The 56,240-nt window shown below is 53.1% G+C and carries 57 protein-coding genes and 5 tRNA genes (2 of these 62 running past the window's edge); 24 read left to right on the forward strand and 38 right to left on the reverse strand.

Annotated elements, in window-relative coordinates:
• Positions 1–151 carry the 5' portion of a glucan biosynthesis protein G gene (locus P9J57_RS13135; protein WP_041457564.1) on the reverse strand. The gene continues 1,388 nt to the left of window position 1, outside the view, so the window shows 151 of its 1,539 coding nt (coding positions 1–151); it begins with the start codon at positions 149–151; its stop codon lies beyond the left edge, outside the window.
• Positions 152–432: 281 nt separating this feature from the next.
• On the opposite strand from P9J57_RS13135, the gene mdoC reads away from it, so the two are divergent.
• Positions 433–1,557, forward strand: a complete 1,125-nt coding sequence (gene mdoC / locus P9J57_RS13140; protein ID WP_013025321.1) for a glucans biosynthesis protein MdoC — start codon at positions 433–435, stop codon at positions 1,555–1,557.
• Between the two features lie 31 nt (positions 1,558–1,588).
• Here mdoC and P9J57_RS13145 read toward each other — a convergent pair whose 3' ends face one another.
• Positions 1,589–3,049, reverse strand: a complete 1,461-nt coding sequence (locus tag P9J57_RS13145) for a phospholipase D family protein (RefSeq protein ID WP_019105718.1) — start codon at positions 3,047–3,049, stop codon at positions 1,589–1,591.
• A gap of 156 nt (positions 3,050–3,205) precedes the next feature.
• Between P9J57_RS13145 and P9J57_RS13150 the strand changes: the two genes are divergently transcribed.
• Positions 3,206–4,366 (forward strand): glycoside hydrolase family 1 protein, encoded by a 1,161-nt coding sequence (locus P9J57_RS13150; protein WP_483279253.1) that lies wholly within the window; start codon positions 3,206–3,208, stop codon positions 4,364–4,366.
• On the opposite strand, the gene P9J57_RS13155 is transcribed toward P9J57_RS13150, so the two are convergent.
• From P9J57_RS13155 to P9J57_RS13180, 6 genes are all read right to left on the reverse strand, one after another.
• Complete coding sequence (locus P9J57_RS13155) at positions 4,357–4,530, reverse strand: hypothetical protein (protein ID WP_014606151.1); 174 nt, start codon at positions 4,528–4,530, stop codon at positions 4,357–4,359. The genes P9J57_RS13150 and P9J57_RS13155 overlap by 10 nt on opposite strands.
• 32 nt (positions 4,531–4,562) lie before the next feature.
• Positions 4,563–4,706, reverse strand: coding sequence for a hypothetical protein (locus tag P9J57_RS13160; RefSeq protein ID WP_014606152.1), 144 nt, complete (start codon positions 4,704–4,706; stop codon positions 4,563–4,565).
• 157 nt (positions 4,707–4,863) lie between these two features.
• Positions 4,864–6,243: an efflux transporter outer membrane subunit gene (locus P9J57_RS13165; protein ID WP_013025316.1), complete on the reverse strand. Its 1,380-nt coding sequence runs from the start codon at positions 6,241–6,243 to the stop codon at positions 4,864–4,866.
• A complete protein-coding gene (locus P9J57_RS13170) occupies positions 6,240–7,340 on the reverse strand; it encodes an HlyD family secretion protein (protein ID WP_442850087.1) in 1,101 nt (366 codons plus the stop codon). Before P9J57_RS13170 ends, P9J57_RS13165 begins: the two co-directional genes overlap by 4 nt.
• Complete coding sequence (locus tag P9J57_RS13175) at positions 7,337–9,022, reverse strand: MFS transporter (protein ID WP_014606155.1); 1,686 nt, start codon at positions 9,020–9,022, stop codon at positions 7,337–7,339. Before P9J57_RS13175 ends, P9J57_RS13170 begins: the two co-directional genes overlap by 4 nt.
• 2 nt (positions 9,023–9,024) lie before the next feature.
• Positions 9,025–9,453 (reverse strand): MarR family winged helix-turn-helix transcriptional regulator, encoded by a 429-nt coding sequence (locus tag P9J57_RS13180; protein ID WP_013025313.1) that lies wholly within the window; start codon positions 9,451–9,453, stop codon positions 9,025–9,027.
• A gap of 154 nt (positions 9,454–9,607) precedes the next feature.
• Between P9J57_RS13180 and P9J57_RS13185 the strand changes: the two genes are divergently transcribed.
• From P9J57_RS13185 to P9J57_RS13200, 4 genes are all read left to right on the forward strand, one after another.
• Complete coding sequence (locus P9J57_RS13185) at positions 9,608–10,453, forward strand: AraC family transcriptional regulator (RefSeq protein WP_019105721.1); 846 nt, start codon at positions 9,608–9,610, stop codon at positions 10,451–10,453.
• Between the two features lie 42 nt (positions 10,454–10,495).
• Positions 10,496–10,903 carry a DUF2000 domain-containing protein gene (locus P9J57_RS13190; RefSeq protein WP_064373501.1) on the forward strand — a complete coding sequence of 136 codons (408 nt, stop codon included), beginning with the start codon at positions 10,496–10,498 and terminating at the stop codon, positions 10,901–10,903.
• Positions 10,904–11,273: 370 nt separating this feature from the next.
• Positions 11,274–11,534 carry a biofilm/acid-resistance regulator YmgB/AriR gene (locus tag P9J57_RS13195; protein WP_013025310.1) on the forward strand — a complete coding sequence of 87 codons (261 nt, stop codon included), beginning with the start codon at positions 11,274–11,276 and terminating at the stop codon, positions 11,532–11,534.
• A gap of 134 nt (positions 11,535–11,668) precedes the next feature.
• Positions 11,669–13,174 (forward strand): SulP family inorganic anion transporter, encoded by a 1,506-nt coding sequence (locus tag P9J57_RS13200; RefSeq protein WP_014606158.1) that lies wholly within the window; start codon positions 11,669–11,671, stop codon positions 13,172–13,174.
• 36 nt (positions 13,175–13,210) lie between these two features.
• On the opposite strand, the gene P9J57_RS13205 is transcribed toward P9J57_RS13200, so the two are convergent.
• The 10 genes from P9J57_RS13205 to uvrY all read right to left on the reverse strand — a co-directional run bounded on the left by P9J57_RS13205 (position 13,211) and on the right by uvrY (position 19,157).
• Positions 13,211–13,408: a DUF6404 family protein gene (locus P9J57_RS13205; RefSeq protein WP_013025308.1), complete on the reverse strand. Its 198-nt coding sequence runs from the start codon at positions 13,406–13,408 to the stop codon at positions 13,211–13,213.
• A gap of 242 nt (positions 13,409–13,650) precedes the next feature.
• Positions 13,651–13,830 carry a hypothetical protein gene (locus P9J57_RS13210; protein ID WP_019105724.1) on the reverse strand — a complete coding sequence of 60 codons (180 nt, stop codon included), beginning with the start codon at positions 13,828–13,830 and terminating at the stop codon, positions 13,651–13,653.
• Between the two features lie 109 nt (positions 13,831–13,939).
• A complete protein-coding gene (locus P9J57_RS13215) occupies positions 13,940–14,209 on the reverse strand; it encodes a YrhK family protein (RefSeq protein WP_013025306.1) in 270 nt (89 codons plus the stop codon).
• A gap of 739 nt (positions 14,210–14,948) precedes the next feature.
• Positions 14,949–15,155 (reverse strand): hypothetical protein, encoded by a 207-nt coding sequence (locus P9J57_RS13220; protein ID WP_013025305.1) that lies wholly within the window; start codon positions 15,153–15,155, stop codon positions 14,949–14,951.
• Positions 15,156–15,577: 422 nt separating this feature from the next.
• Positions 15,578–15,664: transfer RNA gene (locus P9J57_RS13225), tRNA-Leu, on the reverse strand.
• Between the two features lie 10 nt (positions 15,665–15,674).
• A tRNA-Cys gene (locus P9J57_RS13230) sits at positions 15,675–15,748 on the reverse strand.
• Between the two features lie 40 nt (positions 15,749–15,788).
• Positions 15,789–15,864 (reverse strand) — tRNA-Gly (locus P9J57_RS13235).
• A 191-nt stretch (positions 15,865–16,055) separates the two neighbouring features.
• Complete coding sequence (pgsA, locus tag P9J57_RS13240; RefSeq protein WP_006118776.1) at positions 16,056–16,604, reverse strand: CDP-diacylglycerol--glycerol-3-phosphate 3-phosphatidyltransferase; 549 nt, start codon at positions 16,602–16,604, stop codon at positions 16,056–16,058.
• A gap of 68 nt (positions 16,605–16,672) precedes the next feature.
• Positions 16,673–18,505: an excinuclease ABC subunit UvrC gene (gene uvrC, locus P9J57_RS13245; protein ID WP_022623613.1), complete on the reverse strand. Its 1,833-nt coding sequence runs from the start codon at positions 18,503–18,505 to the stop codon at positions 16,673–16,675.
• Entirely contained in the window at positions 18,498–19,157 is a 660-nt protein-coding gene (gene uvrY / locus P9J57_RS13250) for a UvrY/SirA/GacA family response regulator transcription factor (RefSeq protein WP_013025303.1), read from the reverse strand. The genes uvrC and uvrY overlap by 8 nt, the downstream gene beginning before the upstream one ends.
• A gap of 429 nt (positions 19,158–19,586) precedes the next feature.
• Here uvrY and P9J57_RS13255 point away from each other — a divergent pair, with 429 nt between their 5' ends.
• Entirely contained in the window at positions 19,587–19,811 is a 225-nt protein-coding gene (locus P9J57_RS13255) for a DUF2594 family protein (RefSeq protein WP_013025302.1), read from the forward strand.
• Between the two features lie 33 nt (positions 19,812–19,844).
• On the opposite strand, the gene P9J57_RS13260 is transcribed toward P9J57_RS13255, so the two are convergent.
• From P9J57_RS13260 to P9J57_RS13270, 3 genes are all read right to left on the reverse strand, one after another.
• Positions 19,845–20,456 carry an acyl-homoserine-lactone synthase gene (locus tag P9J57_RS13260; protein ID WP_014606161.1) on the reverse strand — a complete coding sequence of 204 codons (612 nt, stop codon included), beginning with the start codon at positions 20,454–20,456 and terminating at the stop codon, positions 19,845–19,847.
• A 122-nt stretch (positions 20,457–20,578) separates the two neighbouring features.
• Positions 20,579–21,301 carry an autoinducer binding domain-containing protein gene (locus P9J57_RS13265; protein WP_013025300.1) on the reverse strand — a complete coding sequence of 241 codons (723 nt, stop codon included), beginning with the start codon at positions 21,299–21,301 and terminating at the stop codon, positions 20,579–20,581.
• A 922-nt stretch (positions 21,302–22,223) separates the two neighbouring features.
• Entirely contained in the window at positions 22,224–22,919 is a 696-nt protein-coding gene (locus tag P9J57_RS13270; RefSeq protein ID WP_015700631.1) for an extensin-like domain-containing protein, read from the reverse strand.
• A 284-nt stretch (positions 22,920–23,203) separates the two neighbouring features.
• Between P9J57_RS13270 and cycA the strand changes: the two genes are divergently transcribed.
• Complete coding sequence (gene cycA, locus P9J57_RS13275) at positions 23,204–24,595, forward strand: D-serine/D-alanine/glycine transporter (RefSeq protein WP_013025298.1); 1,392 nt, start codon at positions 23,204–23,206, stop codon at positions 24,593–24,595.
• A gap of 42 nt (positions 24,596–24,637) precedes the next feature.
• On the opposite strand, the gene P9J57_RS13280 is transcribed toward cycA, so the two are convergent.
• The 3 genes from P9J57_RS13280 to P9J57_RS13290 all read right to left on the reverse strand — a co-directional run bounded on the left by P9J57_RS13280 (position 24,638) and on the right by P9J57_RS13290 (position 27,379).
• Positions 24,638–25,612 (reverse strand): metal-dependent hydrolase, encoded by a 975-nt coding sequence (locus P9J57_RS13280; protein ID WP_013025297.1) that lies wholly within the window; start codon positions 25,610–25,612, stop codon positions 24,638–24,640.
• Positions 25,613–25,659: 47 nt separating this feature from the next.
• The gene (gene rutR / locus P9J57_RS13285; protein WP_014593360.1) at positions 25,660–26,295 is read right to left on the reverse strand and encodes an HTH-type transcriptional regulator RutR; all 636 of its coding nucleotides are present in this window, start codon (positions 26,293–26,295) and stop codon (positions 25,660–25,662) included.
• A gap of 169 nt (positions 26,296–26,464) precedes the next feature.
• Positions 26,465–27,379: a DMT family transporter gene (locus P9J57_RS13290; RefSeq protein WP_013025295.1), complete on the reverse strand. Its 915-nt coding sequence runs from the start codon at positions 27,377–27,379 to the stop codon at positions 26,465–26,467.
• Between the two features lie 545 nt (positions 27,380–27,924).
• On the opposite strand from P9J57_RS13290, the gene wrbA reads away from it, so the two are divergent.
• The 3 genes from wrbA to P9J57_RS13305 are packed head-to-tail and all read left to right on the forward strand — an operon-like array spanning position 27,925 to position 30,213.
• On the forward strand, positions 27,925–28,524 hold the full coding sequence (gene wrbA / locus P9J57_RS13295; RefSeq protein WP_105083081.1) for an NAD(P)H:quinone oxidoreductase: 600 nt from the start codon (positions 27,925–27,927) through the stop codon (positions 28,522–28,524).
• Between the two features lie 20 nt (positions 28,525–28,544).
• Positions 28,545–28,775 (forward strand): YccJ family protein, encoded by a 231-nt coding sequence (locus P9J57_RS13300; protein WP_013025293.1) that lies wholly within the window; start codon positions 28,545–28,547, stop codon positions 28,773–28,775.
• Positions 28,776–28,830: 55 nt separating this feature from the next.
• A complete protein-coding gene (locus tag P9J57_RS13305) occupies positions 28,831–30,213 on the forward strand; it encodes an NAD-dependent succinate-semialdehyde dehydrogenase (protein WP_029569852.1) in 1,383 nt (460 codons plus the stop codon).
• A 60-nt stretch (positions 30,214–30,273) separates the two neighbouring features.
• Here the strand turns inward: P9J57_RS13305 and agp are convergent, their stop codons facing one another.
• From agp to P9J57_RS13320, 3 genes are all read right to left on the reverse strand, one after another.
• The gene (gene agp, locus P9J57_RS13310; RefSeq protein WP_014606164.1) at positions 30,274–31,911 is read right to left on the reverse strand and encodes a bifunctional glucose-1-phosphatase/inositol phosphatase; all 1,638 of its coding nucleotides are present in this window, start codon (positions 31,909–31,911) and stop codon (positions 30,274–30,276) included.
• Between the two features lie 263 nt (positions 31,912–32,174).
• Positions 32,175–32,262, reverse strand: a tRNA-Ser gene (locus P9J57_RS13315).
• A 72-nt stretch (positions 32,263–32,334) separates the two neighbouring features.
• A tRNA-Ser gene (locus tag P9J57_RS13320) sits at positions 32,335–32,422 on the reverse strand.
• Between the two features lie 221 nt (positions 32,423–32,643).
• Here P9J57_RS13320 and yccA point away from each other — a divergent pair.
• Together yccA and tusE are read left to right on the forward strand one after the other, a co-directional pair.
• Positions 32,644–33,300 carry an FtsH protease modulator YccA gene (gene yccA / locus P9J57_RS13325; RefSeq protein ID WP_014606165.1) on the forward strand — a complete coding sequence of 219 codons (657 nt, stop codon included), beginning with the start codon at positions 32,644–32,646 and terminating at the stop codon, positions 33,298–33,300.
• Positions 33,301–33,403: 103 nt separating this feature from the next.
• On the forward strand, positions 33,404–33,730 hold the full coding sequence (tusE, locus tag P9J57_RS13330) for a sulfurtransferase TusE (RefSeq protein ID WP_013025289.1): 327 nt from the start codon (positions 33,404–33,406) through the stop codon (positions 33,728–33,730).
• Here the strand turns inward: tusE and yccX are convergent, their stop codons facing one another.
• On the reverse strand, positions 33,731–34,009 hold the full coding sequence (gene yccX, locus P9J57_RS13335; protein WP_483279254.1) for an acylphosphatase: 279 nt from the start codon (positions 34,007–34,009) through the stop codon (positions 33,731–33,733).
• Between the two features lie 82 nt (positions 34,010–34,091).
• Here yccX and rlmI point away from each other — a divergent pair, with 82 nt between their 5' ends.
• Positions 34,092–35,282, forward strand: coding sequence for a 23S rRNA (cytosine(1962)-C(5))-methyltransferase RlmI (rlmI, locus tag P9J57_RS13340; RefSeq protein ID WP_483279255.1), 1,191 nt, complete (start codon positions 34,092–34,094; stop codon positions 35,280–35,282).
• A 59-nt stretch (positions 35,283–35,341) separates the two neighbouring features.
• On the forward strand, positions 35,342–35,659 hold the full coding sequence (gene hspQ, locus P9J57_RS13345; RefSeq protein WP_014606167.1) for a heat shock protein HspQ: 318 nt from the start codon (positions 35,342–35,344) through the stop codon (positions 35,657–35,659).
• Between the two features lie 33 nt (positions 35,660–35,692).
• Here the strand turns inward: hspQ and P9J57_RS13350 are convergent, their stop codons facing one another.
• Positions 35,693–36,106, reverse strand: a complete 414-nt coding sequence (locus P9J57_RS13350; RefSeq protein ID WP_015700634.1) for a CoA-binding protein — start codon at positions 36,104–36,106, stop codon at positions 35,693–35,695.
• A 166-nt stretch (positions 36,107–36,272) separates the two neighbouring features.
• On the opposite strand from P9J57_RS13350, the gene P9J57_RS13355 reads away from it, so the two are divergent.
• Positions 36,273–36,911 carry a YccT family protein gene (locus P9J57_RS13355; RefSeq protein WP_014593357.1) on the forward strand — a complete coding sequence of 213 codons (639 nt, stop codon included), beginning with the start codon at positions 36,273–36,275 and terminating at the stop codon, positions 36,909–36,911.
• 68 nt (positions 36,912–36,979) lie between these two features.
• Positions 36,980–37,438, forward strand: a complete 459-nt coding sequence (gene mgsA / locus P9J57_RS13360; RefSeq protein WP_014606169.1) for a methylglyoxal synthase — start codon at positions 36,980–36,982, stop codon at positions 37,436–37,438.
• 1 nt (position 37,439) lies between these two features.
• Here the strand turns inward: mgsA and helD are convergent, their stop codons facing one another.
• Positions 37,440–39,494 (reverse strand): DNA helicase IV, encoded by a 2,055-nt coding sequence (gene helD, locus P9J57_RS13365; protein WP_072136611.1) that lies wholly within the window; start codon positions 39,492–39,494, stop codon positions 37,440–37,442.
• 120 nt (positions 39,495–39,614) lie between these two features.
• Here helD and P9J57_RS13370 point away from each other — a divergent pair, with 120 nt between their 5' ends.
• Together P9J57_RS13370 and yccS are read left to right on the forward strand one after the other, a co-directional pair.
• Positions 39,615–40,058 carry a YccF domain-containing protein gene (locus P9J57_RS13370; protein ID WP_014606171.1) on the forward strand — a complete coding sequence of 148 codons (444 nt, stop codon included), beginning with the start codon at positions 39,615–39,617 and terminating at the stop codon, positions 40,056–40,058.
• Positions 40,039–42,186: a YccS family putative transporter gene (gene yccS / locus P9J57_RS13375; protein WP_105087672.1), complete on the forward strand. Its 2,148-nt coding sequence runs from the start codon at positions 40,039–40,041 to the stop codon at positions 42,184–42,186. The genes P9J57_RS13370 and yccS overlap by 20 nt, the downstream gene beginning before the upstream one ends.
• Here the strand turns inward: yccS and P9J57_RS13380 are convergent.
• Complete coding sequence (locus P9J57_RS13380; RefSeq protein WP_014593353.1) at positions 42,183–42,809, reverse strand: TfoX/Sxy family DNA transformation protein; 627 nt, start codon at positions 42,807–42,809, stop codon at positions 42,183–42,185. The two genes, yccS and P9J57_RS13380, sit on opposite strands and share 4 nt — an antisense overlap.
• 210 nt (positions 42,810–43,019) lie before the next feature.
• On the opposite strand from P9J57_RS13380, the gene sulA reads away from it, so the two are divergent.
• Positions 43,020–43,511 (forward strand): SOS-induced cell division inhibitor SulA, encoded by a 492-nt coding sequence (gene sulA, locus P9J57_RS13385; RefSeq protein WP_013025278.1) that lies wholly within the window; start codon positions 43,020–43,022, stop codon positions 43,509–43,511.
• Positions 43,512–43,862: 351 nt separating this feature from the next.
• Positions 43,863–44,936, forward strand: coding sequence for a porin OmpA (ompA, locus tag P9J57_RS13390; RefSeq protein WP_022623622.1), 1,074 nt, complete (start codon positions 43,863–43,865; stop codon positions 44,934–44,936).
• Between the two features lie 110 nt (positions 44,937–45,046).
• On the opposite strand, the gene matP is transcribed toward ompA, so the two are convergent.
• Positions 45,047–45,517 carry a macrodomain Ter protein MatP gene (matP, locus tag P9J57_RS13395; RefSeq protein ID WP_014606174.1) on the reverse strand — a complete coding sequence of 157 codons (471 nt, stop codon included), beginning with the start codon at positions 45,515–45,517 and terminating at the stop codon, positions 45,047–45,049.
• A 95-nt stretch (positions 45,518–45,612) separates the two neighbouring features.
• Between matP and P9J57_RS13400 the strand changes: the two genes are divergently transcribed.
• Both P9J57_RS13400 and fabA read left to right on the forward strand, forming a co-directional pair.
• Positions 45,613–47,439 (forward strand): AAA family ATPase, encoded by a 1,827-nt coding sequence (locus P9J57_RS13400; RefSeq protein ID WP_013025275.1) that lies wholly within the window; start codon positions 45,613–45,615, stop codon positions 47,437–47,439.
• 68 nt (positions 47,440–47,507) lie between these two features.
• Complete coding sequence (fabA, locus tag P9J57_RS13405; protein ID WP_008925876.1) at positions 47,508–48,026, forward strand: bifunctional 3-hydroxydecanoyl-ACP dehydratase/trans-2-decenoyl-ACP isomerase; 519 nt, start codon at positions 47,508–47,510, stop codon at positions 48,024–48,026.
• A 65-nt stretch (positions 48,027–48,091) separates the two neighbouring features.
• Here the strand turns inward: fabA and rmf are convergent, their stop codons facing one another.
• The 6 genes from rmf to rlmKL form a co-directional block, all read right to left on the reverse strand.
• Positions 48,092–48,259: a ribosome modulation factor gene (rmf, locus tag P9J57_RS13410; RefSeq protein ID WP_006118662.1), complete on the reverse strand. Its 168-nt coding sequence runs from the start codon at positions 48,257–48,259 to the stop codon at positions 48,092–48,094.
• A 258-nt stretch (positions 48,260–48,517) separates the two neighbouring features.
• Positions 48,518–49,102 carry a membrane integrity-associated transporter subunit PqiC gene (gene pqiC, locus P9J57_RS13415; RefSeq protein ID WP_028714998.1) on the reverse strand — a complete coding sequence of 195 codons (585 nt, stop codon included), beginning with the start codon at positions 49,100–49,102 and terminating at the stop codon, positions 48,518–48,520.
• On the reverse strand, positions 49,099–50,742 hold the full coding sequence (gene pqiB, locus P9J57_RS13420) for an intermembrane transport protein PqiB (RefSeq protein ID WP_028714997.1): 1,644 nt from the start codon (positions 50,740–50,742) through the stop codon (positions 49,099–49,101). The genes pqiC and pqiB overlap by 4 nt, the downstream gene beginning before the upstream one ends.
• Positions 50,729–51,997: a membrane integrity-associated transporter subunit PqiA gene (pqiA, locus tag P9J57_RS13425; RefSeq protein ID WP_014593348.1), complete on the reverse strand. Its 1,269-nt coding sequence runs from the start codon at positions 51,995–51,997 to the stop codon at positions 50,729–50,731. Before pqiA ends, pqiB begins: the two co-directional genes overlap by 14 nt.
• Before the next feature lie 16 nt (positions 51,998–52,013).
• Positions 52,014–53,933, reverse strand: a complete 1,920-nt coding sequence (locus P9J57_RS13430; protein ID WP_483279256.1) for an ABC transporter ATP-binding protein — start codon at positions 53,931–53,933, stop codon at positions 52,014–52,016.
• A gap of 5 nt (positions 53,934–53,938) precedes the next feature.
• Positions 53,939–56,053, reverse strand: coding sequence for a bifunctional 23S rRNA (guanine(2069)-N(7))-methyltransferase RlmK/23S rRNA (guanine(2445)-N(2))-methyltransferase RlmL (gene rlmKL / locus P9J57_RS13435; RefSeq protein ID WP_105077326.1), 2,115 nt, complete (start codon positions 56,051–56,053; stop codon positions 53,939–53,941).
• A gap of 109 nt (positions 56,054–56,162) precedes the next feature.
• Here rlmKL and P9J57_RS13440 point away from each other — a divergent pair, with 109 nt between their 5' ends.
• Positions 56,163–56,240: the start of a YcbX family protein gene (locus P9J57_RS13440; protein WP_064373481.1), read on the forward strand. It continues 1,032 nt past the right edge of the window; 78 of the gene's 1,110 nt are visible here — the first part of the coding sequence; it begins with the start codon at positions 56,163–56,165; its stop codon lies beyond the right edge, outside the window.

Below are 56,240 nucleotides of genomic sequence, written 5' to 3' on the forward strand. Positions count from 1 at the left end.
ATTGAGAGGGTAAATTGCTTTTTGGCGCTTCGAAGCTTTTTCCGGACAGATCTTTGGCTTGTTTTGCCACATCATCAAAATTAAACGCCCAACTGTTGTTGGCATACAAAGCCAGCAGGACTGCCGCGCCAATCCAGCGCATTTTCGTCAGCCCAACATTATTTTTTTCTTTAGTCAGCACATCCCCCCCTTTCGTGTGCTTAATACAAACCCGCTTATCTTAATGGATAATTCGGCTTTCCGACAGCACATGCACAACAATGTTCCCGATAATCCTCTGCTCGAGGGGTGATTTTAGGACAATTAAACGTTACGGGCTCAACTGAGATTCAACTGATAGTATACTCTGTTATCTGCAGCTAGAATTTCCTTCCGACATAATACGGTTTCAGGGCGAAACCGGCTAAAAACGTACTAACGAACTGGAACTTTATGAGTACAACAAAAACTGAGCGTGAGTATTTTCTCGACTCGATCCGGGCCTGTTTGATGTTATTGGGCGTGCCGTTTCACGTTTCCCTGATCTATTCGTCGCAGAAATGGGCCGTCAACAGCAGCGACGCTTCGCTATGGCTTACGACCCTGAATGATTTTATTCATGCGTTCCGCATGCAGGTGTTTTTTGTCATCTCCGGCTACTTCTCTTACATGCTCTATCTGCGCTATCAGCCCCGACGCTTTCTGAAAGTTCGTCTGGAGCGGGTCGGCATTCCGATGCTGACGGCGGTGCCCTTAATTACGCTGCCACAGTTCTTTATGCTGAAGGCATGGACAAGCAAATACGCGGACTGGAGCGCCCTGCCGCCCTACGCGAAATTCAACAACCTGATGTGGGAGCTGATCTCCCACCTTTGGTTTTTACTGGTGCTGTTAATTCTTACCACACTCGGCATGATCACGTTCCGCTGGTTGCGGGATCAAAAGCGTAACATTGATTATCAACACGTGGGCTGGGGGAAACTGGCGCTTGGCCTGTTGATCTGGGGCCTGATGTGGGGCGCTTTTCGACGTGTTGTCTTTTACACGAATCCAACCCTGTTAAGCGATGCGCTGTTTAATTTCGTGGTGATGCAGTCCCTGTTCTACCTGCCCTTTTTTATGCTGGGCGCACTCAGTTGGAAACATCAGGCGCTGAAACAGCTGTTCGTGCGGGTGAATCCCGTGCTGTTCATTGGCGCAGTGCTGCTGCTGGTGGCATATATTGTCAATCAACGCACAAGCAGTGGTGAAGGCTGGTTGTATGAGCTGGACGCGTTAATCAGCAGCATGATGGGACTTTGCATGCTGAACGTCTGTTACAGTCTGGGACATAAACTGCTTAACTCACATTCGCCAGGCATTATGTATCTGGTTAACGCCTCGCTGTTTATTTATCTGGTGCACCATCCCCTGACGCTGTTGTACGGCATTTATGTGACGCCTGTACTGCATAACAATACGCTGGGCTTCCTGCTGGGTCTGGTCATGGTATTTGGCGTGTCATTCACGTTGTATGAGTTGCACCTGCGTATTCCTCTTCTGCGTTTTCTGTTTTCCGGTAAGCCGCAGAAGCGCTAATGATAAGGCGATCGCTGCCGATCGCCTTGCTTCAAAGCAGCCACTCAATAGGCAATCGCCACACCAGTCGAACCTGCAGACGCTGCCACCAGCTGCAGCCGGGTTCATGCTTGTGAACAACCTGCTGCGCCTCGCCGGGATACTCCAGCCAGTTTACTCTTCCCCACTTGTCCAGCCGCAACGTCCAGGCCCGATCGCGCATTGAGTCGCTAAAACGCTGATGGGTTTCGGCGGCCAGTTTTTCACTTTCAATGACCAGCCCCATTTCGGTGTTGAGCACCGCCGAGCGTGGATCGAAGTTAAATGAGCCGATAAACAGGATTTTTTCATCCACTGAAAAGGTTTTCGCGTGCAAACTTGAGCCTGAATTACCGGTCAAGCCGCGATCGTGCGGCGTGTCATTCAGGCCGGCCTGGGGTTTTAATTCGAAAAGCGAAATCCCGTGCCGCAACAGTTTTTTCCGCCATTTTGCATAGCCCGCATGCACAATGGACACATCGTTTGCCGCCAGCGAGTTCGTTAACACCGCGATCTTCACCCCTTTGCGCTTCATCGCCAGCAGTTGGGCAACCCCCGCGCGGGTCGGCACAAAGTAAGCGGAAATGATGTCGAACTGATGCTGAGGCGCGCCGATCACTTCCATCATACGCTGAGGCAGAAGTGACTTGCGCCGGGCTTTTCCCAGGCCCTTGCGCGGATCGTCACTCAACAGTCGCGTTTTGGCCCAGACAAAAGGCAGATCGTCCTGAGTCAGTTGATCGATCAGCGAGGACTTATTCAGGCGCTGAAGATAATGCTGTACGGTCTCGCTTTCACGCCACTCCGGCGGTAACACCACATCCGGATGCGCCGACATCGGCTGATCCAGCACCTCGCTTAGCGGCGAAACGGGTTTACTGTTCCAGTAGCGTTCAAAATCTTCGGCCACTTCGTTAACCACCGAGCCGATAGCCAGCACGTCGAGATCGGCAAACAGGGGTTCGTTGCCCGTACCAAAATATTCGTCGCCAATGTTACGTCCACCGACTACCGTCGTGACGCCATCCGCCGTGAAGCTCTTATTATGCATCCGCCGGTTGAGACGGGCGAAGTCGGTGAGATAGCCCAGCGCGCGCAGGGTACGAAAGGAGAACGGATTGAACAGCCTGACGGTAATGTTGGGATGGTGATTCAGCTGCGCCAGCGTATCATCCAGCCCTGGCGTATTGTTATCGTCCAGCAGCAGCCGTACGATCACCCCGCGATTGGCGGCCTCCAGCATGGCACTGAACAGCAACCTGCCCGACATATCGTTTTGCCAGATATAGTATTGTATATCCAGCGTCTTCGCGGCTTTCTCCATCAGCAGGTAACGTGCGGCAAAAGCATCCAGCCCGTCACTGAGTGGATGAATGCCGCTCAACCCCGGATGGTGCAAACAAAGTGGAACCAGCCGCTCTTCAAGCCAGCTCTGCCGTGATGGGCTCTGGGGCAAATCAAACGCTTCGGTCATGGATATTCCCTGAATCATACTGTCATTTATTATTATTCCTCCGGGCGCCAGAGTATGCCAGCGCCGGTTGCACATCAGCCATGCTGATGGCACCGTTTTTTAGTCTAGACTTAGTCGAACGATCTGTGACTGTCATTTGCCCGGCAGGAGAGGAATATGAGTCAATCGCCCTTAACTGACGACCGTTTACGCCATCATCCCCGCCTGTTTCAGAGCTTTTTTCAGGGCAGCTTCCCCTGTTCCACCGCCTGCCGCAAGCCGGGCAAACGGCTGGATATGGTGATCAGCAGCGGGCACGATATGCTGCTTAAAAAAGACTATGCGGCACTGGTCGATCTGCATCTGTTGACCGCGCGGGATGGTGCACGCTGGCACCTGATTGAAAAAACGCCTAACCAGTACGACTGGAGCAGTTTCCTGCCAATGGTCGAAGCGGCACGGGATAACCAGTTGCAGATCATCTGGGAACTGGCCCACTTTGGCTATCCCGATCATATTTCTGTCTGGAAAGCCGGGTTCGTCGACCACTTCGAACGTTATGCCCGGGAAATGGCGCGCATTATCCGCGATCAGGGCATTCAGCAGGCTTTTTTCACGCCCGTAAACCAGATCTCATTCTGGTCCTGGGCAGGCGCCGACGTGGCCTGGTTTAATCCCCATGCCAGTCAGCGTGGTAAAGAGCTTAAGCGGCAACTGGTTCGTGCTTCTCTGGCTGCCATGCAGGCAATTCGTGAGGTGATACCCGACGCCCGTTTTGTGCTGACCGATCCTTTGGTGCAGATTGCCCATCATCCCGATAACCCCGACAGTAAACCCGGGGCTGATGCACAGCATCAGGCGCAGTTTGAAGCCTGGGATATGTTAGCCGGACGTGTCGATAAAGAACTGGGCGGGCACGAAGATTTTCTGGATATTCTGGGCCTGAACTACTATCCGGATAACCACTGGTTCTTCCCCGATCGGCCAATGGACAGAGACGACCCGGTACGCGCCCCGCTCCATATTTTGCTGGCGCAATACTGGCAGCGTTACCAACGTCCCATGCTGATAGCCGAAACCGGTGCCGAAGGCGAAGCTCGCGCGCCCTGGCTACAGGAGGTCAGTGAAAACGTTGCCGTTGCCCTGGATCAGGGCATTGCGATGGAGGGCATTTCGCTCTATCCCGTGGTGGAGTACCCGGCATGGGCAGACGACAGGCGTTCTCCAGGGTCACTGCTGGGCCTCGCCGATCCCAATGGCAACCGCACCGTGCATGAGGACCTGGCACTGGTGCTGCGCAGTCAGCAGATAAAGTTCACTAAGCGCGATCAGAGCTGACGCGAGGGCGGTTTGGGATAACAGGTTTGCGTATCAAGGCGCTCCGGCGGCGAGGCAAGGCGGCTGTCGTTTAGCCACGTCACCACAAACAAGAAAGTGACACCGATCAGGCAAGCGGTCAGCAGGCCAATAATCGCAATCAGTTTATCATCTCTCGATTCCATCCCTCACTCCTTTCAGGTCCGGTTGATAAACACTAACTCATCCAAAGCGTGACGATCAAAACGAAAATAATCAGCGTGACCGAGGTTACTGCCAGCACCACAATCGCAAAGTGAGCATCGGCAAGGGGCTGAACCACAGGTTCATCGTGCTCTTCTGGTGGGCTGGGTAAAAGCATGCTCTTCCTGGTTAACGCGTGGCTCAAAGGTGCATTTGCGGGCTACAGTGTAGAGCAATCTTATTCAGGAATCCGTTATTTTACAAACCCGCCCTGATGGAGCGGCACGACCGGAATGTGCCGCCCTTCAGCCCCTGCCATACCGGCTAGTGCGGCGCTATTTCCCGGCAGACCAGCCGCCGCCCAGCGCGCGATACAGCTCAATTTGCGCCTGCAGTAGATTATTTTTGACCGTCACCAGGTTCAGTTGAGTCGCAAACAGGGTGCGCTGTGCATCCAGCTCGTCCAGATAAGAGGCATAACCGTTTTGGTAGCGTTCGGTCGCGATGCGCAACGCGTCGGCGACAAACTGTTCCTGTTGACGAAGCGCTTCCTGTTGCGCCTCGCCCTGGCGAATCGCATCCAGTGCATTATTCACCTCTGAAAAGGCGTTTCGCACCACTTTCTCATAGCTGTACAAAGCCTGATTACGCGAAGCCATGGAGACATCCACCTGCGCGGTTAACGCTTCACGATTGAGTAAGGGGGCCAGAATACTGCCGCCGACGCTCCACAGGCGGAAAGGATCGTCCACCAGCTGATGCAACACGGAACTCTGAAGCGTGCCTGAGGCAGTGAGGTTAATTCCCGGCAGCAGCTTCGCTTTGGATGACGCCAGCGTGGCATCGGCGGCCAGCAGTTGACGCTGTGCCTGCACGATATCAGGACGACGATTCAGCAGTGCAGACGGCAGTACGCCCGGCATAACCTGCGGCATGATAGCCGTGAACGCCCGATGGCGTGCGATTTCACGTGGATTCATCCCTACCAGGATGCTGAGCGCATTTTCCTGTTGCGCAATTTGATGCTGGAGTTGCGGAACCTGAGCTTTAGCGGACTGATACTCAGATGAAGCCTGCATCCACTCCAGCCGGGAGGTATATCCCGTTTCGAACTGGCGCTGCGCCAGTTTGAGCGAGTTGTGCCGCGTTGCCAGCGTAGCCTCGGTAACGCGCAGTTGCTCATCCAGCGCGCACAGCGTCATATAACCGGATGCCACCGAACTGGCGATGGTCAGCTCGGCTGCCGAGGCGGCGGCCTGCTGTGCCTCCAGCGTCGCCTGCGCCGCATCGATCGAACGGCTGCGCGCGCCCCACAAATCCACATTGTAGCTGGCCTGTAGCTGTCCCTGAAAAACCGAGGTGTCATTAGGCTGTCCCGTCGCCGCGGATAATGCGCGCTGACGCGTCGCCGCGACGCCGCCGCTGAGCGTCGGAAAATTGTCCCCTTCCGTTGCACGTAGCTGGGCCCGATACTGATCAACCCGTGAACGGGCGATCAGGATATCCGGATTATTACGCAACGCCTGATCCACCAGGCGATTCAGATCGGCGTCGCCAAAGGCCTGCCACCATGCGGCTTCCGGTGGCGCAGAAGGCCCAACCCGATCGCGCCACTGTGGGGGAATGGGCAAGGCGGACGGGGCTTTGTCGACCTGGGTGCTGCACCCTGCCAGCACGACCGCCAGCAGGGCAGCGGCTATACGCAAGCCCTTCATGGCGTATTCTCTCCCTCTCCGTTCACGTGTGCGGCCGTGTCAATGCTAACCTCAACCGACATCCCGGGACGCAGCTGTTGCTGGACCTCTTGCGCCACATCAATACGTACCGGAATACGCTGAGCGATTTTAACGAAGTTGCCGGTCGCATTGTCCGGCGATATGGCACTGAATTCTGAACCTGCAGCAGGTGAGAGATATTCAACGCGACCCTGGAAGGTTTTACCGTCCAGCGCATCCACACGAATCGTTACCGGCAGCCCCGGACGAATATGAGCCAGCTGCGTTTCTTTGTAGTTCGCGATAATCCACTTATGGTTGGGCACCACCGACGTCAGGCGCGTACCGGCCGTCACGTAGGCGCCTTTACGCACGGACAACTGTCCGAGTTGCCCTTCGTCAGGTGAGGTAATGCGCGTGTTGGCCAGATCGATTTCCGCCAGTTCCAGAGCGGCCTTCGCACTGGCCACGTCCCCTTCAAGCGAGGCACGGTTAACAATGACCGTTTGCAAGTTTTGCTGGGCCACCGCAACCTGCGCTTCCGCCTGATGCAGCTGAGCCAGCCCCTGCGCATTCGCCGCGCGCGCCGCATCGCGTTCGCGCACCGAGAGCGAACCGTCTGCGGCCAGATTTTCAACACGTTTTAGATCCAGACCGCTTTTCACCGCCTGGGCTTTGGCGTTTTCCAGCGCCGCTTTATTACTCTGAATCGTGGCCTGCGCGCTGAGGCGCTGCTGCTGATTATTATTGAGTGCAGCCTGCTTCATGGCCAGCTGCGCCTGCGCCTGGTGCACGCGCTGACGATAGATACGATCGTCAATGGTCATCAGTAACTGACCTTTTTTAACCGGCTGCAGGTCAACCACATCCACCTGGGTCAGATAACCATTTACCTGCGGGCTGATAAACGTGACCTGCCCGCGGACATAGGCATTTTCCGTGCTCTGAACGGAACTGGTGAAAGGCCAGAGCTGCCAGGCATACAGAATAACCAGCACGCCTGTCACCACAATACCGCTGCCTAAAGCAATCGAGAGAATACGACGGCGGTTGGCCCGATCGCGCTCTGCTGCCTGAAGTTCATCCTGTTGACTCATTGTTGCTCCGTTCGTTCTTGTGCGGCGGCAAGCTGACGCTGCTCTGCCAGATTGAAGGTGGCCTGTCGCCAGTCGAGATAGCGCCGACGCGTTAAGCGCCACAGCACCCACATCAGGGTAATCAGCGCCAGAGCCGCCGTCAGCAGATAGGTATCGTTATAGGCCAGTACGTTGGCCTGCAAGGTTGCGACTGACTGAAGCTGGCTGGTGCTTTGTGCACTAAGCAGGGCGCTGTCGCTGATCTGACTGGTAAACAGGGCGCCATATTGGCTAAGCCGTTCACTGACGTTGGGATCCAGTAACGATAATTGATCGCCAAGAAGACTGGAGTGATATTTTTCACGCCAGGTTTGAAAGGTGCCCAGAATCGCCGAGCCGATTAAGCCGCCCAGATTTTGGCTCATGCCAAACAACACCACAAAACTGACCAGATTTTTCGGCTGGGTCACCACGCTACCAATGCCCATCAGCATGGCGGGCGCCATAAAAAAGGCGCTGCCGAATCCCAGTAAAAACTGGCTTAAGTACATGTTGTTCGCGCGAGTAACCGGGCTGGATTGCGCGTCCATCAGTGAGGCGATGATCATCACGATGAGTGACACCACAATCGGCCAGTTGAGATGCGTTGGCTTAATGGTTAGCGCACTGGCAGCAATGCCGGCAATCACCCCGGCGATGATCGCCCAGGCTAAGCCGTGCAGCTGATCGTTTTGTAGGCCAATCTGCTGCAAAAAACCTATCGCACCGGTATTCTGCTCCGCCAGCACGATACGAATCATGATCATCACGATGCCCAGACGCACGATCATCCCGTTGCTGAGCCAGCGCGTATTGATCAGCGGATTGCGGCGGTTATGCTCGATCACGAAAGCCGTGACGATGAGCACCAACGCCAGCGCAGCACAAACGCCGAGCCAGGGCGTGCTAAACCACCATTCAATTCGGCCAAGTGACAGTACGCCGCACAGCAGTGCCATGCCCGGTGCCAGCAGCATAAAGGTGACGAAATCCATCTTCTCAAACGCCTTAATACGATCGCCCGGCGGCAGCTTAACCACTAACACCGCGCCCAACGCAATCAGCGCTAACCCCAGCTCAAACAGATAAAGCCCGCGCCACTCCTCAAGCTGGAGCAACTCGCTGGAAAAGAGTCGGGCCAGCGGAATCGCCAACTGCGAAACGGTAAGGCCAATAACCAGGGCCTTCAGGCGATGTTTCGCCGGCCACGCCTGCACCTGATAATAGATCCCCAGCGAGCTCAGGGCAGCGCCCACCATGCCATGGGCGGTGCGTACGATAATCGCCGAACTGAGATCGTTGGCAAAGAGATGGAAAAAGGCGACTAAGACATAAAGTACAAGAAAGGCTTCGGTGAAAACCCGCAGTCCAAACTGCTGACGAAATTTCACCAGCAGCAGGTTGATGGAGATATTCCCCATCACATATACCGCCGGTAGCCAGGCGATTTCATTGGAGTAAGCGGCAAAGGTTCCTTGCAGATTCGTGAGGTTCGCACTGACCAGCGCGTTGCTCAGTGCACCGGTCAGGGAGATCAGCAGGCCAATCAGCCCAAACGCAATGCGTTTAGGCGTTGAGTGCAGCGGCGTCGAAGGCGACCCCGGCAGCATAGGTTTTTCATGTGGCAACCATTCACGCGCAGCGTAGGGATTGCGCCGGGCCATAATTACATCGTTCCCATTCGGGTCAGCAGTGTCTCTAAAATTCGCTCAACCACCGCGAGCTCCTGAGGATCGATATCAGCCAGCAGCTCAGCACGTAAGGCATCCGCGTGGGTTTTAACGTTGGCGAACGCGTCATTCCCTTTTTCGGTCAGCACCAGGTGACGTTTGCGGCGATCTTCGGCTGGCTGCACGCGCGTCAGTAAATCCTGCTTCACCAGACGATCCACCAGCGGCACCATACTGGCATCCTCAAGCCCCATCCGTTGCGCCAGTTCCGTTTGCGTAAGCCGCTGAGGTTCGCTGGCAATAAGCCCAATCGCCATCCAACTGCTGGTACTTAAGCCACTGTCTTTCAAGTGACGATCGACGGCCAGACGCCAGGCATGAGCAGTAAGATGGAGCAAGTGCGTAAAGGTACGGGTAGATGACATTTAAATAGCAACCTAATGATTAGAGTTCTAATTAGTTGAATAAGTTATTATACGCAAAGCAAATTGCGAATGAAAAGTGTCTGCTCTGTTAAATACTGGATAATCGCGGCAGAATGTCCAGGTTGATACTGTCGTAAAAGTTTCGTGGAGTAAAATGCGTGTGAAAGACTCAACAGACAGCTGGGTGGATTTGCGTCGCGACCCAAACAGCGGTATTGAATCTCTGCGGGCGCATTTTACCGGTCATGCCTACGATCCTCACTGGCATGACAGCTATTTAATTGGTGTGACTGAGCAAGGCGTACAGCAGTTCCATTCCCGACGTCAGCGTCATCACAGCCGCCCCGGCACCGTCTTCATGTTAGAACCTGAAGAACTGCATGACGGCGATGCCGTTGATGCCCAGGGTTTTACCTACCGTATGCTGTATCTTTCGCCTCACCAGCTACATCAGCAGCTTGCGCCAGCCTGTCTTGATGGACTCCCCTGCGGAGAGCTACGCTTTGCCAGCACGCTGAAAGACGATGGTCAACTCTCCTGGGCGGTCTGGCACGCGTTTGACGCTTTCTGGCACGATCATCCCCGGCTCATTAAAGATGCAGCGCTGGATCGCTTATTCCAGCAACTCCGTTATTCTCCCGTCTTGCGCGGCGCCCGGGCAGAGACAGCACCGTCGCTGGCGCATCAGGCGCGCGACTGGTTGATGGCTTATCATGCGGAGAATCCCGGCATTGCCGAGCTGGCGCAGGCGCTCAACGTCGATCGGTTTCGCCTCTCCCGGCTGTTTCAAAAACAATGGGGCCTGCCGCCGCACGCCTGGTTAGTGCAGTGGCGCCTGAGCCAGGCGCGCCGTCGGCTGGCCATCGGTGAATCGCCCGCACAGGTTGCAGCCGAGCTGGGTTTCGCCGACCAGAGCCATCTGGGGCGCTGGTTCAAACGCGCCTGCCAACTGACGCCCGCGCGTTACCAGCAACTGTGCACAAATCTTCCAGACGCCTGAGCTGAGCCTTGCCACAATGGCTTTTTGCCTCAGGAGATGAAAATGACAGAACCACGATGTGTAATGATATTGAACAGCGCGTTACCCGCTGGCAAAGCAACCAATGCCGCAGCCGTTATCGCCCTGACCGTGGGTCAGCGGCACCCTTCCCTTGCAGGCAAAGCCCTTGAGGATGCCGCCACCCGGCGCTTTCCCGGCCTGATTCCGGTAGGCATCCCCGTGCTGGCCGCTGATGCACAGCAGCTCAGCGCATTATGGCCGCAGGCTGAGCAGGCGGAATGCGATATTGTGGTGTTTCCGGAAGAAGGTCAGTCGACGACAGACTATGGCGCCTTTACTGCCGCCATGAAGACACAATCGGCATCGGAATGGCGTCTACTGGGCATGGCTATCGTCGGGGACAAGAAGAAGGTCCGTAAACTCACCGCGAAACTTCACCTGTTTGCTTAACCTGCTGTGAATCGTGCTGCTCACGCGCCGATTTTTCAACTTGTACACATTTCCCTGTACAGATTAACGGCAAATAATTTACCTAAAATGCTGATTGTTAATCATTAGCATTTTTTGCTTAATAATTTACTTGTACAATCAAAGTTACATTGTATAACTTTACAGCCAACGAGTTGTGATCACGACTCTGTAACGAATGATGCATCTGCGTCGCCTCTGAAGGTGTAATGGATTTCCACCCTCAGAGGTTTCTTTTTTGATTATCTCGACCTGTTTACGGCGTTGGGTTCCATTGTATTTTATGCGATGGCTTTTAGGTCTGTTTGTCCTGCTGTCCGCCCGGGTAGCTGGCTATTTGAAAGGCTAACACATGCAAAACACACTGCCCCAAACTGATAAAGAGATTGCTGACTACTTTACCGTTGCTGGTAACAAGCCTGACAGTGATATGGAAATTCTTGGACTGGTGGTTGCAGAAATTCTGCAGTCAGGCATGGCTGTGAATAACAAAGCGATAATTTCTAAGCTGATTCATCGTCTTGAACTGGAAAGTGACGAAGTTTCACTGGATGTTTATCGTCACCTGCTGGAGATGGTGGTGTATAAAACCCCTGACGACTTAACGGTATAGTCCTTTCTCCATGGATGGAGTCATTTCGCTTTCTCTGGCTTCTTCGTTTATCCATCGGTAACATCTGCCCCTCACCATATCCAGTCCTCCTTGCCTTTCGCGCAAGATATGAATAAAAGAGCCTGCACAACATTATGATTCAACAAAACGATGTCGCCACGACCGCCGTTGTGGAAAACGATATCAGTGTGGGGCGCGTACTGCGCTCGCCTGCACTGCTTACCCGAGAATGTCTGGCTGGCGTCATTACGGCCCTGGCACTGATTCCTGAAGTGATCTCTTTCTCTGTTATCGCGGGCGTCGATCCCAAAGTCAGCCTGGTCGCCTCTGTTGTACTTTGCCTGACGCTGTCCATTCTTGGCGGACGGCCGGCCATGGTGACGGCGGCGGCGGGTTCGGTGGCGCTGGTGATTGGCCCGATGGTACATGCCCATGGCGTGGCCTACATTCTGCCTGCGGTCGTGATGGCCGGACTGATTCAGATTCTGTTTGGTGTCACCGGCATGTCACGGGCGATGCGCTATATCCCACGTTCGGTGATGATCGGCTTTGTGAATGCGCTTGGCGTGTTGATTTTCTTTGCTCAGGTTCCCCACGTCTGGGGTCAGTCGCCTGTAGTATGGGCTCTGTTCGCACTCACTCTGGCGATTGTGCTGCTGTTGCCCCGAGTGCTTAAAAGTGTTCCTTCCCCTCTGGTCGCCATTATCGTTGTGACCGGCGTGGCGCTGCTGATGGGTTACCGGGTACCGGATGTGGGGGATGAAGGTCCGATGAGTGCCGGCTTACCTGACTTTACGGCCTTAGCCGTACCGCTCGATCGCCACACGCTGCAAATCGTCTGGCCCACGGCGCTCAGCATTGCGTTTGTCGGGCTGATGGAATCGCTGCTGACCGCCAAATTAGTTGATGATCTTACGGACACGCCTTCCAGCAAACGGCGCGAATCCTGGGGGCTGGGCATAGGCAATATTTTTGCTGGCTTTTACGGCGGCATCGCCGGCTGCGCCATGATTGGCCAGACCATTGTCAACGTAGAACTCGGCAAAGCGCGCAGTCGGGTATCAACGATTGCGGCGGGCCTGGTCCTGCTGCTTCTCGTCACCGGCCTGAGCCACATTATGGCGAAGATCCCTATGGTTGTTCTGGCCGGAATCATGATGGTGGTCGCCGTCAAGACGGTAAACTGGCACAGCCTGCAACCGGCAACCCTGAAACGTATGCCCTGGTCAGAAACGCTGGTGATGGTGCTGACGGTAGGCATTACGGTACTCACCGGTAATCTCGCGCTTGGGGTACTGGCCGGGGTTATCGTTGCGATGATGTTATTTGCACGCCGCGTTGCGCATGTCATTCATGCCGAAAGGCAGCTAAGCGAAGACGGGCAGTCGGTGCGTTACACCGTGCGCGGGCCGCTGTTTTTTGCCAGCAGCAACGATTTGTTTGAGCACTTTGATTACGCGCAGGATCCGAAATCCGTCATTATCGACCTCACCCACGCGCAAATCTGGGATGCCTCCAGCGTCGCCGCGCTGGATGGAATCGAATATCGCTACCAGCGCTATGGTACGCACGTGACCATAGAAGGACTGGATCTGCGCAGCAGTGATTTCCATCGCCGCTTGACCGGTAATCTGAGCTGAGTCACTGGCCTGCTGCCTGAGCGCAGCAGGCAGAAGTCAGGCTTGCTGGCGGCGGGCTTTGTAGCGGGCCACCATGGTGATGAGTGCCTGGTATAGCAACCCGGCATACAGGCTCATTAAAATGGCCAGTCCAATCTCTTTGCCCTGCGCCTGCCATGACATAAACCACATGAAGACGCCCCACAGAACCGAAAAAATCAGCCAGCCGCGGACGAATTTCAAAATGCCATTCATAACATTACTCCTCTACATTGATGCGCTACCTTAACCGGAGTGAAGACAAAAAGCCGAATCATCATCGTGAGATGAGAAGTATCTCAAAAAACAAACAAATGGCCTTCCTCGCTTCGCTTTTCCCCTTCGCCACCCTATTTTTAGTTACGGGTGTCTACAATTAGCTTACTGTTAATTTCATAAGGGAAATAGCATGAATCGTCGTCTGACCTTTTTAGCCGCTGCTTTTGTCGTTTCCACGCTCAGCGCCTGCGCACCGCCGCCGCCAGGTCCGGGTTGCGGCGCGCCACCGCCGCCGCACGATCGTCGTCCACCACCACCGCCTCCACCGCCAGGACAGGCTTTAGCGCCACCACCTCCTCGGGCTGACGCCCCTCCTCCGCCCCCTCCACCCGCAACCGGCGAACAACCGCCTCCGCCACCGGCTCGCACCTGGTAACGTTTTAGCAGCGATGTTAAGTCTGACCGCCTTACAGCCGGGCCGCAGAATAGCGGCCGGGCTGACTCATCTGAACCACCTATCTCAGGCTGTCACCGCGAAGTGGCAGGGCGAGAGCGATAAACACGTTTGACATGAATAAGCTCTGCCAGGGTTATCGCCGGGCGTAACAGAAGTTGAAGGCTGCCGACCACAAATAACCAGGTACCGCCAGTCATTAGCGAATCAAAGAAAAAAAGAACGCTTCCTGTCAAAAACCATATCGCGATAAAGAGATCGTTCAGTGCCCCAAGGGCCCGGTAGCGGCGCGCTATGATGATGTGGTCTGAACCGAAATCGATTTCTGCTTGATGTCCGGGCACGGCTTGTCCTTGTCAGTTTGGTCGGTATGTATTGACAAGGTTAGTGCACTGAAAGGGGTAAGTACGCCTTTGTTGATTTAAGATCGCGATGACAGGAAAGCATTCTGTGCCAGAGCGAACAGTCGGTTGTTTTCATTTCGAAAGACGCGCGCCAACGCCACTTAACGGATCGCTGGCAACACTCTGGTTTAATGTTAAAAACAAGATTCGAAGCTTAGCTCGTTGTTTTAGCGAAGCGCGTAAATTCATGCTTGCGCTGTAAAGGCATCTGTTGAAACACTTTTGTATTTCACGGCGCAAGAGGCCGTGAAGGCATGGCAGGGATACGCATTCGGAAGAGAGATTTTGGGCACACCGATGGATGAAGAGGACGGGCGAAATCACTATCAGAAACAGGCTCTGCAAAGCGCGTAACTTAGAAAGCAAATGGTTGAAATATAAATATTTTATAAAATAATCTCGTCAACCTGGTTTTATTCTTACTCATGCCTGAAGGTTTCTTCTTTCCGGCCGATAATCAAAATGTAATCGATAGTACCTTATCTTTATAGCCCTGTTCGCTATGCCCACATCCGAGTGGGCTTTTTTATATCTGACACAGGCATATCGTGCCTTTTATCGATCAAATCTCATTCAGTTGTATCTAAAAAGCACGATCACTGTATGCTTCCACAGTCAGTCAAAATTGACTGCTGGATTTTCCCTTGTAACAGTTTCTGCCTGTGTAACGCAGGCCTTTTTAATTTACTGCCTTCCCTGCCCTGACAAACTCCGCCGCCATTCTGTAAACCTCCGCCTGAAGTGGATTCGTCTCCTCTTTCATCCAGTCTTCAAGTATTTCAGCAAGCTCTAAATCAAAAAAACCTTCTTTTACATCAAGCAGTTCCAGCACGGCTTTACCGATTGCGGTAAAGATAATATAGGGCCGTTCATCATCGTCGTCCATGTGAGCCTAAGTTGTGAAACGGAAATTCAGCATAGCACATAAAATGAGCAATTAATTTTATTCCTGCGGTTGAAGGCTTCCCTGCTCTTTTGGCTGTTGCCCATCAAGCTCAAACGCTAGCGCTGATGCCGCTGACTACAGCCTGCACGCATCTGTTTTCCTTTTCAGTTCGTGAACGACCTGGCCTTGAGTTTTCGACGCGGGCCTGAAGCTGAGGGATGCCAAAATGCAGGTTTATGCAAGTCAGGAGAGTACGAGGATAAGGATGGGCTGACGGTCCGTGATGAAAGATGGCAGCAAAAAATGTCATCGCCAATTCATCGCCATTTCATCGCCACTGCCGAATGTCAGATACAAAAAAACCGCCCAAAGAGGCGGCTTAAACGACATTGCTACTGATTGATTTTATTGGTGTTTCAATATGGTGCCCGGGGCGGGACTTGAACCCGCACGACCTTGCGATCGAGGGATTTTAAATCCCTTGTGTCTACCGATTTCACCACCCGGGCGAGGTATAACTGGAGGCGCGTCCCGGAGTCGAACCGAGGTACACGGATTTGCAATCCGCTGCATAGCCACTCTGCCAACGCGCCTTAAACTTGTCTGCTGCCAGGTTATCCTGACCTGCTAATTTGGAGCGGGAAACGAGACTCGAACTCGCGACCCCGACCTTGGCAAGGTCGTGCTCTACCAACTGAGCTATTCCCGCATCATCTTACCGTTCAGTTTACTGCCTGCTGAAGGGCTCGATATTTAATGCACTTCATCGAACTTACTGATTTTTCTTAGCTTCTGCAGCTGTGCTGCCGTTCGATGCGATGCATTCTACTGAGATGACGCGATGAGTCAATAAAATTATCCCCACAATGCGTCCGTTTGCTGCTTTTTAAATCGTATCGATCACGGTTCGAGCAAATCCCCGCGCGCCGCGCTCAGATACTGAAACATCGACCAGAAAGTCAGCACTGCCGCAATGTATAACGCAACGACACCCACGCCAACAACCATGCTGTCCGGACGCCACAACAAGGCAAAAAGTGAGAACATCTGTGCCGTTGTTTTTACTTTACCAATCCAGGAAACGGCAACACTGCTGCGTTTGCCGATTTCAGCCATCCATTCGCGCAGCGCGGAAATAATAATTTCTCGTGCAATCATCGTTGCGGCTGGCAGCGTGATCCACCAGGCATGAAAGTACTCCGCAACCAATACCAGGGCAATTGCCACCATGACTTTATCGGCAACAGGATCGAGGAAAGCGCCAAAGCGGGTTGTCTGCTTCCAGCGACGCGCCAGAAAGCCGTCGAACCAGTCGGTTACGGCTGCCACAACAAAGATCAACGCGGTAACAAATGGCGCCCAGTGGAACGGCAGATAGAAAGCCAGCACAAAGAACGGAATAAGAACGACGCGAAACAGGGTAAGACAGGTCGGAATGTTAAATTGCATATGCTGGTAACTGTCTGGATTGGGTGGTGTTTAACGTATGTTCCTACATTGCCCACCCTGTTTCAATGCTAGTGTTTCAACGAGTAGTAGATTTTTTCCGCCAAAGCATGGGATATGCCAGGGACATTCGCGATCTCTTCCACCGATGCATTCATCAGCGGTTGCAGGCCCCCCATGTACTTAAGCAGCTGCTGGCGTCGTTTTGGCCCCACACCTTCAATGCTTTCCAGAGCACTGGTATTTTTCACTTTGGCCCGCTTTTTACGGTGCCCTGAAATAGCATGATTGTGAGCATCATCACGAATATGCTGAATCACGTGCAGCGCTGGTGCATCAGGCGACAGGGAAATCCCCTCGCCCTCCGCCTCGAAAAACAGCGTTTCAAGACCGGCTTTGCGATCGGTGCCTTTTGCTACGCCCAGTAAAATGGGACGTGATTTATCCCAGCTCACGTCCAGTTCGGCAAAAACCTGCTTTGCCTGAGCCAATTGGCCTTTACCGCCGTCGATCAAAATGACATCGGGGATCTTCTCTTCCTCAATCGCTTTTCCATAACGGCGACGCAGCACCTGATTCATCGCTGCATAATCATCACCAGGCGTGATGCCGGCAATGTTATAGCGGCGATAATCGGCACGGAGGGGACCGTTTTGATCGAACACGACACAGGACGCGATGGTCTGCTCTCCCATGGTATGGCTGATATCAAAACACTCCATTCGGGTGATCTTATCCAACTCCAGAAACTCGGCTAACGCAGTGAGACGCTGATGAATGGTCGAGTGCTGAGACAGACGGGTTTTTAATGCCGAACCGGCATTGGTTCGTGCCAGTTTGAGATAGCGCGCGCGATCACCACGAGGTTTACTTTGAATATTCACCCGACGCCCGGCTAATTCGGTCAGCGACTCAGACAGCAGTTCGCGCTCAGGTAAGGTGAAATCCAGCAAAATTTCACCGGGCAGCGTCCGCATTTCGCTACCCTGCAAATAAAACTGCCCCACAAAGGTTTGCACGACTTCCGCCAGATCGGTATCGGCGGGCACCTTTGGAAAATAGCTTCGGCTTCCCAACACTTTACCCTGACGGATAAACAGCACGTGTAAACAGGCCATACCGGCATCGTAGGCCACGCCAATCACATCCAGGTCGTCGCCCTGATTAGACACAAACTGTTTTTCGGTGACGCGCCTGACGGCCTGGATCTGGTCGCGCAGGCGTGCCGCTTCTTCAAACCGCAGGGCATGACTTGCATCTTCCATACGGCGGACCAGTAAATTCAGCACCTGATCATCCTTACCCGCCAGAAACAGCCGCACGTAATCCGTTTGCTGTGCGTACTCTTCCTCACTCACCAGCCCGGCAACACAGGGACCCAGGCAGCGGCCAATCTGGTATTGCAGGCAGGGGCGCGTACGGTTGCGATACACGCTGTTCTCGCATTGACGGATAGGAAACACTTTTTGCAGCAGCGCCAGCGTTTCTCGTACCGCGTAGCCATTGGGGAACGGGCCGAAATATTCGCCTTTCGCGTGTTTCGCGCCCCGATGCATCGCCAGGCGAGGATGAACATCGCTGCTGAGAAAAATGTAGGGGTAGGATTTATCGTCGCGCAACAGAACGTTGTAGCGCGGTTGATAAAGCTTGATGTAATTGTGCTCAAGCAACAACGCTTCGGTTTCAGTATGGGTTACGGTGACATCGATGTGATGGATGTTACTCACCAGCGCTTCGGTTTTTCGGCTGCCAACGTTCGTACGAAAATAGCTCGTAAGCCGCTTTTTCAGATCTTTGGCTTTGCCGACATAGATAACCGTTCCGGAAGCGTCATACATCCGGTATACGCCGGGTTCACTGGTGACCGTACTCAGATAGATTTTGGGATTAAAGAGGTCACTCACTACTTATTAACGGCTCCGCATTATACAGGCCATGTCTGATGGCCAGATGCGTTAACTCTACATCGCCACTGATATTCAGTTTGCTGAACATCCGGTAACGGTAGCTGTTAACGGTTTTAGGACTGAGATTAAGCTGCTCGGAAATTTCCGTCACCTTTTGCCCCTTGGTGATCATCAGCATAATCTGCAATTCCCTTTCCGACAAACAGCTGAAGGGAGATTCGGCTTTTTGTGGCTCAATCTGGCTAAGCGCCATTTGTTGAGCGATGTCCGATGCAATGTAGCGCTGCCCGGCGTTGACCGAGCGAATCGCGTTTACCACTTCCTGTGGCGCTGCGCCCTTACTGAGATAACCTGCGGCACCAGCCTGCATGACTTTTGCCGGCAGGGGGTTTTCAGTATGGATAGTCAGCATGATGATTTTGATATCAGGGTTGTAGCGCACGATTTTTCGCGTCGCCTCCAGCCCGCCGATGCCCGGCATGTTCATATCCATTAAAATGACATCAACCTGATTAGCACGGCACCACTTAACGGCATCTTCACCACAACAGGCTTCGCCAGCGATCACCAGACCTTTAATATCTTCGAGAATACGGCGGATACCGGCACGTACCAGTTCATGGTCATCGACAAGAAGGACAGTGATCAACGCGAAGCACTCCGCAGCTAATAAAGAGGTAGCATTTAACGATTGCGAGCGGCAATCATACCCGTTTTTGCATTAAAAGCACATATACAAAGTCGTGGGAGGAGAGCTTTCAATGATTTATATCAATGCAAATCCTGGGTTATTGGAAAGCGCATCCCAAAAAACAGCTACTGCAATGGGATTTTTAAAAAAATAGTCTTTTCATAAAGTTAAAAAAAAAATAGCGTCTCAATTAATCATATTCCTGACATTGCTGTCTGTTTTTTTGACCTGACCATTCCTGCACGTGATTAATAAATTTAACTGAACAAAGTAAGGCGGGAACGCCTGCTGTCGTGATGCACTCAGCAAGCGTAATCCCCTGTGGTATACTCTCGGATTGCTGTGCGTACCGAATAAGAGACGACGTTAACCACCAAGGAGAAATTCATGAGCGATGAAGATTTCGCGACCTCGCAGGAAACGCAAAAATTATCTGATGAAGTGGCTTGCCTGAAGATGATGATCACACTGATTCTGAAAGGAATGGGCCAGGCCGATGCGGGCAAAGTGATCATTAACATGGAACGCTACGTCAAAACCCTGGGCGACATGCCGCAGGCGGAAGTGTTCAGCAACACGATCAAGCAAATCAAAGCGGCTTATCGTCAGTAACGCTAAGATGCCCCCGTCACCGGGGGCATAAACTCAACCGTGCGGGTGCCAGTTAACCGAGACGCCCAACGAAGGCAGAACCTCCTCCGGGCTGAAGCGACGTGCACCACGGTATTTTTCTGCCAGTGCTGGCTGGCTGACGGGAATACGGATGGCAAACAGGTTATCTTCCGACTGAATCAGTCCGGGCGTTAAGGGCTGATAGACGACCTGATGCTGCTCGAACATCTTTTCCAGCATCGGCGTGGCCGAGCTGATAATAAATTCAATACCGTTAATTTCGGCCAGTTGAACAGCATGCCAGAGAATCGTAAGTGGCAACTCAGGATCGACCTCCAGCCGCGCTGAGAAACGCGACATTTCCCAGACTTTTTCGTGGTTGAACGGTAAAACGATACCTTCCGTTTGCTCGGGTTCAGTCCAGGGCATTAATCGCGCACAGCCACTGATACCATTGCGTACACTCCATGCGATCAACCAGGTTACATCAGAGCGATCAAAACGATCGTACTCTTGCCCAGGCGTGCTCAGACGCGGCGGAATCGACCAACCTTCACCCCGTGCAAACACGCTATAACGGTAACTGCCAAGCTCGGCAAGCAAGGAAGATGGCATATCCTTTAACTGCGTTTGAACTATTTTCATCATGCGCCTCTGACATCCCCATGTTTGCAATGATTTCTTTGCGCCTGCCCAGGAGCGCATTAGCGCAGGGTAGACAAGTGACCTCAACGAGGGAACTACTAAAGTTGGCAGTTGCTTTTCATTTAAATCAGTCCAATTGCTGCGGCGTAGCATGCAATTTGAGTTTTATTAGAAACATTAAAACGTTTTTTCATATTTTTTTGGTAAAAATTTACGGTGTGCTCAGAAATCGACAAAATAAGTGAAATTTCTTGTGACGTTTTGCCTTCAGCAGTCCATCTCAAAATTTCGAGCTCACGCTGACTAAAATCATTTCCCTGGACCATCAGTGCTTCATCATTCAGGCGTTCGAGTAAGGACAGGCTTTGCTCAGCCAAAAAATGCAGCTTTACCTCGAGCTCAACTCGCCGGCTGCCAGTAATAAAGGGACGCTTTGATCCTATAGATAATATACCAACGGCGCGATTTGATGCCATTGCAGAACACGAAAATCCGCTCAGGAGCCCAAAATTACACGCATCCTGCCACATTTCTTTTGCCGAGCTAAACAGCTCAGGCGTCCACTCAACCCCTTTTCCTGAGCGCAGGCAAAGCTGCAACACGGGATCGATCGCATAATAATTCTGCTCTTTATAACGTTTAATCCATAATTTAGGATAAGTGTCATGTAAATAAACACGTGGTCGGGTAAAAGGAACGCGGTGCTGGATAAAAAAAGCGAAATAATCGAAACCCAGTGACTGGATATAATCCTGCAGGAGCCCCTTTAATTGTTGGGTCGTCGCCAGTGCCTGAAAATGATTTTCAGTCTCAGTCCGCCAGGAAAAATAATCTTCACTTGTCATATTGCCTCAACTTCCACTACGTGCTTGATATCTTTGCATCAGAAATGAATTTACCCTGTGTCAGCACATCAAAAAAAGCTTTATTTTCATTTGGTTTTCAGGACCCGTTACGGGCAAAATGCCAAAACCAGGGATAAAAGAATGCTGCTGGCAATTCAGGCAACGCGTGATGGGCAGAATAATAGGATTTTTCTTATATTTTTTCAATCTTTAAACGCAGCCAGCATTGAAAAATAATACTAAAGAAGTTGCGGTCCGCAACTTATTATTTTCCTGGATGACCCATTTGATACCCGCAACGGGTCAATGTACACCTTTTATGCATCATCATTGCTGATTAAACGTTCAAGGCAAAGCCTAAAAAAGAACATGCTGCAGTATCGCTGACATCAAATGTGGCGTTATTCAAACCTCCGGGTAACATGATCTCTGCCGAAAACGCGTCCCTTACCGCGCCTGGAGCCCTACTCTTTTGGCTCTGCTCAAGCGTGATGCACGACCTTAAGTGAAACGCGTGACGCAAAGAGAATGTCTTTTCCCTGATAAGAAAGAAGCTGTTCATATTGTTGCCCCAGGATAAAATATCAGACATGAATTAACTTAACATATTGTCTGAGCGGGGGTAAAATACAGCCTGTAAAAAAAAATCAATAACGTATTTAATAAGAAAAAAATATCACAATAAAATATCGGAATGTTAATAAAATTAAAACACGGCAACGACCTCAGAATTCATTATCCCACATGCATTAAATAACGTCTATTCGCTGAAAGGCACAACGCCACACATAAAAAAGGTTGCATACCCGGATATAACGTTAATAAAAAAAACGAAGCCTGAAAAACCGAAATAGTCGCATATTTTTTATGCTGGATAATAAGAAATAAAAACCCCGTAATTACCCTCAGCGCTGTCCTGTTACTATCTGCAATAACCTGCCCCACGCATGCCAAAATGAAAATGTGTTGCATGTGCAGTATTATAATCTGGTCCAAGCGCATTACCAAAAAAGTGACAACCTGTTCGCCACAATCCGTGAAGTAATAGCGCTTTCTCTTCAGGTTGCTGCCAGTGTTGACTGACCACCAGCCGCTGACCATTGGCCAGACGATAGGCCGTTATATCCCAGGCGTCAGCAGTGGCATGTTCGCTTAGTCGCCCCTGAGTTCGGTGATAGATATTACGACAGGCATAACTGCCAACATGCTCAATGCCCACCAGCCGGGTGCCCGACTGCTGAAGAATCTGCTGACTGCTGTGAACCACATACAGGGTGGCCGCAACGGCCATGGGACAGCTGGCCAGAAAGCTGCTGCTGAGTGATACTGCGCCCATTTTTTGCACTCTCAGCGGCTGAGCCAGCGGACACTGGCCGGCGATGGCTGGTTGCTGGCTGAAACTCACCTGTCCCGCCTGCTCTGCCCGACGCATGACGTCAAGACAGGCGGCAGGATCATTTTGCAGACGCTTGATTTTCAGCCGCGTCATCCAGCCTGGCGGATCGGTCACCGAGAGAGGCGTGAACGGATTAAACTGCGGGGGTAAGTGCTGTTTCAGCCAGGGCAAACTCATCCACCCCAGCCCGGTCACGATAATAAGCAGGACAAGCGTGCGCATAATGCCTCTGATGTGAAACAACCAATAATGAGGAAGTGTAGAAGCGCCGTGCGTTGTCTGCCCCGGAGATAACACAAGGTGATGAAATATTACCTAATCTGACGTAAAAACCACCTGCTGGAAGCAAAAATGCTCTTTTGATGAGTATGTTGTCTGATATTGTTAAAAAATGATTACCGTTTTTATCCTTACTTCCTCTATCTTATGCCCAATTGTTTCAGACACTCAGTCATCCTCAACAGCCATCAGAGCTGACACAACATCAAGACAGGAAAGACAATTTCATGGTTGATCACTCTCACCACACGCAGAGCCCGCAAGGCTCAGACACATTGCGGCGTAATCTGCATAACCGGCATATCCAGCTCATCGCTATCGGCGGCGCTATCGGAACGGGTCTGTTTATGGGCTCGGGAAAAACCATTAGTCTGGCCGGCCCGTCCATCATTTTCGTCTATATGATCATCGGATTTATGCTGTTTTTCGTCATGCGCGCAATGGGCGAATTGCTGCTGTCGAATCTGGAATACAAATCCTTTAGCGATTTTGCGGCCGACTTACTTGGGCCGTGGGCGGGCTACTTCACCGGTTGGACATACTGGTTCTGTTGGGTGGTCACCGGTATCGCCGACGTGGTGGCTATCAGCGCCTACTTCCAGCTCTGGTTTCCGGGGTTCTCCATCTGGATGAGTGCGCTGTTGTGCGTCTTTGTCTTTTTGGCGTTGAATATCGCCACGGTGAAGATGTTCGGTGAGATGGAATTCTGGTTCGCCATCATCAAAATTGTGGCGATTGTCGCCTTAATTGTGACCGGAATCGTGTTGGTTTCACTCCACTATCCTTCTCCCGGTGGCGGTACCGCAGCCCTGAGTAATATCTGGGATCACGGCGGTATGTTTCCCAAAGGACTGAGCGGATTTTTTGCCGGGTTTCAGATCGCTGTGTTTGCCTTTGTCGGCATTGAGCTGGTCGGTACGGCCGCCGCCGAAACACAGGATCCGCACAAGGTCTTACCGCGCGCCATTAACGCGATTCCCTTGCGCGTCATTATGTTTTATGTCCTGGCCCTGATGGTAATCATGTCTGTCACGCCCTGGACAGAAGTGATGGCCGATCGCAGTCCGTTCGTTGAGATGTTTGTTTTAATTGGTCTTCCGGCGGCGGCAAGTATCGTGAACTTCGTGGTATTAACATCTGCCGCCTCATCGGCTAACAGCGGCATTTTCTCGACCAGTCGCATGCTGTATGGCTTATCACAGCAGGGCGTTGCCAGCCGGGCTTTTGGGCGGTTATCTGCGCGCGCCGTTCCCACGACCGGCCTGTTCTTCTCCTGCTTCTGTTTGCTGTGCGGCGTAGCGCTGATTTACCTGATTCCGGATGTGATGACCGTCTTTACTCTGGTCACCACGGTTTCGGCCATTCTGTTTATGTTCGTCTGGACCATCATCCTGTGCAGCTATCTGGCCTATCGCAAAAAATTTCCGGAACGCCATGCGGCATCTAACTTTAAAATGCCGTTGGGTAAATTCATGTGTTGGGTTTGTATGGCCTTCTTCGTGTTTATCCTCGTCCTGCTCACGCTACAGGAGGATACACGTCAGGCATTAATGGTGACGCCATTATGGTTTATCCTGCTGGCCATCGGCTGGCAGCTGCGTAAACGCACGCGCCGTTAATCCCCAGCATGAAGAAAGCCCGACAAAAGTCGGGCTTTTTTTTTATAACTGCTCAGCAATATGGCTGAACGTGCGCTTCAACGTGCGCCCGGCGGACGGGAGGCGCTGCGGCCGGGCATCCGGACGCTGTGCCGTTCCCAAACCAAAGGTGAAGGTGTAGCGGTCATCGTCGCCCATACGCAAATCGGCGATGGTGATCTGTCCATCGCGCTCACTCATGGCATAAAAGCCGTGGCTGAACCAGGCAATCCGCTCGGCAAACCAGTTCCCCTTGAATGATGCAAATAATTCAGGATGACGGGGCCGCCAGGTCACCGTAACGGGACGCCGCGGCGACAGCAAAGACCAGTAAGCTTCCCCATAACGATCGGGCGTGATAATGACGCTACGCCAGACAAGGGTATTTAGCGCCGTGGGCGTGACCAGCACCTTGTTTGTTGCAATGCCCTGCTGTTCAAGTGACTGTTTGATCTGCCCGTCCGCGACCTGCTGAATCAGCACGCTCCAGACGAGATAGGCCGAGCTCAATGCCAGTCCCGCGCGGTTCCAGCGCAATCCCCGATCGCTGCGACGCCACAACGCCACCGCTAAGCCAACGAGCAGCGGTAAGGTATAAAGCGGATCGACAATATATATGCTGCCGATCGCGTAAGGATGATCGGTAAGCGGTAATCCCAGTTGCGTGCCATATACCGTCATCAGATCGAGAAGAGGATGGGTGATCAGCGCCAGCCAGATGGCGGGCCACCAGGCCGTCCATGCTGGCCCGGCACGACAAAGCCGTGCAACCAGCCAGGCCACTAAGGGGGAAAGCAGCGTCAGATAAAGCAGCGCATGGCTTTCGGTTCGGTGCAGCGTCATATTGCGGATAGCATCACCGTGATCGAGAAAGACATCAAGATCCGGCAACGTTCCGCAGGCCGCGCCGATAATGGCGGCCTGCCAGGCCGGAACACGGCGGCCCATCACCGCCAGGGTTACTGACGCGCCCAGTACGCATTGTGAAACAGAATCCATCAGCCCGCTCCAGTGTTTATTCCTGTATTCAGTATGGCCTTGTTCTTTTAACGCACCCGAATACCTTCAATAATAATGCGCTGAACGTTCTCTACCGTTTCTTCAAAAAACAGCGGATTAGTGAGCCTGTTTCCCGTAATGGCTTCAACCTGACTGGCAAAATCGGCGTAGTGCTGCGTGGTTGCCCAGAGCATAAAAATCAGGTGTTGGGGCTGAATACCCGCCAGCCGTCCTTCGGCTATCCAGCGCTGTATAATCGCTGTTTTATCATCCATAAGTTGTTTTAAATCCCCCGCCAGTTCACCTTTCAACAGGGGCGCCCCCTGGAGCATTTCCAGGCAAAACAGCCTTGATGCCTGCGGATGGTCCCGCGAGACTTCAAGTTTTAGGCGGATATAGTGCCGAATGGCTCTCAAAGGATCCTGATCGTGGCTCAGTGCACGCAGGGGCGCCAGCCAGACATCCAGGATCTCTTTCAACACGGCAATATAGAGCGCTTCTTTGGAAGGATAGTAGTACAGCAAATTCGTTTTAGAGACACCGGCGCGGTCAGCGACTTTTTCCAGCCGCGTACCGTGGATGCCAAACTGGGAAAAAAAGCTCAGCGCGGCCTCCAGAATAGCCGCCCGTTTGGCAGCGACGGCCACTGAGCGGCGCGTGGGCACTGATTGTTCCTTTTTCATAGGGTTCCCCTCGCCTGACACTGTGTATCACAGCAAGCTCATGAATTTGCCACGTGATAACAGTGAAGGTTTAAACGCTGCGGTAATGTCAGTAACACGCACAACGACAACATCTCTCTCAGAACAGGCGCAATAACCGACTCGCGCCTTCGCGTCATCCTTTTGACCTTCATTCGTCCCGCGAAGAGGCTGAGGGTATCGCTTTGCGGCGCTTCAGACGCAGTTCACTGATAATCACGCCGCAGACGATAAAAGCGCCACCGAGTATCGCGGCTGCCGGCAAACGTTCGCCGGCGATGCGCCCGACCACGCCCGCCCATACCGGCTCTCCGGCGTAAATAACCGTTGCCCGCGTGGGCGACACGCTGCGTTGTGCCCAGTTCATCGTCACCTGGATAAGCGCACTGGCGGCACCCAGACCTAATGCGCTGAGCAATAACGGCGTCGACAGGGCAGGCAACGTTTCCCCGTTGGGAAGCATAAAGCAGAAGGCACAGAGTGAAGCGACGGTAAGCTGTATAAAGGTCACACGACGAACATCAACATGACCGGCAAATCGGCTGATAAGAATAATTTCGCCCGCAATCGCCAGGGTACTGATTAGCGTGGCAATCTCACCCTGATTGAGCACCACCCTTCCGTCCTGCGGCCCCGCAACCAGTATTAAGCCGCAAAACGCCAGTAAGATACCCAGCCATGCCATTAACGGAGGTGGACGCCGTAGGAACAGCCATTGTAAAAGCGGCACAACCGGAACATATAAGGCGGTCAGAAAGGCCGACTGGCTGCTGGAGATGGTCTGCATTCCCCATGTCTGCAGACCGTAACCCGCGGCAATGGTCAGGCCGATAAGCGTTCCCGCCTTTATTTCAGTCCAGCTGATTGCGGCAAGGTAACGGCGAAAAAAGAGCGCCAGCAGGATGGCCGCAGTGGCAAACCGCACCCCAACAAAGAAAAACGGGCCTGAGTGCTGCATCGCCCGATGTACCACTAAAAACGTCCCGCCCCAGATCATCGTAATGAAAATAAGTACCCATTCCTGACGCGTTATACGCACGGTCAGTCTGCGCGTCGTAGTCGACATAGTTCACCTGCCTGATTGATTCAGGCGCTATTGTGATCGGCGATTCCGGGTAATGCAATGTCACTCGCCGACGCGCTGACCCTGAAGACGAATAAAACGCGCTGCCGCCATTGGTAATGGGCCACTTTTCCTTTCCGCCCGGAATGAATCCGGTCAGGCGCGGCATCATGTCTTACCGCTTCCGTTGCACGCCGTAGCATCTTTCATTGAACCGCCTTTATAAACGGACAGGCTTTGATGAGTCATATTCCGAGTTTGATGAGTCATATTCCGAGAAGGATGCGCGACGACATGTTGCAACCCCCCGAATTAGATGACCTTCAGGCTTTCAGGGCTTTCAGGGCTTTCAGGGCTTTCAGGGCTTTCAGGCAGAAATTTACATTTAGAAACATAGCAAACGCTAAGAATCGCCCTGGAATTAGAATATTAACCCCAATAAAACCCCATTTTTAGCGTTTTTTAAGCCGTTAGGCCGAGTGCGTGCCAGCAGTTGTTCAAAGCTCTTCTATACTTTTGGGTGTGTTGAATAACCCCCGGAGAGACCAATGGCCAAGATTCTGGTGCTGTACTATTCAATGTATGGACATGTTGAAACCATGGCTAACGCCGTGGCAGATGGCGCCCGCAAGGTACCGGGTGCGCAGGTAGACGTGATGCGCATTCCTGAGACTATGGACGCTGACCGCTTTGCAGACGCTGGCGGTAAAACGCAACAGTCCGCGCCTGAAGCCACGCCTGAGATATTGCCGCAATACGACGCCATTATTGTCGGCACACCTACCCGTTTCGGTAATATGTCCGGTCAGATGCGTACGTTTTGGGACCGCACAGGCGGCCTGTGGGCATCCGGCGCGCTGTACGGCAAAATCGCCAGCGTCTTTGCCTCAACGGGTACAGGCGGCGGCCAGGAGCAAACCATTACCTCCGTCTGGACCACCCTCGCCCATCACGGCATGGTTATCGTTCCGATCGGCTACGGCACGAAAGAGATGTTTGACATTTCTCAGGTGCGGGGCGGCACGCCTTATGGCGCAACCACGCTGGCAGGAGGAGATGGCTCACGTCAGCCTACGGAAGAAGAATTGATCATCGCCCGTTTTCAGGGTGAACACGTTGCCGGACTGGCAGCAAAACTCAAGGATTAAACGCCCGGAAGGAGATCGTTATGTCGAATAGTCAGGCAAAAGCCCACCATGTTGGCGAATGGGCCAGCTTACGTCACACCTCACCTGAAATTGCCGAGGCCATTTTCGAAGTCGCCAATTATGACGAACGCCTTGCTGAAGAAATCTGGCGGCAACAGGGCAGTGACGACGTATTAATCCGTGCATTTGAAAAAACCAACCAGGATGTCCTTACCTGGGACGACAAAACGGTAGAACGAAAGAACGTTTAGCAGCATGGCGGGCTATCCCGCCATGCTTTTTTTATCGCTGACCAAGGAGCACTCTATGTCTTCCTATCAAAGCATCAACCCTGCAAACAACCAGTTAATGAAAAGCTGGCCTTCCCACGACAGCGCGGCGGTAAGTCATGCGCTGGAAACGGCCGACCGCCTCTATCATTCAGACTGGAGTAAAGGCGACATCCAGCCACGCCTCCAGGTGCTGAAAAAACTGGCTGATCTGATTGATGACAGTGCGGAAGAACTGGCTGCCATTGCCAGTAAAGAAATGGGCAAGCTAATAGGCCAAAGCCGCGGTGAAGTGCAGATCTGTTCCCAGATTGCGCGGTACTATGCCGAGCATGCGGAGCGCATTCTTAAGCCACAACCTTATGACAGTGAACTGGGCGAAGCCTGGGTTGAATATCATCCTATCGGTGTGCTGGTGGCGGTTGAGCCCTGGAACTTCCCGTATTATCAGCTAATGCGCGTGCTGGCACCCAACCTGGCGCTGGGAAACCCTGTACTGGCCAAGCATGCCAACATTGTCCCGCATTGTGCTGACGTATTCGAGAAGTTGGTCAGGGAAGCCGGCGCACCCGAAGGGGCCTGGACTAACCTGTTCATTTCTACCGATCAGGTGGCGGAACTGATTGCCGACGATCGCGTTCAGGGCGTGGCACTGACCGGCTCCGAACGTGCCGGAAGTGCTGTCGCAGAACAGGCTGGTAAGCATCTGAAAAAATCGACGCTGGAACTGGGCGGCAACGATGTCTTCGTGGTAACTGAGGACGCCGACCTGGATGAAGCCGTACGCCAGGGCGTGCAGGCGCGTCTGAGCAACTGCGGTCAGGTTTGTACGGCCGCTAAGCGCTTTATCCTGAATGAGAAAATTGCGGATACCTTTATCGATAAGTTCAGCGCGGCAATGAATGCCGCAACGTTGGGCGATCCGCTGGATGAAAAAACCACGCTCGGTCCCCTTTCCTCCGCCGACGCACGCGATCGTCTGGTAAAACAAGTTGATGAGGCAGTGGCGAAAGGTGCCCGTCTGATCACCGGCGGTAAAGCCGTGGCAGGCGTGGGCTGCTTCTATCAGCCCACGGTCCTGACCCACATCACGCGCGACAATCCTGCTTACTTTGAGGAGTTCTTTGGCCCCGTCGCGCAAATGTACGTGGTGGCTAACGACGCAGAAGCGGTGGCGCTGGCCAATGATTCGCATTATGGGCTAGGCGGTTCGGTGTGGACACAGGACATTGCGCGTGGCCGCAAGCTGGCATCGGCGATCGAAACCGGCATGGTCTTTATTAACTCGCAAAGCGATACCTCGGCTGAGCTGCCGTTTGGCGGCGTCAAACGTTCGGGCTATGGACGTGAACTGTCCGATCTCGGCATTAAAGAGTTTGCTAACCAGAAGCTGGTGGTCGTTGCAGGCCAGGCCGGTTGATTCCGGCAATAAAAAAACCCCGTCTCGACGGGGTTTTTTCTTTTCAGGTACTGTGCAGGATCAATTGGCGGTAGCGGGTTGCTTCGCCTCACCGGTTTCAGCTTTGGTCTGCGCATTACTGCCAGGCGCATTGCTGCTGCCAGCCGGGGCCGCGCTGCTGTCGGCCTTAGCCTTCTCATCAGCCGCTTTTTGCGCGGCAGCCTTATCTGCTTTGGCCTTTTCGTCTGCGGCTTTCTGCGCAGCCGCCTTGTCAGCATTAGCCTTTTCTTCAGCCACTTTATCCGCTTTGGCCTTCTCATCAGCCGCTTTCTGCGCGGCGGCTTTGTCGGCGGCCGCCTTATCAGCATCCGCCTTTTGCGCCGCATCGCCCGCCGTGGCCGCTTTCGCATCCTCAGGTTTCGCCGCAGTCGCAGGCTGTGCCGGCTGGGCTTCCGCAGCAGGTTGCAGCGCCGTACCCTGTAGTGCGCTGTTCAGCACCTGGGCAAACTGATCCCAGCTGCAGTATCCGTTAGCGTCTGTCGGGCAACCCGCCAGTTGAAGCGTAACGCGCTTAGGCGGCTTCTTAAGGCTCAGAACCTCTGCATCGCGCAGTTGATCGGCGGTCTGATAAACGTATTCGATTTTAAGCAGATCTTTGTTGTTTTTCGCATCGTGCCAGCGTTCAAACACCACCTGACCGCCGATTGGCGTTTTTTCGTAGGTCTCAGGTAAGTCATAAGGCTTAACCTGTAACGCACTCAGCAGTGACGCAATGTTGGAGTCATGCCCGACCATCAGCGTAACTTTAGGTGAGTCTGACTTTTCCTGATCGATCAGCTGGCTGCGAATGTAGTCCACCAGTGGCGCGGCAACATCGCGTGCAACCTCAGGCGTGGTAAACAGCGTGTCCTGATAGCCATTTTTAATGGCGGATAGTGCCTGCCACTGTTCAGGGGTTTTGATTTGTCCCCAGGCGACCTGGTCCAGCGGGAAGCCTTCATAATATTGCAGCGTAAAGGCATCCATTAGCGAATTGCCCACTTTTAGTGGCCCGTTCACGCCGGGTTCTTTACCGTTTTCAACGATAAAGGTGTTCTGGCCATTGCTCAGATCGCACTGCTTTTTGTTATTACAGGCAGGAGAGGATTTGTAGTCAACAATCTTCTCGAGCCGCTGAAAAGCGGGTTTCAGTGACAGCTTTTCGTTGGCAGCGGTCATTCCGGCCAGCGCTTTCTTGATGAATTCTTCGTTCCCGTCTGTAATAACCGGATTAAATACCGGATCCATGCTGCCCATTTCATCCTGGTGAGTCACAGCAATGTCACAGCCCGGGAAGGCACCATTTACGAAGAACTGAGCCGTTGCCACGGTACGCTGCAGGCTGTTGGCGTAGACAAAGACGCTGTTGCTGTCCGGACAAACGCCATTTTTTACCAGCCCCTGCTGAGCAAGCCACTGACGGGTATAGTTACCCATGTACACTTCCAGCACGCCGCCTTTAGTGGTCAGCTGTCCACCCGGCACATCCCACTCCGGCCAGGTTTTTTTGGTGGATTGCGCCAGCACGCTGCCGTTATCCGCAAGCGGTGCACGCAGGTTATGGCGGCTGAACATTAACACCTGCTGTAACTGCATATCGTTGTCAGCGGCCTGTGCCAGCGTTCCAATCGGTAATGCAGCAAGTACCGACAATGCGCAAAGACTCAGTTTCTTGATCATTGTGCCTATTCCATTCATTCAGTAAAAAAACACTCTGGCTATCAACCGATTAGCTCGCATCAGAGCGACGTGGCGAATAGTGTAACTCAGCTTGCCCCTGAAAAGCGCCAGGCAACAGCAAAAACAATTAATGGACTATAGCAGAGATGCCAGATGCCGTTCAAAACCGCGCAGTCCGCTGAAAAGCAGGAAGAATTTTAAACGGGCGTGAGAAGAGAAAACAAAACGAAACAGGCCAGCACACTGTGCTGGCCTGTAAAATGTGGCGGAGGAAGAGAGATTCGAACTCTCGGATGGTTTCCCATCGGCGGTTTTCAAGACCGCTGCCTTAAGCCGCTCGGCCATCCCTCCGGGTTGTAACACTACTGCAAAGGCAAGATGATATTATGCTGTCTTGCCTCTTCATGCCTGGTGGCAATGAAGTGGCGGAGGAGGAGAGATTCGAACTCTCGGATGGTTTCCCATCGGCGGTTTTCAAGACCGCTGCCTTAAGCCGCTCGGCCACCCCTCCGCAATGACGCGCACTATAAACATCCCCTCTGGAGATGTAAAGCCTGCGATAATCCGTTCGCGTGAAAAACAGCCAAATTCGCGTTATTCGTTGGCTAAATCGCCATTCTGCTCAAAGAATTAACACCTTAACGCGTAAAGAAGGGTAAAACGGCTTTTCCCTCTTTATAGGGCTGCGTATTCTCAGAGCATATTTGGTGTTCTGCCTTACAGGAGCGCAACATGGACAGAATAGTTTCTTCATCATCGCGACAGTCATTACTCAGCACGCACAAAGTGCTGCGTAACACCTATTTTCTGCTGGGCCTGACGCTCGCCTTCTCAGCGGTGACCGCCACGGCAAGTACACTTCTGGCATTACCGGCACCCGGTTTAATTTTGATGCTGGTGGGCTTCTACGGTCTGATGTTTCTGACCTATCGCCTGGCTGACAGCCCAATGGGGATTTTAGCCGCCTTCGCCTTTACGGGCTTTTTGGGTTACTGCCTGGGGCCAATCTTAAGCTCTTTTCTGACGGCAGGAATGGGCGATGTGATCGCGCTGGCGTTAGGCGGTACAGCGCTGGTGTTCTTCTGCTGCTCCGCCTATGTGCTGACAACAGGTCGTGACATGTCATTCCTGGGCGGCATGATGATGGCGGGCTTCGTGGTGTTACTGGTGGCCGTTGTGGCTAACCTGTTCCTGCAGTTGCCTGCTCTTCACCTGGCGATTAGCGCCCTGTTTATCCTGTTCTCTGCTGGCGCCATTCTGTGGGAAACCAGCAACATTATTCATGGCGGCGAAACTAACTATATTCGCGCCACGGTTAGCCTGTATGTTTCCCTGTATAACATCTTTGTTAGCCTGTTAAGCATCTTAGGTTTTTCCCGCAGCAATTAATCGACGCCGCTGGCGCGATACGAACCCCGCTCAGGCGGGGTTTTTGCTTTTTCTGCGGTGCCATTTTGCTAAACTGCAGCCCGAATGATAATGAGGACGCGTTATGAACTATAAGGGTGACGAAATAGCTGTGGATGCCGAAGGCTATTTGAAAAACCACCAGGACTGGAGCGAGGAGCTGGCACAGCAGATTGCTGACAACGAGGCCATCGTAATGACGGAAGCCCACTGGGAAGTCGTGCGCTTTGTCCGTGACTTTTACCTGGAATTTAATACTTCTCCCGCCGTACGTATGCTGGTGAAGGCGATGGCGAAAAAGTATGGCGAAGAGAAAGGTAACAGCCGCTACCTGTTTCGGCTGTTTCCTGAAGGGCCCGCCAAACAGGCGACAAAAATTGCTGGCCTGCCCAAGCCTGCCAAATGTCTTTAATTAACCGGTGGTAAAGCTGTGGGGGAAGTCGCCGGGCTGATGCGGCTCCAGCAGCACCTTTTCCACATGGGCCGTGCGCGGCCCACCGGCTTTTAACCATGCGATTAACGCCTCGACCTGCTCTGCCTCACCGCAGGCGAGCACCTCAACCCGGCCATCATCAAGATTACGCGCATAACCCTGCACACCGAGCGCGTTGGCTTTCGCCTGTGTGCTGTAGCGAAAACCCACGCCCTGCACGGTGCCCTGCACCCAGGCTTTGTAACACATGCTCGCCATGGTCCTCTCCCGCTGTTCGTTGCAATTTGCCGTTATCCACTGGACAATAGCGCCTCATTTTTTCAGGTAAGCATAGCAAACTATGACAGTTCGATTGATTCTCGCCAAGGGACGTGAAAAGTCCCTGCTCCGTCGTCATCCCTGGGTTTTCTCTGGGGCCGTCGCCCGCCTTGAAGGGAAAGCCCAACAAGGGGAAACCATTGATGTTTGTGACAGCAACGGTAAATGGCTGGCGCGTGCCGCTTATTCACCTCAGTCACAAATTCGCGCTCGCGTCTGGAGCTGGCAGCAGGACGAATCTGTCGATATCGCTTTTTTTGTCCGCCGTTTTCAGCAGGCACAAATCTGGCGCGACTGGCTGGCTGCACGCGACGACCTGGACAGCTATCGTCTGATTGCCGGGGAGTCCGACGGCCTGCCAGGCGTGACTATCGATCGCTTTGGTCAGTTTCTGGTGCTGCAACTGCTGTCTGCCGGCGCGGAGTATCAGCGGCCCGCCATTATCTCCGCCTTGCAGCAGTGTTTTCCGGATTGCGCTATCTACGATCGCTCAGATGTCGCAGTACGTAAAAAAGAAGGTCTGGAACTGACCCAGGGAACCGTAACCGGTGAACAGCCTCCCGCGCTATTGCCGATCACAGAGCACGATATGAAGCTGCTGGTAGATATCCAGGGCGGACATAAAACGGGCTACTACCTTGATCAGCGAGACAGCCGCTATGCCACACGCCGCTATGCCAAAGACGCGCGCGTGCTGAACTGCTTCTCTTATACCGGAGGCTTTGCCGTTTCGGCATTGATCGGCGGCTGTAAAGAAGTGATTAGCGTTGATACGTCGCAGGATGCCCTGGATGTGGCACGTCAAAACGTCGAACTGAACGGTTTAGATCTGTCCCGTGCCCGGTTCCAGCGCGATGACGTCTTTAAGCTACTCCGCCGCTACCGCGATGAGGGTGAGAAATTCGATCTGATCATAATGGATCCGCCCAAATTTGTTGAGAACAAAAGCCAGCTGATGGGCGCCTGCCGTGGCTATAAAGACATTAACATGCTGGCCATTCAGTTGCTGAATCCAGGCGGGATGTTACTGACCTTCTCCTGTTCAGGCTTGATGGCAACAGACCTGTTCCAGAAAATTATTGCGGATGCCGCGCTGGATGCAGGCCGTGACGTCCAGTTCGTTGAGCAATTCCGCCAGGCTGCCGATCATCCTGTGATCGCCACCTACCCCGAAGGTCTTTACCTGAAAGGTTTTGCCTGTCGCGTCATGTAACTTGAAAAAACTGTCTTTGCCCCCATCTCTTATGCAGGACAGTTTTTTCGGAGGTCATCATGATTGCCAGTAAATTTGGTATTGGTCAGCAGGTTCGTCATCGGTTATCCGGCGTGCTGGGTGTGATTGTCGATGTCGATCCTGAATATGCGTTAGATGAGCCACAGCTGGACGAGATCGGGGCAACTGACACGTTGCGCAGCGCGCCCTGGTATCACGTGGTCATGGAAGATGAAGAAGGCAGTCAGGTCCATACCTACGTCGCCGAAATTCAACTTGCCGGTGAAACCAGCCCTGAACATCCAGAGCAACCCTCTATGGATGAACTGGCCGCATCGGTACGTCAGCAGCTCCAGGCACCGCATTTGCGTCACTAACAGTGGGCGGCAATCTGTTTGCCGCCGCTATTGTTATTGCCCCATTCCCAGTCGCGGGATTTCAATTTTCGGGCAGCGATCCATCACGACCGTCATGCCCGCATCCTGCGCCAGCACGGCAGCCTGCTCATTAATCACGCCCAACTGTAACCAGAGCGTATCCGCACAGACCGCAATGGCTTCCTGCGCGACGCCCCATGCCGCTTCCGAATTGCGGAACACATCGACCATGTCAATTTTTCCGGGGACTTCTGCCAGCGAACCATACGCGGTTTGTCCCAGCAGAGTCTGACCTGCAAGCTTAGGACTGACCGGAATCACTTCATAACCCTGATCGAGCAAATACTTCATTACCCCATAGCTGGGGCGTTCGGGGCGATCGCTGGCGCCTACCAACGCAATACGTTTTGTGCGGGTCAATACGTCGCGAATAGTCTGATCATTCATGGGCTTCTCCTTTCTGTCTGCTCTTCATTGTAGTTGAGCCTTTACACACTCGCGGGGCGTTGCAAATACATATTGTGCCGCTTCGCTGGAATAAATATGTATAATTGTAAACTTAATGCCATAATGTAAGAATTTGCTACATCCATTCATTTTAACCGGAGTCGAAATGAAGCTGTCAATGGCTGTAACGGGGTTCATTGCTCTCCTCGTTTCGGCATCCTGCTCTGCTATTACCCTGAAGCTTGATCCTCAAATCACGTTGCTGGTTTTGGACGGTCGCAAGATCTCCGGCTCACTGCTGAAAGGGGCTGACAGTTTAGAGCTGGATCGGGGTCAACATCAGTTCCTGTTTCGGGTGGAACAACCGCCTGGTGACAGCAAAACTCCTTCTCAGTACTATCAGTCTGTGCCGATGATCGTGACATTCACCGCCGAAGCCAGGAGCATCGCTATCCGCCTGCCTCCGCTCAGCAATTCACGAGAAAGACATAACTTTGACCGTTCACTGGCGTTCAGGCTGGTTGATGAAAAGGGTAAAGAGGTCTTTAGCGTGCGCGATCGCCTGCCGGTTACGGCTGGTGCGGATGTTGAAAAAGCGATGGTCAGTTACAATCGTATGGGCTTAGCGGCTTCGGTGCCTCAGTTCGCCAATCTCACCACCCCTTCCCCATCAGCACAACTTACTGCCGATCTTGCCTGGTCGGTTGAAACTACTACGCCGTCAATTCAGCACTGGTTTCAGCGTTTCGATGAGGCCACTCGTCAACAGTTCATCAATCTGGTCAAAATGCTGCGGGCAAGTTGATAGTGTGAAATGGCGCAGGGTAAACTGCTGCAACGGGCGTTTTTGCTCCTTTGCATCAGGATGCTGTTATGGAATACACCTTACGTACGCTTGGAAAACAAAAACATATCGCGCTGGTCGCTCATGACCACTGCAAAGACTCTCTGCTGGATTGGGTGACGCGTAATCAACCCGCTCTGGAATCTCATATTCTTTATGCGACAGGCACGACAGGCAATCTCATCAATCGTCACACCGGCCTGAACGTAAATGCAATGCTGAGTGGCCCAATGGGCGGAGACCAACAGGTTGGTGCCTTTATCGCCGAAGGCAAAATTGATGCGCTAATCTTTTTTTGGGATCCGCTAAATGCGGTTCCTCATGATCCTGACGTCAAAGCGCTGCTTCGTCTGGCGACGGTCTGGAATATCCCGGTCGCCACCAACCGGGCGACCGCCGATTTTATCATTCAGTCGCCGCTGTTTGATCAGCCTGTCGATGTCCGTATTCCGGATTATGCACGTTATCTTGCCGATCGCCTGAAATAACTCAGGCTTTACGCAGCACCGGCACGTCCAGCTCGCGGAAGGTCTCGACAAAGACCGAAGGTTGCTGCTTATCAAACAGCAACCAGACCTGCTGGCGCGCGCGAGTTAACGCAACATAGGCCAGTCGCCGCTCTTCCGCATCCGGAAACGCTTCGGGCTGAGGCAGCAAGCCTTCCTCAATGATGGACTCGCGCTGCGCCGCCGGAAAGCCTTCTTTACCTTGCTGAAGCCCCAGCAGAATGACGTAATCTGCCTGCTGGCCCTTACTGGCATGAATGGTCAGAAAATCGATGTTTAATTTTGGCCAGCGGGTTTTGGCTTTATCCAGCACGTCAGGACGCAAATAGTGGTAACGTGCCAGTATCAGCACCCGCTCGTGGGGTTTTGCGTAGCCACTCAGCTTATTCAGCAACGGCTCCAACTGATCCTGCGGTAACAGGGCAATGGATTTTTTATTGCCCTTAACCAGGCTGTTTAAGGGTTTGCGCAGCTGATGCGGATTCTGCTGGATGAAGCGATTTGCGACTTCACCAATCCGATCGTTAAAGCGATAGGTCGTGTCCAGCACGCAGCGATCGCCCTCACCAAAATAGTGATGAAATGCCGTTGTGAGGCTCATTTCAGCCCCGCTGAAGCGGTAGATCGCCTGCCAGTCATCGCCAACAGCAAACAGCGTAGTGCGCTTGTTTTGCTGGCGCAGGGCGCTGAGCAAGGCTGCACGCTGGGGCGAAATATCCTGAAATTCATCGACCAGAATATGCTTCCATGGGCTGATAAAACGCCCCTTTTCCAGGATCGCTACGGCCTGATGAATCAGCCCTGAAAAATCGACGGCGCCCTCTTCCTTGAGTGCGCTTTTCCAGGCCTTCAGCAGCGGTGCCATCAGCTTGATGCGTTTACTGAACAGCTCACGTAGCGCCTCAGGAACGCCGTCGATCATGGCGGCCTGTGCACCACCGTGCATGCGCATCAGGCTTAACCAGCGTTCAAGCCGCGGTGCCAGACGCTCAGCCAGGCGATCGTCCTGCCAGAAAGGCCCCTCGCCGACCTCCCACGCCAGTTCATCACGCAGCCATTGCCGCCAGCCATTCGCCTGGGCTTTCTTTTCATGGCATTGCTGACGCCAGTTGTCGATCAATAATGCCCGGCGCGCGGCGGCGTCGCTTTCCAGTTTACTGATGACAGGCTGTTTATTACTGCCTTCGCGGATAATGTGCAGGGCCAGAGAATGAAAAGTACGTGCCTGCATATCCGTTGCCTGTAGCCTGCTCTGGATACGGTCGTTCATCTCTTCAGCAGCATGACGGCCAAAGGCTAACAGCAGAATCTGATCGGCGCTGGCGAGTCGGCGTTGTAATAACCAGCCCGCCCGGGCAACCAGCACAGAGGTTTTGCCACTGCCCGCGCCCGCCAGTACCAGCACCGCATCCTCACCGTTTACCACGGCTTCAGCCTGAGATCCGTTAAGCGGCGTGGACTCAACCGTGGCGAAGAAATCCTGATAACGCGTGAGCATCGCAGCCGTCCAGTCGCGGTTACGCTGACGGATTGCGGCATCGCCCTGTTGCAGCCAGTGTTGGCAAAATGCCCAATTTTCCCGACAGGACTCAAAATCGTTGATGCGTGACAGCGGGAGTGGCAAGGCATCAAACTGCTTGAGAATTTGATCGTTAATCGCCTGCAGCTCACTGCGTTTTAACCAGCGGTCCTGCTCACTGAACCCGTCAATTTCAGCACGAAGGCCCTGCAGAACCGAGGCACACACGTCACTCATCTCATGGCTCCAGTCCTGCCATGCCTGCATCAGATAATGATAGAAACGTTGTGTCTCCTGCCATTCAGTGCCATGCAAACGCACAACCTTATTGTCCGCCAGCAGAAACTCGAGCTCTCCCCAGACCATGCCACGCTTACAGGTAATGTCCGACAACTGGTTAAAGGGAATTAGATATTCGTGTTTATCACCACTGACTTCAACACCAGCGGTCAACAGGCGAACACGATTGTAAGGATGCTGGGCAAGCCGTTTGCCCATGGATGTTGCTTTAAGTTCCACGCCGACACCAACGACCGAGATAAAGAGTAATCGGAGTTTACCTGTCAGACTCTTGACGCTCCAGCCTTAAAACACGCTAAACTGCGACATATCTTGCGGAGTGCAAAAGGAAAAGCGGTTATGCGCACTGTTTTAAATATTCTTAATTTTGTATTGGGTGGCTTCTTCACCACGCTCAGTTGGCTGTTCGCGACACTGATCAGCATTGTGCTGATCTTTACCCTGCCGTTGACGCGTTCATGCTGGGAAATCACCAAACTCTCGTTTCTTCCGTTCGGCAATGAGGCGGTGCACGTGGATGTGCTGCGTCCCGACAGCAAAAGTCACATCATGAACACCGGCGGCACCTTCCTGAATATTTTCTGGCTGATTTTCTTCGGCTGGTGGCTCTGCCTGTCCCACATCTCTGTCGGTATTGTGCAGTGTGTCAGCATCATTGGTATTCCGGTGGGAATCGCGAATTTCAAGATTGCGGCTATTGCACTGTGGCCGGTCGGCCGTCGGGTTGTCTCTGTGGAAGAGGCGCGTGCCGCGCGTGATGCCAATGCCCGCCGCCGCTATTAGTATTCTGTCCGGATGGCGTAAGTATCTTTTTAACAGCACCTGGCGTTACCTGCTGCGGATTCTGTTCGCCTTAACCGGCTGTGCAGCAGTGCCCTGGGTGCTGCAGCAGATTGAATGGACCATTCCCCTCACGCTTGGGGTGGTCGCCGCCGCGCTGGCCGATCTGGATGATCGACTGGCGGGACGTTTAAAAAATCTGCTGATTACCCTGTTGTGCTTTTGCGTTGCGTCGGTTTCAGTGGAACTGCTCTTTCCCCATCCGCTGGCCTTTATTATCGGTTTGGCGATCTCCACCTGGGGTTTTATTTTGCTGGGCGCCCTCGGGCAGCGCTATGCGACCATTGCTTTCGGCGCCTTGCTGATTGCCGTTTACACCATGTTGGGCATCGGACTGTTTTCCCAGTGGTATCTGCAGCCCATCCTGCTGCTGGTCGGCGCGCTCTGGTATAATCTGTTGACGCTGTTGGGCCACGTCATGTTTCCCGTTCGCCCGGTTCAGGAGCAGCTGGCAGCCAGTTTCTCGCAGTTAGCGCAATACCTGGACGCCAAAGCTAACCTGTTTGATCCGGACGCCGATGCGCAGGATGATGCCACGTTTGTTGAGGCGGCGATGGTGAACAGCCAGCTGGTCGCCCAGCTTAATCTGACCAAAACCACACTGCAAAGCCGCTTACGCGGCGACAGGGGCTCACGTGGTACCCGACGCAGTCTGCACTACTATTTTGTTGCTCAGGATATCCACGAACGCGCCAGCTCTTCTCATCTCCAGTATCATTTACTGCGCGGCAACTGGCGCTATAACGAAATTCTGTTCCGCTTTCAGCGCCTGCTGAATATGCAGGCTCAGGCCTGTCGGCAACTGGCCCGGTCAGTTTTACTGCGCGAACGCTGGGAACATGACAGTCGTTTTGAGCGTGTTTTTGAGCGCTTACATAATGCGATTCAACGCCTTGAAGATAGCCATCCGGATGCCACGCATACCCGGGCCCTGTTTTGGTTATTACGTAATCTGCAGGCGATTGATGCGCAACTGGCTTCTCTCGAATCTGAGCAGGCACTGGCCGACGATCCGCAGCACAGCGACAACATGCTGTCACGTGAAGAGATCAGCGGCTGGAGCGACATCAAGCTGCGCTTCAGCCGCCACCTGACGCCCTCTTCGGCCCTGTTCCGTCATGCTGTCAGAATGTCAGTGGTAATGTGCACCGGGTACGGATTCATTCAGGTTACCGGTCTGGAACGAGGCTACTGGATTCTGTTAACCAGCCTGTTCGTTTGCCAGCCCAACTACAGCGCGACCCAGCGCAGGCTGGCACTGCGCATCGGCGGCACGCTGGCTGGCATTGCCATTGGGTTGCCATTGCTCTGGCTGGTGCCCTCAGTAGAAGGCCAGCTGTTTCTGATTGTCGTGACGGGCGTACTCTTCTTTGCTTTCCGCCAGGTGCAATACGCGCATGCCACCTTGTTTATCACCCTGCTGGTTCTGCTCTGTTTTAATCTGCTGGGTGAGGGATTTGAGGTCGCGCTGCCGCGGGTAGTGGACACCTTACTGGGCTGTGCGCTGGCCTGGCTCGCCGTGAGCTTTATCTGGCCTGACTGGCGTTTTCGTCAGCTTCCGGCCGTTGCCACTCGCACGCTTAATGCCAACTGCCGTTATCTTGATGCGATCATGGAGCAGTACCATCAGGGCAAAGACAATCGTCTTGCTTATCGTATTGCGCGACGTGACGCCCACAACGCCGATGCTGAGCTGGCATCGGTGGTATCAAATATGAGCAGCGAACCCCGTACCAGCACTAAGCTCAGGGAGTCGGCATTTCAGTTACTCTGCCTGAATCACTCCTTCCTGAGCTATATCTCCGCTCTGGGCGCTCATCGCGACAAAGTGACCCAACCAGCCCTGCTGGCCCTGCTCGACGACACAGTATGTTATGTTGAAGATGTGCTGCAGACGGATGTCGTCAGCGACAGCCGGGCAGAGAAAATGCGTATGGAGCTGGTGCAGCGCATCGCGCAACTGACCGCCGAGCCCGATCCGCGTGCGCCGCTGGTTTTGCAACAGTTGGGCTTGCTGGTTGCCCTGATGCCCGACATTGCGCGCCTGCGACGCTCGCTGGACAGGCGCTAACGGCCTTTTTCTTTACATTCCGGCGTACTGAGTGCGGCCTGATACCATTCTCCTAACTCGGTTTTAATGGTTTGTGGCAGCGCCGCATGATGATGGCCGGAAATCGCCCCTTCAAGCGCTAATAAGGTTTTAAGGCCGAGGTGTTGATTATTGCGCCGCAGCCTTAACCAGCACTGCCTGGCCCCCGTTTCACGCAGATGTTTGACGGTACAAATACCTATCTCATGCAGCATCATTTCCAGTCGCAGGCTGACGTTCGGTAAGTCTTTTAACCGCACCTTACCCAGCCGCTCATTGTGCTCACGTTGGGCGGTCTGCAGAGACGCAGCAGAAAGGCGAACCAGATGCTCCGGATGCGCCCACAGGCGATCGTCTACCTTAAAATAGTTGAGGCTTACTGCAATACCCCGTTTATGGAATGTCAAGGGTTCCAGCGGCTGCTTTGCCCCATATTCCCGTAATGCTTCACTGGCACGTAAGTAGAGTTCGTCTTCTTTTACCAGCGCAAAAACCACGCGTTCAACAGCCAGTGCGTAGCCACCGAACTGGGTACGGGATTCAATTTTGCCCAGCGGGGCCAACTGCTGTATTGAGCGTAAAATTATCCGCTTCTGTTTCTTCATTTCATCACCTCCTTGTAACAAAAGCCTGCTAAAAATGTTACTATTCAGGGGGTTAGAAGATAATTAAATTCAGTTAGAGGTTCAATGAATAAATCCGTTTAAAGACAAGCTGATGCAAATTTTGCGAGGCGTTTTCAGAAATTCAGGTTGATCTTTATCCAGGATGCCATTACTGTACATCCATACAGTCAACTGCTGAGTGATTAATTTATGCGCACCCAACATACCAGTAATGTATGCTCTGCTCACCGTTACGCTTCGTCCTCTGTTCCGGCTACTCATAAAGGCTGGATTACTGAATTACGCTATAGCGAACAACCCGGCATGATGCAGATGCTGCTGTTACCGCTGCTTCAGCAATTAAGCCAGCAGTCTCGCTGGCAGCTGTGGTTAACCCCCGCGCACAAGTTGAGCCGGGTCTGGATGCAGGAAGCCGGTTTGCCACTTGAGAAAAGTATGCATATCGCCGATGCTGAACGTTACAATGCCGTTGAAGCGATGATCAAAGCGCTGCGCACAGGAAATTACAGCGTGGTTTTGGCCTGGATTCCTTATGAATTAGACGTGGACGAACGTCGTGAACTTGAACGGGCAGCAGCGGAAGGAAAGGCGTTGGGGCTGATTTTACGCTCGGGTGAAACCCTCAAAACGGCAGTAAGACCAGAAAACTCGCTAAAAATTCAGTCTGATTTGTTTCATTAAGTAAAAAATGAGATTTATCTCAAGCAGTTTTTTATCTCGCTTAAGGCTAAGGCACTGATTCTGCTCCCCCCAGCAATGACAACGGCTTAGCCCCCATTTTGTGGGGTAAGCACCTCACAGAAGTTCAGGGTAAATTGTTAGAATTTATGTATAAAACACTGTTTTTTTACATAAGTGCCTCACATCACACTTGTAAGTTTCCAATCTCGTTGTAGACTTTATCTCGCCAGGGTGCTCAATAACCTCCGTTTTTTGCGGTAGAGTCATAAGCGAGCGTTTTGACCCGGCGAAGGATTAAACCAAGAGCAACCTTTATGCTCATTGCCTATTTGGATGATAACGAGGCGCAAAATGAAAAAGACAGCTATCGCAATTGCAGTGGCACTGGCTGGCTTCGCTACCGTAGCGCAGGCCGCCCCAAAAGATAACACCTGGTACACCGGTGCTAAACTGGGCTGGTCTCAGTATCACGACACTGGTTACTACGGTAACGGTTACCAAAACAACGACGGTCCAACTCATGAAAGCCAACTGGGCGCAGGCGCGTTCGCTGGTTACCAGGCTAACCCATACCTGGGTTTCGAACTGGGCTATGACTGGTTAGGCCGTATGCCTAATAAAGGCAACCAGGTAAATGGCGCATTCAAAGCACAGGGCATCCAGCTGGCTGCTAAACTGAGCTACCCAATCGCAGACGATCTGGACATCTATACCCGCCTGGGTGGCATGGTATGGCGTGCAGACTCTACTCAGCAGAACCTGGCTACTGGCACTCGCATCAGCGACCACGACACCGGTGTTTCTCCACTGGCAGCCGTTGGTGTTGAATATGCTCTGACCAAAAACTGGGCAACCCGTCTGGATTACCAGTGGGTTAACAACATCGGTGATGCACAGACCGTTGGTGCTCGTCCAGACAACGGCATGCTGAGCCTGGGTGTTTCTTACCGCTTCGGTCAGGATGATGTTGCTGCGCCAGCTCCGGCTCCAGCACCAGCTCCAGCGCCAGTGGTACAGACCAAGCGTTTCACTCTGAAATCAGACGTTCTGTTCACCTTCAACAAATCAACCCTGAAGCCAGAAGGTCAGCAGGCTCTGGATCAGCTGTACAGCCAGCTGAGCTCCATGGATCCTAAAGACGGTTCAGTTGTTGTTCTGGGCTTCACCGATCGCATCGGTTCAGAGCAGTACAACCAGAAACTGTCTGAGAAACGTGCTCAGTCAGTAGTGGATTACCTGGTATCTAAAGGTATCCCTGCTAACAAGATCTCTGCTCGCGGCATGGGTGAATCTAACCCAGTTACTGGCAACACCTGTGACAGCGTGAAAGGTCGTAAGGCCCTGATCGACTGCCTGGCGCCAGACCGTCGTGTAGAAATCGACGTTAAAGGCATCAAAGATGTGGTAACTCAGCCACAGGCTTAAGTTATCCGTTATGAAAAAACCCCGCTTATGCGGGGTTTTTTTTGGCCTGAATTTATCAATGCTGCTCATCCCGTATCGCGGAGTCTGAATCCGTAATCTATCGCGTGAACTCAGGACTCTTTTTCAGACCCTGGATGACCTAATATTGCCTGCAGATCCTGCTTTAACGTTGACATCTGACTGGCATACTTCTCTTTACGTTCGGCATCTTCAATAAGCTGTACGATGGTTTCAGACAGCGTATTGTTACGACGTTGCGCCAGCCCTGCCAGTCGCTGCCAGACCAGATATTCCAGATCGATTGATTTTTTTCGGGTGTGCTGGTGCTCAGCATTGAAGTGACGTTTACGCCGGGCGCGGATAGTTTGCTTAAGCCGGTTATCGAGGTCGGGGTGAATATGCTGGCTGATCCAGTTGTTTATCTCTACCGGATTATTTTCCATCACCAGTAATTTATCCACCGCGGCCTGCGCAGCGCTAAGTTCAAGGTGACGCGTGATCAGTTCACCCTCCCGATGTTTTTTCACCAGGTATTTCCACTTCCATCCACTTTCAAGATTTTCGAGCTGCTGGTATTTCATCGGAATCTCATCGTGATCGCGTAACAAACTAAGAATAACAGCTTTTTTACCGGATGCAGCAACGAAAAACATGCTGCCAGCGTCACAACATCTGAATGAACTCTGCAGTGCTTAAGCAGGGTGAATCCTGTATAATCTCGCTTTTCTCAAAACAGACAAATGCGATTATTTTGACCAGCACTCAACTTACGTGGCAAACCTTACAGCCGGATAGCACGCAATATCAATCCGTTTTCTCCCGAATCGCTGATGAAGAGACCGATGCCCTGGCAACGGTACAGCCCCGACTGCTGAACGCGCTGGCCCACTTACATCATCAAAGTCAGGGTCTTCCCCTGCTGCTGGTTCGCAGCCAGGAAAACCGTGAATACCTTGCGCTGATAGCAGAGGCGGCTCAACGCGTTATGGGTGAGTCATCAACCCTGTCAGGCGGTGACTACCATATTCTGGCCGATAATGTCACGTTGCAACCGCCTACCGACAGCCAGCGCCCTTTTACCAGCCAGGGCGGGATTCACTATGCTGACTGGATCGAGCAGGAGCAGCTGTTTGGCTGCGTGCGGATGCACAAAGATCGGATCCAACTTGAACCAGGGCTGATCCATCGCGCCAATGGCGGAACGTTAGTCCTTTCACTTCGTGCTTTACTCACTCAGCCGCTGCTGTGGCTGCGTCTGAAAAAGAGCATTGAGCAAGGCTACATCGAGTGGCAATCCCAGGACGAACGTCGTCCCCTGCCGGTTTCCGTGCCTCCGCTCCCGCTCAAGCTTAATCTGGTGCTCTGTGGCGAGCGCGATACGCTGGCCGATTTTCAGGAGCTGGATGCTGAAGCGCATGAAATGGCGATCTACACCGAATTTGAAGAAAATATTCAGATTGTGGATGAAGACGACATGCTCGCATGGTGTCGCTGGACGGTCGATCTGGCCGGGCAGGCTGATATTGCTGCACCCGACGAAGACTTCTGGCCCGAACTCATCAAAGAAGGTGTACGTTACAGCGGCGATCAGGATACGCTTCCGCTCTGCCCTCGCTGGCTGCTGCGCCAGCTGCGCGAGACCGCGTTGATGGGAGAGACGCTCAGTGCTGAAGCGCTGCGTGACGCCCTGGAAGCGCGCCTGTGGCGTGAAAACTACCTTAATGAACGTATGCGTGATGAAATCCTGCTACGACAGATTTTGGTTGAAACGGAAGGTGAGGTCGTCGGCCAGATAAACGGCCTGTCGGTTGTGGAATATCCCGGTCATCCGCGCGCCTGGGGCGATCCCTGCCGTATTACCTGTGTGGTGCATCCTGGCGACGGTGAATTCACCGACGTCGAACGCAAAGCGGAGTTAGGCGGCAATATTCATGCGAAAGGCATGATGATTATGCAGGCCTATTTAATTGCTGAACTGGAGCTGGATCAGCAACTGCCCTTTTCCGCTTCGCTGGTATTTGAACAATCCTATTCCGAAGTTGACGGCGACAGTGCATCGCTGGCAGAACTGTGCGCATTAATCAGCGCCCTTGCCGGTGCGCCACTGAATCAGCAGATTGCGGTTACGGGCTCGGTGGATCAGTTTGGTAATGTGCAACCGGTTGGTGGGCTGAATGAGAAGATTGAAGGATTCTTTGATATCTGCCATCAGCGCGAGTTAACCGGTCAGCAGGGAGTCATTATTCCCGCCTGTAACGTTCGTCACCTTAGCCTGAACCAACAGGTGGTGAGCGCGGTGGAAGAAGGACGCTTCCATATCTGGGCGATCGACAGTGCGGATGAAGCGCTGCCGCTGCTTACGGGGAAAATATGGAATACGGAAGACGGCGAAGGCGAATGCCTGCTGCGCACCATTCAGGAGCGCATCAGTCAGATGAATCAGCCTGAGCCCTCACCGCGATCCTGGCCGCTGCGCTGGCTTAACTGGTTTAACCACCGCTAATCCTGTTTGCTCAGCGTACAACTGTTCGCTAATATTCGTGATTCACTAAAAGAAGGCATATTAAGAACATGGTAGATAAACGCGAATCCTATACCAAAGAAGACCTGATTCTGTCCGGTCGCGGTGAACTGTTCGGCGAAAATGGTCCACCGCTTCCATCCGGCAATATGCTGATGATGGACCGCGTGGTCAAAATGACCGAAGACGGTGGTAAATACGATAAAGGCTTCGTAGAAGCTGAACTGGATATCAATCCGGACCTGTGGTTCTTTGGTTGCCACTTTATTGGCGATCCGGTGATGCCCGGCTGCCTGGGTCTTGATGCAATGTGGCAGTTGGTTGGCTTCTATCTCGGCTGGTTGGGCGGCGAAGGCAAAGGCCGTGCGCTGGGTGTGGGCGAGGTTAAATTCACTGGCCAGGTTCTGCCAGAGGCGAAAAAAGTTACCTACCGTATTCACTTCAAGCGTGTGATCAACCGTAAACTGGTGATGGGCGTTGCAGATGGTGAAGTGCTGGTTGATGGTAATCTGATTTACACCGCCAGCGATTTAAAAGTCGGTCTGTTTAAAGATACCGCAGCGTTCTAATCGTTCCCCAGAAACGAAAACCTCCGCTTAGTGCGGAGGTTATATCCCTTTTCAGTGACATCCGGCTAAGCAGCAGCCGACCTGTCCTCCATGGCTTGTCGCCAACCTCCCAACCAGTGAGACTTAGCATCTATCATTTGATACGGACACATCTCTTTAGAGCGTCCTGTAATACCTGCTTGATAACCACGTGAATGGGCGCGCTCAAGGCGGTCTCGTTTCTGTCTCTTCATACTCCGTGTCCCTCATGTAAGGTCTGTGGAATCTGGTGGAAAGAAAAAGGTGACTAATAAATGTTCAGCCACCCTTTTGTTTTACTCGCTCTGTATGAAAAGATCAATGCGCAATATTCACGCCAATGTCACAAATGTGACCTGAAGTGGACATGAATTTTCTGTTTCGTGATGTAAGCCTATTGCTTTATCCACATGATTTATATAGAAACCCGATGTTATGTCAGAAAATAAGCTCTAACCGAAACAACAGGTTAACTACAAGCGCGTTCCTGTCGAATTCTCAGAGGCCACATTGCGGGCAATCTGTTGCGCAATTTGCTGCCAGCCCTGAGCAAGGGTTTTGACAAGGGCATCATAGCCATCTTCCTGCTGTGGCAACACCAGGTTGAAAGCCTGCTTTGTGAAGCGTCCCTGATGTTCCAGCGTCCACTGCCCGCTAATGACCGCTTTGCCGTCATAGCGTCCCTGGAAATCGTTGACCGTAATGTTCAGGGTGTCATGTTCCTGCCCCATTAACGTCTGAGTCACCAGCCGACCCGGTAACGCTTTGGTGAGATTGGTTATCATCGTTTGCTGTAGCTGCTGATCGAGCGGGCTGGCCCACAAATTATTGGCGGCGATAACGTATTTAACATCGCTGGTTTGATATACCAGCCCATTACCCGCCAGATAGTCCGGAACCACAACCTGCTGTACCCATAAGGTCGGCTGTGCATTTGCCTCACTGCCGATCACCTGCATCGAGGCTGCCCCTGAGGGCAGCTGATAGTAAGTGGTATTCACCGTGCTGCTACAGGCACTCAGTGCGAGAGCGGCCAAAAAAACGAGTCCTTTTTTCATTGTTTCGCCCTCTTCGGCTGGGGATCCTGTCCCGGTTTTGCTTCAAACACTAACGCATTACTTTTGGCATTTAGCGTCTTCAGCACTGGCTGCAGTTCGCGCAGCACCTGATCAAGCCGTTGCATATCGCCCACCAGCTTGCTGTAGGCCGGTGAGCCAGGCTGCAGGCCTTTCATACTGCGGTTGAGCTCACGTAGCGTTTGCTGCGTCTCTTCCGGCAGCGTTTTCATCGCCGGACTGCTGGTTACGACGTTAATGTTGTCGATGGTACGTTGCAGATCGCGCAGGGTTTTCTGGCTCTCCTTCAGCGTTCCGGTGGCTTCCGACACCATATTGTTGAGCGGTAGACCGTTAATTTTATCCAGCGCAGCCATCAGTTTCTGCTGAATCTGGCTCAGGCCACCACTCACCGTCGGGATCACTTCATAACCCGCGACTTTATCTGGCCCTTTATAGGCAGGGGCATTGTCATAGAAGTCGATATCGACAAACAGCGCGCCAGACAACAGGTTGCCGGTTTTCAACGTTCCGCGCAGGCCACGTTTCTTACCGTCCTGCAGATGCTGCTCAAGATCGAAGTTTTCACCCAGACGGCTAATAAAGCGATCGGGTTCAATGCGAATCAACACCGGCACGCGGTAGTCATTATTCAGCGCCTGCGCAGTGCCCGCATTCATGAACGGCACCTCCGCAACGGTACCCAGACGAATGCCGCGAAATTCAACCGGCGCGCCCACCTGCAATCCACGAATCGAATCAGAGAAGAACATCAGATAGTCGATATGATTGGTATACAGTGAATCCTGAATACTGCGCTGATCGTCAAACAGGTGATATTCAGCCTGATTCTGCGCCGCCTTACCTAAATCCCAGCCGTCAGGCACGTCAAAGCTGACCCCGCCGCTAAACAGCGTGGTGAGCGACCCCATTTCAACCCGCATGCCTGATGCCGACATATCCACCGCGATGCCGCTGTCTTTCCAGAAACGCACATTCGTCGTCACCAGACGATCGTAGGGGGCGGCGACAAACAGCTGATAGGTCATCATGCGCTTATCGGTGTCGAAGCTGCTGGTTTCAACGGTGCCGACACGGTAGCCGCGAAACAGCACCGGATCGCCAGCGTTAAGCTGCCCCGCTTTTTTGCTGTCGAGTGTAATACGAATGCCCTTCGCATCAGGCGGCGCTAACGGCGGCGCATCCAGCAGGGTGTACTGATCCAGGGGAGCTTTTTTGGTACCAGGCTGCAGCTCGATATACGCACCAGACAGCAGCGTTCCTAAGCCCGTAATGCCTTCGCGACCGACCTGCGGCTTAACGACCCAAAATACGCTGTCGCTGTGCAACAGCTTTTCCATACCTGAATTCAGTCGGGCTTTAATCTCAACGTGATGGAGATCGTCTGTGAGGACGGCACTCTCGACCACACCGACATTGACGCTGCGGCTTTTGATGGTGGTTTTACCCGCTTCAATTCCCTCTGCGCTCTCGGTGATCAGCGTCACTTCCGGTCCCTGATGGCTAAAATGATAAAACAGAATCCAGCCGCCAATTAACAGCGTGACAATAGGGACGATCCATACCGGTGACCAGCGCTTAATCTGATCCACTTTGGCATGGCCGTGATTATTTTCCGTCAAGATGCGGCTCCTTCATATTTTTCTCACCAGCACGATCCCAGGTTAAGCGCGGGTCAAACGTCATTGCTGCAATCATGGTCAATATCACCACCAGCGCAAACAACACCGCTCCCCATGCCGGATACACTTTCATTAACTGTCCCATACGCACCAGCGCGGAGAGCACGGCAATCACAAAGACGTCGATCATTGACCAACGCCCAACAAACTCAACCACCTCATAGATCAGGTGCATTTTATGGCTGTCGCGCTGCCCGCGTCCGCTGGCATCCCAGCACAGCCAGCCAATCGCCAGCATCTTCAGAGACGGAACCATAATACTGGCGATAAAAATCACCAGCGCGACCGGATAAGATCCATCGCCCCAAAGTAAAATTACCCCGGCCATGATGTTCGAGGGCATCGCCGATCCCAGCGTTTCGGTAATCATAATCGGCAGCAGATTGGCGGGCACATAAAGCATAACGGAGGTTATCAGCAGCGCCAGTGTCCACTGCAGGCTGTGTTTACGGCGGGCATCGGCAACCACGCCGCAGCGCGGACATTCCCGCTGTGTCACAGGTAACACCGCAGTGCAGCACGGACAGGAGCGCAGGCCCTGGCTTAATCCGCTTACGCCTGCCTGGGGCGCATGGGGTAAAGACGGCATCGCTTCAATACGATCCCACAGCCAGCGGCGATCCAGGCACTGAAATGCGCGCAGTTGCAAAAGGCAAAACAGACACCAGGGCCAGAAGCTGGTTTCGAGGCCAATTTCGCCATAGGCCATGAGCTTGACGAAACTGACCAGCACCCCGGCCATGAAGATTTCTGCCATTCCCCAGTTGCGCATATGAAAAAGGATACGCGCCAGGCCCAGTTTCAGGCTGACGGGCATTTTCACCTGATTGACCAGCAGGACAATGGTGATCATACAAAAGGCGGGAATTCCCTGGACAAACAACAGGAACAGTGTGGCCAGGCTGGCGTAATCGTCGGCCACCATCACCCTGGGGATTTGCATCAGGCTGATCTGACTGGACAGCCCGGCGACTTTCATGGTGATAAACGGAAACAGATTGGCAAGCACCAGCATAAACAGCGCGGCCAGCGCGTAACCGGTCGGACGCTTACGCGGCTCCGACCAGTTGACGGTCAGGGAGGTATGGCAGCGCGGACAGGACGCTCGGCTGCCAACGGGAATGGCCGGCAGTTTTACCATTAAGTCGCACTGTGGACAGAGCATCCACGCGTTCGTTTTCTCTGCTGAACACATCCCCGCCCCTTAATGACTATGCGCCGTTTCTCATTGATTCCAGCTCTTCCCAACGCGCAAAGGCGGTTTCCAGCTGCTGTTCGACGTCAGCCAGTTCATCAAGCACCGGCTGCGTTTTATCGTGTGGCTGACTGAAAAAATCCGGATGACTCATTTTGGCCTGAAGCTCGCCAATACGCGCCTCTAACTGTTCCAGCTTTTGCGGTAACTGTTCCAGTTCACGCGTCAGGTTATAGCTTAGTTTGTTCGCGTTACGTTTGGCAGCGTCATTTTTCGCATCGGCAGGCTTGAGGGCACTATTTGTCCCCTTTGCTGAGCCCTGCACCTTTTGCTGTTTGTACGCTGCGCGCTGCTGCTGCGCATCGTGATAGCCGCCGACAAAGGTCCCTATCTCGCCGTTGCCTTCAAAAATCCAGCATTCGGTTACGGTGTTGTCAACGAACTGACGATCGTGACTGACCAGCAGCACGGTGCCCTGGTAACCGTCGATGAGCTCTTCCAGCAGCTCCAGCGTTTCCACATCAAGGTCATTGGTCGGTTCATCAAGGATCATCAGGTTACTGGGACGCAGGAACAGACGCGCCAGCAGCAGGCGGTTACGTTCCCCACCCGACAGCGCCCGGACCGGCGTCATCGCGCGTTTAGGATGGAACAGGAAATCCTGCAGATAGCCCAGCACGTGACGCGGTTTACCATTGACCAGCACCTCTTGTTTGCCTTCCGCCAGGTTGTCCATCACGGTCCGATCGGGATCGAGTTCCGCACGGTGCTGATCGAAATAGGCCACTTCAAGTTTGGTCCCGGAGTGCACACGACCGTGATCGGCCTTCAGCTGTTGCAGCATCAGACGCAGTAACGTGGTTTTACCACAGCCGTTCGGCCCAATCAGGGCGATCTTGTCCCCGCGCTGCACCTGGGCTGAAAAATCTTTCACCAGCTGCTTGCCGTCTACCGCGTAGTCCACGTTTTCCAGTTCAAAGACAATTTTGCCGGAGCGTGATGCTTCACCGACCTGCATATTGGCTTTGCCCATGACTTCACGGCGTTCTGAACGCTCGCGACGTAAAGCTTTTAACGCCCGAACGCGGCCTTCATTACGGGTTCGACGTGCTTTGATGCCCTGACGGATCCAGACTTCTTCCTGTGCCAGCTTGCGGTCAAACTCAGCATTTTGCATCTCTTCAACGCGCAGGGCTTCTTCTTTGCCTTCCAGATACGCGTCGTAGTTACCCGGCCAGGAAACCAGCTTGCCGCGGTCCAGATCCACAATACGGGTGGCCATATTACGGATAAAAGAACGGTCGTGAGAGATAAAGACGATACTGCCGCTGAAGCTTTTCAGGAAGGTCTCCAACCAGTCAATCGTTTCAATATCAAGGTGGTTGGTGGGCTCGTCCAGCATCAGTACGCGAGGATTACTGACCAGCGCACGCCCCAGCGCGGCTTTACGCAACCAGCCACCGGACAGAGACGACAGTTCTGTGTCCGGCGACAGACCAATCTGCTGCAGCACGTCCATGATACGACTTTCCAGCTGCCACAAATTGTGATGATCCAAAATGCCCTGCAGACGCGCCATCTCATTGAGATTTTTATCACTGGGATCGTCCATCACCTGGTGCGAGATCGCATGGTAGGCTTTAAGATGCTCCGCCTGCTCTTCGACGCCCTCTGCCACAAAATCATAAACTGATCCGGTGATATTGCGCGGCGGATCCTGCTGGAGCCGCGCCACGACCAGATCGGTTTCATAAATGATGCGTCCGTCATCCAGCGGCTGCTCGCAGTTGATGATTTTCATCAGTGTGGATTTGCCCGCCCCGTTTCGGCCAACCAGACACACGCGCTCATTTTCTTCGATATGCAGTTCGGTATTGTCTAACAGAGGCGCATCGCTAAAAGACAGATAAGCGCCGTGGATACTAATCAATGACATGAAACTTATTCCTTACCAGCATGAGTGATCAGCCAGCAGTTATGAATTTGGCGATTACGCGCAAAATCCTGTGACAGGGTTTTCTGAGTGATGTCCTGAGCCTGGAGCCCCAATGCGTTAAGGCCATCCAGATCCATTTTGAAACCACGTTTATTATTCGAGAACATGATAGTACCGCCTTTACGCAACAGCCGTTTCAGGTTACGCATCAGCATCATATGATCGCGCTGCACATCAAAACTCTCTTCCATACGTTTTGAGTTAGAGAACGTGGGCGGATCGATAAAGATCAGGTCGAAATTTTCGTCGCTCTCGTTCAGCCAGCTCAGGCAGTCGGCATGCAGCAGGCGATGCTGACGACCGGTGAGGCCGTTCAGCCGCAGGTTACGCTCTGCCCACTCCAGATAGGTACGCGACATATCCACGGTGGTGGTAGAGCGTGCGCCGCCCAGACCCGCATGCACGCTGGCAGAGCCGGTGTAAGCAAACAGGTTCAGGAAATCCTTGCCCTGACTCATCTGACCCAGCATCTTGCGGGCAATACGGTGATCGAGGAACAATCCCGTATCCAGATAGTCAGTCAGGTTCACCAGGAAACGGGCGTTAAATTCCTGCACTTCAAAATAGTCGCCCTTCTCACTCAGCTTTTGATACTGCGCTTTGCCCTTCTGACGTTCGCGCGTCTTGAGGATTAAGCGGTTTGACGGCAGCTCCAGCACGCTCAGCGTGGCACTAATCACGTCAAACAGGCGCTGACGGGCTTTATTCGCGTCGATGGTTTTGGGTGGCGCATATTCCTGCACCACCACCCAGTCCGCATAGCGATCCACGGCCACATTATAGTCCGGCAGATCGGCGTCATAAATGCGGTAGCACTCGATACCTTCCTGGCGCGCCCACTTATCCAGCTTCTTGAGGTTTTTGCGCAAGCGGTTCGCGTAATCTTCAGCAATCTGATTACCGCGCTCAGCGCTGTTGGCCGACAGCTGATAGTTTTTCTGCACACAGTCCAGCGGGCCATTTTTGGCTTTGAACTGACGGTCGGCACGCAGTTGCAGACAGCTCAGTAGTTCGGGCGATGCGCTAAACAGCGACAGATTCCAGCCGGCGAAGTGCTGCTTCATCAACCGGCCAAGCTGGCTGTGCAGCGCAATAAGCGCAGGCTCACTTTCAAGACGTTCACCGTAAGGTGGGTTACTGAGCACCGTTCCCGTCACCTCAGTCTGAAGAGGATTCTGCAGCTTCAGCAAATCCTGTTGGCCAAAGGTGAACAGTTCAAAAACGCCGGCACGACGTGCATTCGCTTTTGCCCATTCCAGCACCCGTCCATTATTGTCATAACCAAAAAAGCGCGCCTGGCACGCCGCCGTCCCGGCACGGGCACGGGCCTGAGCATCGCTCCTGACCTCGCGCCACAGGCTTTCGTTAAAACCGGCCCATGCCGTGAAGCCCCATTGGTTACGCAGTAAACCCGGCGCGCGGTCGCAGGCCATCAGCGCAGCTTCGATCAGTAACGTGCCTGAACCACACATCGGATCGATGAGCGGCGTAGACGGCTGCCAGCCTGAACGCATCACAATCGCTGCGGCCAGGTTTTCTTTCAGCGGCGCCTGACCCGTTTGCTGACGATAGCCGCGCTGATGCAGGGCACTGCCGCTTAAGTCCAGAGCTATACTGGCGCGGTCGTCATCAAGCCAGACGTTAATACGAATATCGGCCTGTTCACGATCGACGTCCGGGCGTGCCAGGTTACGACGGGTAAAACTGTCGACAATCGCATCTTTGACGCGCAGCGCGCCAAACTGGCTGTTACGGATCTCATCGTTGGTGCCATTAAAGTGCACCACGAAGGTTTTGTCGCTACCGAACATGGCGGGCCAGTCAATGCCCTGCACGCCCAGATAGAGATCGAGATCGCTGTAAACGCCGACCTCAGTCAGAGGCAGCAAAATACGCGAAGCCAGACGACTCCACATCAGGCTTTGGTACATTACGCGGTCATCGGCCTTGAAGTGAACGCCTCCCTGTACCACTTGCAAATCCTGCGCGCCCAGCGCGTCCAGCTCATTTTTTAACAGCTCTTCGAGCCCACGCGCCGTGCTGGCAAACAGAGAATTCATATCGTCACTTTTTTACTCTTGAGAAAATTGTTGCGCATTATAGCGAATCGCAGACCTATGTCATAAAGTTAGCTTCTTTTGTCTTGCGCGCCCGCTTCTGGAGACTTTCATGATCACGCTTTCCCGCTTATTTATCCATCCCGTAAAATCCATGCGCGGGTTGCAGGTCTCACATGCCTGGGCTGCC

Source organism: Pantoea sp. nfd-35 (assembly GCF_056892255.1).

Excerpts from the sequence above, each read along its gene's own strand:
- fabA (WP_008925876.1), top strand. The coding sequence starts at position 47,508 with ATGGTAGATAAACGCGAATCCTATACCAAAGAAGACCTGATTCTGTCC.
- P9J57_RS13430 (WP_483279256.1), bottom strand. The coding sequence starts at position 53,933 with ATGTCATTGATTAGTATCCACGGCGCTTATCTGTCTTTTAGCGATGCG.
- P9J57_RS13400 (WP_013025275.1), top strand. The coding sequence starts at position 45,613 with ATGAACTCTGCAGTGCTTAAGCAGGGTGAATCCTGTATAATCTCGCTT.
- wrbA (WP_105083081.1), top strand. The coding sequence starts at position 27,925 with ATGGCCAAGATTCTGGTGCTGTACTATTCAATGTATGGACATGTTGAA.
- P9J57_RS13255 (WP_013025302.1), top strand. The coding sequence starts at position 19,587 with ATGAGCGATGAAGATTTCGCGACCTCGCAGGAAACGCAAAAATTATCT.
- P9J57_RS13290 (WP_013025295.1), bottom strand. The coding sequence starts at position 27,379 with ATGTCGACTACGACGCGCAGACTGACCGTGCGTATAACGCGTCAGGAA.
- P9J57_RS13380 (WP_014593353.1), bottom strand. The coding sequence starts at position 42,809 with ATGAAGAAACAGAAGCGGATAATTTTACGCTCAATACAGCAGTTGGCC.
- cycA (WP_013025298.1), top strand. The coding sequence starts at position 23,204 with ATGGTTGATCACTCTCACCACACGCAGAGCCCGCAAGGCTCAGACACA.
- pgsA (WP_006118776.1), bottom strand. The coding sequence starts at position 16,604 with ATGCAATTTAACATTCCGACCTGTCTTACCCTGTTTCGCGTCGTTCTT.
- P9J57_RS13200 (WP_014606158.1), top strand. The coding sequence starts at position 11,669 with ATGATTCAACAAAACGATGTCGCCACGACCGCCGTTGTGGAAAACGAT.
- matP (WP_014606174.1), bottom strand. The coding sequence starts at position 45,517 with ATGAAATACCAGCAGCTCGAAAATCTTGAAAGTGGATGGAAGTGGAAA.
- P9J57_RS13165 (WP_013025316.1), bottom strand. The coding sequence starts at position 6,243 with ATGAAGGGCTTGCGTATAGCCGCTGCCCTGCTGGCGGTCGTGCTGGCA.
- P9J57_RS13160 (WP_014606152.1), bottom strand. The coding sequence starts at position 4,706 with ATGCTTTTACCCAGCCCACCAGAAGAGCACGATGAACCTGTGGTTCAG.
- yccS (WP_105087672.1), top strand. The coding sequence starts at position 40,039 with ATGCCCGCCGCCGCTATTAGTATTCTGTCCGGATGGCGTAAGTATCTT.
- P9J57_RS13155 (WP_014606151.1), bottom strand. The coding sequence starts at position 4,530 with ATGGAATCGAGAGATGATAAACTGATTGCGATTATTGGCCTGCTGACC.
- P9J57_RS13265 (WP_013025300.1), bottom strand. The coding sequence starts at position 21,301 with ATGACAAGTGAAGATTATTTTTCCTGGCGGACTGAGACTGAAAATCAT.
- P9J57_RS13180 (WP_013025313.1), bottom strand. The coding sequence starts at position 9,453 with ATGTCATCTACCCGTACCTTTACGCACTTGCTCCATCTTACTGCTCAT.
- P9J57_RS13220 (WP_013025305.1), bottom strand. The coding sequence starts at position 15,155 with ATGGACGACGATGATGAACGGCCCTATATTATCTTTACCGCAATCGGT.
- hspQ (WP_014606167.1), top strand. The coding sequence starts at position 35,342 with ATGATTGCCAGTAAATTTGGTATTGGTCAGCAGGTTCGTCATCGGTTA.
- sulA (WP_013025278.1), top strand. The coding sequence starts at position 43,020 with ATGCGCACCCAACATACCAGTAATGTATGCTCTGCTCACCGTTACGCT.
- P9J57_RS13305 (WP_029569852.1), top strand. The coding sequence starts at position 28,831 with ATGTCTTCCTATCAAAGCATCAACCCTGCAAACAACCAGTTAATGAAA.
- P9J57_RS13280 (WP_013025297.1), bottom strand. The coding sequence starts at position 25,612 with ATGGATTCTGTTTCACAATGCGTACTGGGCGCGTCAGTAACCCTGGCG.
- tusE (WP_013025289.1), top strand. The coding sequence starts at position 33,404 with ATGAACTATAAGGGTGACGAAATAGCTGTGGATGCCGAAGGCTATTTG.
- P9J57_RS13190 (WP_064373501.1), top strand. The coding sequence starts at position 10,496 with ATGACAGAACCACGATGTGTAATGATATTGAACAGCGCGTTACCCGCT.
- P9J57_RS13145 (WP_019105718.1), bottom strand. The coding sequence starts at position 3,049 with ATGACCGAAGCGTTTGATTTGCCCCAGAGCCCATCACGGCAGAGCTGG.
- P9J57_RS13170 (WP_442850087.1), bottom strand. The coding sequence starts at position 7,340 with ATGAGTCAACAGGATGAACTTCAGGCAGCAGAGCGCGATCGGGCCAAC.
- P9J57_RS13350 (WP_015700634.1), bottom strand. The coding sequence starts at position 36,106 with ATGAATGATCAGACTATTCGCGACGTATTGACCCGCACAAAACGTATT.
- agp (WP_014606164.1), bottom strand. The coding sequence starts at position 31,911 with ATGATCAAGAAACTGAGTCTTTGCGCATTGTCGGTACTTGCTGCATTA.
- P9J57_RS13150 (WP_483279253.1), top strand. The coding sequence starts at position 3,206 with ATGAGTCAATCGCCCTTAACTGACGACCGTTTACGCCATCATCCCCGC.
- pqiA (WP_014593348.1), bottom strand. The coding sequence starts at position 51,997 with ATGTGTTCAGCAGAGAAAACGAACGCGTGGATGCTCTGTCCACAGTGC.
- P9J57_RS13270 (WP_015700631.1), bottom strand. The coding sequence starts at position 22,919 with ATGCGCACGCTTGTCCTGCTTATTATCGTGACCGGGCTGGGGTGGATG.
- mdoC (WP_013025321.1), top strand. The coding sequence starts at position 433 with ATGAGTACAACAAAAACTGAGCGTGAGTATTTTCTCGACTCGATCCGG.
- P9J57_RS13205 (WP_013025308.1), bottom strand. The coding sequence starts at position 13,408 with ATGAATGGCATTTTGAAATTCGTCCGCGGCTGGCTGATTTTTTCGGTT.
- rutR (WP_014593360.1), bottom strand. The coding sequence starts at position 26,295 with ATGAAAAAGGAACAATCAGTGCCCACGCGCCGCTCAGTGGCCGTCGCT.
- mgsA (WP_014606169.1), top strand. The coding sequence starts at position 36,980 with ATGGAATACACCTTACGTACGCTTGGAAAACAAAAACATATCGCGCTG.
- rlmKL (WP_105077326.1), bottom strand. The coding sequence starts at position 56,053 with ATGAATTCTCTGTTTGCCAGCACGGCGCGTGGGCTCGAAGAGCTGTTA.
- P9J57_RS13185 (WP_019105721.1), top strand. The coding sequence starts at position 9,608 with ATGCGTGTGAAAGACTCAACAGACAGCTGGGTGGATTTGCGTCGCGAC.
- yccX (WP_483279254.1), bottom strand. The coding sequence starts at position 34,009 with ATGGCGAGCATGTGTTACAAAGCCTGGGTGCAGGGCACCGTGCAGGGC.
- P9J57_RS13260 (WP_014606161.1), bottom strand. The coding sequence starts at position 20,456 with ATGAAAATAGTTCAAACGCAGTTAAAGGATATGCCATCTTCCTTGCTT.
- pqiC (WP_028714998.1), bottom strand. The coding sequence starts at position 49,102 with ATGAAAAAAGGACTCGTTTTTTTGGCCGCTCTCGCACTGAGTGCCTGT.
- P9J57_RS13370 (WP_014606171.1), top strand. The coding sequence starts at position 39,615 with ATGCGCACTGTTTTAAATATTCTTAATTTTGTATTGGGTGGCTTCTTC.
- ompA (WP_022623622.1), top strand. The coding sequence starts at position 43,863 with ATGAAAAAGACAGCTATCGCAATTGCAGTGGCACTGGCTGGCTTCGCT.
- P9J57_RS13175 (WP_014606155.1), bottom strand. The coding sequence starts at position 9,022 with ATGGCCCGGCGCAATCCCTACGCTGCGCGTGAATGGTTGCCACATGAA.
- P9J57_RS13355 (WP_014593357.1), top strand. The coding sequence starts at position 36,273 with ATGAAGCTGTCAATGGCTGTAACGGGGTTCATTGCTCTCCTCGTTTCG.
- rmf (WP_006118662.1), bottom strand. The coding sequence starts at position 48,259 with ATGAAGAGACAGAAACGAGACCGCCTTGAGCGCGCCCATTCACGTGGT.
- P9J57_RS13300 (WP_013025293.1), top strand. The coding sequence starts at position 28,545 with ATGTCGAATAGTCAGGCAAAAGCCCACCATGTTGGCGAATGGGCCAGC.
- yccA (WP_014606165.1), top strand. The coding sequence starts at position 32,644 with ATGGACAGAATAGTTTCTTCATCATCGCGACAGTCATTACTCAGCACG.
- rlmI (WP_483279255.1), top strand. The coding sequence starts at position 34,092 with ATGACAGTTCGATTGATTCTCGCCAAGGGACGTGAAAAGTCCCTGCTC.
- P9J57_RS13195 (WP_013025310.1), top strand. The coding sequence starts at position 11,274 with ATGCAAAACACACTGCCCCAAACTGATAAAGAGATTGCTGACTACTTT.